The sequence below is a fragment of the Streptomyces sp. NPDC005004 genome (genome assembly GCF_053600675.1).
Genome location: NZ_JBSGAH010000005.1, coordinates 225237 through 279767, shown reverse-complemented (window position 1 = coordinate 279767; position 54531 = coordinate 225237). Strand labels below are relative to the sequence as shown.

Annotated in this window: 53 protein-coding genes and 4 pseudogenes (2 of these 57 running past the window's edge); 26 read left to right on the top strand and 31 right to left on the bottom strand. The window is 71.3% G+C overall.

Annotated elements, in window-relative coordinates; genetic code table 11:
* From ACWEEU_RS09170 to ACWEEU_RS09160, 3 genes are all read left to right on the top strand, one after another.
* On the top strand, positions 1–227 hold the 3' portion of the coding sequence (locus tag ACWEEU_RS09170) for a carboxymuconolactone decarboxylase (protein ID WP_451730281.1). The gene continues 127 nt to the left of window position 1, outside the view; only the last 227 of its 354 coding nucleotides appear in the window; the start codon falls outside the window, past its left edge; its stop codon occupies positions 225–227.
* 156 nt (positions 228–383) lie between these two features.
* A complete protein-coding gene (locus ACWEEU_RS09165) occupies positions 384–2009 on the top strand; it encodes an MFS transporter (protein WP_451730278.1) in 1626 nt (541 codons plus the stop codon).
* Between the two features lie 200 nt (positions 2010–2209).
* A complete protein-coding gene (locus ACWEEU_RS09160; protein WP_385740067.1) occupies positions 2210–2641 on the top strand; it encodes a VOC family protein in 432 nt (143 codons plus the stop codon).
* A gap of 331 nt (positions 2642–2972) precedes the next feature.
* Here the strand turns inward: ACWEEU_RS09160 and ACWEEU_RS09155 are convergent, their stop codons facing one another.
* Positions 2973–4256 carry an MFS transporter gene (locus tag ACWEEU_RS09155; RefSeq protein WP_385740070.1) on the bottom strand — a complete coding sequence of 428 codons (1284 nt, stop codon included), beginning with the start codon at positions 4254–4256 and terminating at the stop codon, positions 2973–2975.
* 427 nt (positions 4257–4683) lie between these two features.
* Here ACWEEU_RS09155 and ACWEEU_RS09150 point away from each other — a divergent pair, with 427 nt between their 5' ends.
* Positions 4684–4806 (top strand): hypothetical protein, encoded by a 123-nt coding sequence (locus tag ACWEEU_RS09150; protein ID WP_385740073.1) that lies wholly within the window; start codon positions 4684–4686, stop codon positions 4804–4806.
* Between the two features lie 16 nt (positions 4807–4822).
* Here the strand turns inward: ACWEEU_RS09150 and ACWEEU_RS09145 are convergent, their stop codons facing one another.
* From ACWEEU_RS09145 to ACWEEU_RS09130, 4 genes and pseudogenes are all read right to left on the bottom strand, one after another.
* The gene (locus ACWEEU_RS09145) at positions 4823–5716 is read right to left on the bottom strand and encodes a DUF1963 domain-containing protein (protein WP_451730273.1); all 894 of its coding nucleotides are present in this window, start codon (positions 5714–5716) and stop codon (positions 4823–4825) included.
* A gap of 714 nt (positions 5717–6430) precedes the next feature.
* Entirely contained in the window at positions 6431–7516 is a 1086-nt protein-coding gene (locus ACWEEU_RS09140; protein ID WP_451730270.1) for a hypothetical protein, read from the bottom strand.
* A 174-nt stretch (positions 7517–7690) separates the two neighbouring features.
* Positions 7691–8371, bottom strand: coding sequence for a DUF4232 domain-containing protein (locus ACWEEU_RS09135; protein WP_451730267.1), 681 nt, complete (start codon positions 8369–8371; stop codon positions 7691–7693).
* Between the two features lie 278 nt (positions 8372–8649).
* Positions 8650–8742, bottom strand: a pseudogene (locus ACWEEU_RS09130) (ABC transporter permease); the annotation flags it as partial.
* A gap of 192 nt (positions 8743–8934) precedes the next feature.
* Between ACWEEU_RS09130 and ACWEEU_RS09125 the strand changes: the two are divergent.
* From ACWEEU_RS09125 to ACWEEU_RS09105, 5 genes and pseudogenes are all read left to right on the top strand, one after another.
* Entirely contained in the window at positions 8935–11049 is a 2115-nt protein-coding gene (locus ACWEEU_RS09125) for an MMPL family transporter (RefSeq protein ID WP_451730264.1), read from the top strand.
* A 170-nt stretch (positions 11050–11219) separates the two neighbouring features.
* The gene (locus ACWEEU_RS09120; protein WP_451730492.1) at positions 11220–12524 is read left to right on the top strand and encodes a sensor histidine kinase; all 1305 of its coding nucleotides are present in this window, start codon (positions 11220–11222) and stop codon (positions 12522–12524) included.
* An 8-nt stretch (positions 12525–12532) separates the two neighbouring features.
* Positions 12533–13216: a response regulator gene (locus tag ACWEEU_RS09115; RefSeq protein ID WP_385740238.1), complete on the top strand. Its 684-nt coding sequence runs from the start codon at positions 12533–12535 to the stop codon at positions 13214–13216.
* 595 nt (positions 13217–13811) lie between these two features.
* Positions 13812–14147: pseudogene (locus tag ACWEEU_RS09110) on the top strand (glycine cleavage system protein H); the annotation flags it as partial.
* A gap of 31 nt (positions 14148–14178) precedes the next feature.
* Positions 14179–14336 (top strand): annotated as a pseudogene (locus ACWEEU_RS09105) (IS5/IS1182 family transposase); the annotation flags it as partial.
* A gap of 227 nt (positions 14337–14563) precedes the next feature.
* Here ACWEEU_RS09105 and ACWEEU_RS09100 read toward each other — a convergent pair.
* Entirely contained in the window at positions 14564–15052 is a 489-nt protein-coding gene (locus ACWEEU_RS09100) for a hypothetical protein (RefSeq protein WP_451730261.1), read from the bottom strand.
* Between the two features lie 488 nt (positions 15053–15540).
* The gene (locus ACWEEU_RS09095) at positions 15541–15735 is read right to left on the bottom strand and encodes a hypothetical protein (protein WP_451730258.1); all 195 of its coding nucleotides are present in this window, start codon (positions 15733–15735) and stop codon (positions 15541–15543) included.
* Between the two features lie 241 nt (positions 15736–15976).
* On the opposite strand from ACWEEU_RS09095, the gene ACWEEU_RS09090 reads away from it, so the two are divergent.
* Positions 15977–16123 (top strand): hypothetical protein, encoded by a 147-nt coding sequence (locus ACWEEU_RS09090; RefSeq protein WP_451730504.1) that lies wholly within the window; start codon positions 15977–15979, stop codon positions 16121–16123.
* A gap of 154 nt (positions 16124–16277) precedes the next feature.
* Here ACWEEU_RS09090 and ACWEEU_RS09085 read toward each other — a convergent pair whose 3' ends face one another.
* The 4 genes and pseudogenes from ACWEEU_RS09085 to ACWEEU_RS09070 all read right to left on the bottom strand — a co-directional run bounded on the left by ACWEEU_RS09085 (position 16278) and on the right by ACWEEU_RS09070 (position 17439).
* Positions 16278–16715: a GNAT family N-acetyltransferase gene (locus ACWEEU_RS09085; RefSeq protein WP_385740145.1), complete on the bottom strand. Its 438-nt coding sequence runs from the start codon at positions 16713–16715 to the stop codon at positions 16278–16280.
* A gap of 57 nt (positions 16716–16772) precedes the next feature.
* Positions 16773–16985 carry a hypothetical protein gene (locus ACWEEU_RS09080; RefSeq protein WP_451730501.1) on the bottom strand — a complete coding sequence of 71 codons (213 nt, stop codon included), beginning with the start codon at positions 16983–16985 and terminating at the stop codon, positions 16773–16775.
* A 101-nt stretch (positions 16986–17086) separates the two neighbouring features.
* A pseudogene (locus ACWEEU_RS09075) lies at positions 17087–17281 on the bottom strand (hypothetical protein); the annotation flags it as partial.
* Positions 17282–17328: 47 nt separating this feature from the next.
* The gene (locus tag ACWEEU_RS09070; protein WP_451730489.1) at positions 17329–17439 is read right to left on the bottom strand and encodes a hypothetical protein; all 111 of its coding nucleotides are present in this window, start codon (positions 17437–17439) and stop codon (positions 17329–17331) included.
* 389 nt (positions 17440–17828) lie between these two features.
* Here ACWEEU_RS09070 and ACWEEU_RS09065 point away from each other — a divergent pair, with 389 nt between their 5' ends.
* Complete coding sequence (locus ACWEEU_RS09065; RefSeq protein WP_451730255.1) at positions 17829–18503, top strand: SMI1/KNR4 family protein; 675 nt, start codon at positions 17829–17831, stop codon at positions 18501–18503.
* A gap of 45 nt (positions 18504–18548) precedes the next feature.
* On the opposite strand, the gene ACWEEU_RS09060 is transcribed toward ACWEEU_RS09065, so the two are convergent.
* Positions 18549–18674 carry a hypothetical protein gene (locus ACWEEU_RS09060; protein ID WP_451730498.1) on the bottom strand — a complete coding sequence of 42 codons (126 nt, stop codon included), beginning with the start codon at positions 18672–18674 and terminating at the stop codon, positions 18549–18551.
* Positions 18675–19370: 696 nt separating this feature from the next.
* On the opposite strand from ACWEEU_RS09060, the gene dhaK reads away from it, so the two are divergent.
* The 4 genes from dhaK to ACWEEU_RS09040 all read left to right on the top strand — a co-directional run bounded on the left by dhaK (position 19371) and on the right by ACWEEU_RS09040 (position 22916).
* Positions 19371–20363, top strand: coding sequence for a dihydroxyacetone kinase subunit DhaK (dhaK, locus tag ACWEEU_RS09055; protein WP_451730252.1), 993 nt, complete (start codon positions 19371–19373; stop codon positions 20361–20363).
* Positions 20364–20476: 113 nt separating this feature from the next.
* On the top strand, positions 20477–21085 hold the full coding sequence (gene dhaL, locus ACWEEU_RS09050) for a dihydroxyacetone kinase subunit DhaL (RefSeq protein WP_385740178.1): 609 nt from the start codon (positions 20477–20479) through the stop codon (positions 21083–21085).
* A complete protein-coding gene (locus tag ACWEEU_RS09045; protein WP_385740181.1) occupies positions 21078–21488 on the top strand; it encodes a PTS-dependent dihydroxyacetone kinase phosphotransferase subunit DhaM in 411 nt (136 codons plus the stop codon). The genes dhaL and ACWEEU_RS09045 overlap by 8 nt, the downstream gene beginning before the upstream one ends.
* 450 nt (positions 21489–21938) lie before the next feature.
* On the top strand, positions 21939–22916 hold the full coding sequence (locus ACWEEU_RS09040; RefSeq protein WP_385740184.1) for a fibronectin type III domain-containing protein: 978 nt from the start codon (positions 21939–21941) through the stop codon (positions 22914–22916).
* 513 nt (positions 22917–23429) lie between these two features.
* On the opposite strand, the gene ACWEEU_RS09035 is transcribed toward ACWEEU_RS09040, so the two are convergent.
* Together ACWEEU_RS09035 and ACWEEU_RS09030 are read right to left on the bottom strand one after the other, a co-directional pair.
* Positions 23430–23993 carry a PadR family transcriptional regulator gene (locus ACWEEU_RS09035; RefSeq protein WP_385740187.1) on the bottom strand — a complete coding sequence of 188 codons (564 nt, stop codon included), beginning with the start codon at positions 23991–23993 and terminating at the stop codon, positions 23430–23432.
* Between the two features lie 32 nt (positions 23994–24025).
* Positions 24026–26041: an oxidoreductase gene (locus tag ACWEEU_RS09030; protein WP_385740190.1), complete on the bottom strand. Its 2016-nt coding sequence runs from the start codon at positions 26039–26041 to the stop codon at positions 24026–24028.
* A 152-nt stretch (positions 26042–26193) separates the two neighbouring features.
* On the opposite strand from ACWEEU_RS09030, the gene ACWEEU_RS09025 reads away from it, so the two are divergent.
* Positions 26194–26586 carry a tautomerase family protein gene (locus ACWEEU_RS09025; protein WP_385740193.1) on the top strand — a complete coding sequence of 131 codons (393 nt, stop codon included), beginning with the start codon at positions 26194–26196 and terminating at the stop codon, positions 26584–26586.
* Positions 26587–26620: 34 nt separating this feature from the next.
* On the opposite strand, the gene ACWEEU_RS09020 is transcribed toward ACWEEU_RS09025, so the two are convergent.
* A complete protein-coding gene (locus tag ACWEEU_RS09020) occupies positions 26621–26992 on the bottom strand; it encodes a hypothetical protein (protein WP_385740196.1) in 372 nt (123 codons plus the stop codon).
* Positions 26993–27133: 141 nt separating this feature from the next.
* A complete protein-coding gene (locus ACWEEU_RS09015; protein ID WP_451730245.1) occupies positions 27134–28012 on the bottom strand; it encodes a hypothetical protein in 879 nt (292 codons plus the stop codon).
* A gap of 310 nt (positions 28013–28322) precedes the next feature.
* Between ACWEEU_RS09015 and ACWEEU_RS09010 the strand changes: the two genes are divergently transcribed.
* Positions 28323–30404 (top strand): SpoIIE family protein phosphatase, encoded by a 2082-nt coding sequence (locus ACWEEU_RS09010; protein ID WP_451730242.1) that lies wholly within the window; start codon positions 28323–28325, stop codon positions 30402–30404.
* 46 nt (positions 30405–30450) lie between these two features.
* On the opposite strand, the gene ACWEEU_RS09005 is transcribed toward ACWEEU_RS09010, so the two are convergent.
* On the bottom strand, positions 30451–31506 hold the full coding sequence (locus tag ACWEEU_RS09005; RefSeq protein WP_451730239.1) for a hypothetical protein: 1056 nt from the start codon (positions 31504–31506) through the stop codon (positions 30451–30453).
* 97 nt (positions 31507–31603) lie between these two features.
* On the opposite strand from ACWEEU_RS09005, the gene ACWEEU_RS09000 reads away from it, so the two are divergent.
* The gene (locus ACWEEU_RS09000) at positions 31604–32044 is read left to right on the top strand and encodes a MarR family winged helix-turn-helix transcriptional regulator (protein ID WP_385740206.1); all 441 of its coding nucleotides are present in this window, start codon (positions 31604–31606) and stop codon (positions 32042–32044) included.
* A 68-nt stretch (positions 32045–32112) separates the two neighbouring features.
* Here the strand turns inward: ACWEEU_RS09000 and ACWEEU_RS08995 are convergent, their stop codons facing one another.
* The gene (locus ACWEEU_RS08995; protein ID WP_451730237.1) at positions 32113–32976 is read right to left on the bottom strand and encodes a GNAT family N-acetyltransferase; all 864 of its coding nucleotides are present in this window, start codon (positions 32974–32976) and stop codon (positions 32113–32115) included.
* A 358-nt stretch (positions 32977–33334) separates the two neighbouring features.
* Between ACWEEU_RS08995 and ACWEEU_RS08990 the strand changes: the two genes are divergently transcribed.
* A complete protein-coding gene (locus ACWEEU_RS08990) occupies positions 33335–33919 on the top strand; it encodes an Rv1733c family protein (RefSeq protein ID WP_385740211.1) in 585 nt (194 codons plus the stop codon).
* Between the two features lie 82 nt (positions 33920–34001).
* On the opposite strand, the gene ACWEEU_RS08985 is transcribed toward ACWEEU_RS08990, so the two are convergent.
* Positions 34002–35531 carry an FAD-dependent oxidoreductase gene (locus ACWEEU_RS08985; RefSeq protein WP_451730233.1) on the bottom strand — a complete coding sequence of 510 codons (1530 nt, stop codon included), beginning with the start codon at positions 35529–35531 and terminating at the stop codon, positions 34002–34004.
* Positions 35532–35606: 75 nt separating this feature from the next.
* Between ACWEEU_RS08985 and ACWEEU_RS08980 the strand changes: the two genes are divergently transcribed.
* Both ACWEEU_RS08980 and ACWEEU_RS08975 read left to right on the top strand, forming a co-directional pair.
* On the top strand, positions 35607–36257 hold the full coding sequence (locus ACWEEU_RS08980; RefSeq protein WP_451730230.1) for a TetR/AcrR family transcriptional regulator: 651 nt from the start codon (positions 35607–35609) through the stop codon (positions 36255–36257).
* A gap of 138 nt (positions 36258–36395) precedes the next feature.
* Positions 36396–37139, top strand: coding sequence for a GntR family transcriptional regulator (locus tag ACWEEU_RS08975; RefSeq protein ID WP_385740220.1), 744 nt, complete (start codon positions 36396–36398; stop codon positions 37137–37139).
* On the opposite strand, the gene ACWEEU_RS08970 is transcribed toward ACWEEU_RS08975, so the two are convergent.
* The gene (locus tag ACWEEU_RS08970) at positions 37117–37872 is read right to left on the bottom strand and encodes a class I SAM-dependent methyltransferase (RefSeq protein ID WP_451730226.1); all 756 of its coding nucleotides are present in this window, start codon (positions 37870–37872) and stop codon (positions 37117–37119) included. The two genes, ACWEEU_RS08975 and ACWEEU_RS08970, sit on opposite strands and share 23 nt — an antisense overlap.
* A 212-nt stretch (positions 37873–38084) precedes the next feature.
* On the bottom strand, positions 38085–38999 hold the full coding sequence (locus ACWEEU_RS08965) for a hypothetical protein (RefSeq protein WP_451730223.1): 915 nt from the start codon (positions 38997–38999) through the stop codon (positions 38085–38087).
* A gap of 228 nt (positions 39000–39227) precedes the next feature.
* Here ACWEEU_RS08965 and ACWEEU_RS08960 point away from each other — a divergent pair, with 228 nt between their 5' ends.
* The gene (locus ACWEEU_RS08960) at positions 39228–40409 is read left to right on the top strand and encodes a D-alanyl-D-alanine carboxypeptidase family protein (RefSeq protein ID WP_451730220.1); all 1182 of its coding nucleotides are present in this window, start codon (positions 39228–39230) and stop codon (positions 40407–40409) included.
* A 32-nt stretch (positions 40410–40441) separates the two neighbouring features.
* On the opposite strand, the gene ACWEEU_RS08955 is transcribed toward ACWEEU_RS08960, so the two are convergent.
* From ACWEEU_RS08955 to ACWEEU_RS08940, 4 genes are all read right to left on the bottom strand, one after another.
* On the bottom strand, positions 40442–41458 hold the full coding sequence (locus ACWEEU_RS08955; RefSeq protein WP_451730217.1) for an asparaginase: 1017 nt from the start codon (positions 41456–41458) through the stop codon (positions 40442–40444).
* A gap of 40 nt (positions 41459–41498) precedes the next feature.
* A complete protein-coding gene (locus tag ACWEEU_RS08950) occupies positions 41499–42155 on the bottom strand; it encodes a FadR/GntR family transcriptional regulator (protein ID WP_385740253.1) in 657 nt (218 codons plus the stop codon).
* Positions 42156–42327: 172 nt separating this feature from the next.
* On the bottom strand, positions 42328–43164 hold the full coding sequence (locus ACWEEU_RS08945) for an undecaprenyl-diphosphate phosphatase (protein ID WP_451730214.1): 837 nt from the start codon (positions 43162–43164) through the stop codon (positions 42328–42330).
* A 318-nt stretch (positions 43165–43482) separates the two neighbouring features.
* Complete coding sequence (locus ACWEEU_RS08940) at positions 43483–43773, bottom strand: ArsR family transcriptional regulator (RefSeq protein ID WP_385748827.1); 291 nt, start codon at positions 43771–43773, stop codon at positions 43483–43485.
* Between the two features lie 232 nt (positions 43774–44005).
* Between ACWEEU_RS08940 and ACWEEU_RS08935 the strand changes: the two genes are divergently transcribed.
* A complete protein-coding gene (locus tag ACWEEU_RS08935; protein WP_385748830.1) occupies positions 44006–44401 on the top strand; it encodes a MarR family winged helix-turn-helix transcriptional regulator in 396 nt (131 codons plus the stop codon).
* 162 nt (positions 44402–44563) lie between these two features.
* On the opposite strand, the gene ACWEEU_RS08930 is transcribed toward ACWEEU_RS08935, so the two are convergent.
* From ACWEEU_RS08930 to ACWEEU_RS08915, 4 genes are all read right to left on the bottom strand, one after another.
* Positions 44564–44962 carry an SseB family protein gene (locus ACWEEU_RS08930; RefSeq protein ID WP_018546259.1) on the bottom strand — a complete coding sequence of 133 codons (399 nt, stop codon included), beginning with the start codon at positions 44960–44962 and terminating at the stop codon, positions 44564–44566.
* A gap of 145 nt (positions 44963–45107) precedes the next feature.
* On the bottom strand, positions 45108–45677 hold the full coding sequence (locus ACWEEU_RS08925) for a cysteine hydrolase family protein (RefSeq protein WP_451730209.1): 570 nt from the start codon (positions 45675–45677) through the stop codon (positions 45108–45110).
* A complete protein-coding gene (locus tag ACWEEU_RS08920) occupies positions 45674–47176 on the bottom strand; it encodes a purine-cytosine permease family protein (protein WP_451730206.1) in 1503 nt (500 codons plus the stop codon). The genes ACWEEU_RS08925 and ACWEEU_RS08920 overlap by 4 nt, the downstream gene beginning before the upstream one ends.
* A 173-nt stretch (positions 47177–47349) precedes the next feature.
* Positions 47350–49098 (bottom strand): purine-cytosine permease family protein, encoded by a 1749-nt coding sequence (locus ACWEEU_RS08915; RefSeq protein ID WP_451730203.1) that lies wholly within the window; start codon positions 49096–49098, stop codon positions 47350–47352.
* Between the two features lie 191 nt (positions 49099–49289).
* Here ACWEEU_RS08915 and ACWEEU_RS08910 point away from each other — a divergent pair, with 191 nt between their 5' ends.
* Both ACWEEU_RS08910 and ACWEEU_RS08905 read left to right on the top strand, forming a co-directional pair.
* Positions 49290–49751 carry a MarR family winged helix-turn-helix transcriptional regulator gene (locus ACWEEU_RS08910; RefSeq protein WP_385748844.1) on the top strand — a complete coding sequence of 154 codons (462 nt, stop codon included), beginning with the start codon at positions 49290–49292 and terminating at the stop codon, positions 49749–49751.
* A 133-nt stretch (positions 49752–49884) separates the two neighbouring features.
* Entirely contained in the window at positions 49885–51606 is a 1722-nt protein-coding gene (locus tag ACWEEU_RS08905; RefSeq protein WP_385748847.1) for an MFS transporter, read from the top strand.
* Positions 51607–51688: 82 nt separating this feature from the next.
* Here the strand turns inward: ACWEEU_RS08905 and ACWEEU_RS08900 are convergent, their stop codons facing one another.
* Together ACWEEU_RS08900 and ACWEEU_RS08895 are read right to left on the bottom strand one after the other, a co-directional pair.
* Positions 51689–52396: an FAD binding domain-containing protein gene (locus ACWEEU_RS08900; RefSeq protein ID WP_385748850.1), complete on the bottom strand. Its 708-nt coding sequence runs from the start codon at positions 52394–52396 to the stop codon at positions 51689–51691.
* 319 nt (positions 52397–52715) lie between these two features.
* Positions 52716–53273: an MSMEG_1061 family FMN-dependent PPOX-type flavoprotein gene (locus tag ACWEEU_RS08895; protein WP_451730198.1), complete on the bottom strand. Its 558-nt coding sequence runs from the start codon at positions 53271–53273 to the stop codon at positions 52716–52718.
* Positions 53274–53418: 145 nt separating this feature from the next.
* Between ACWEEU_RS08895 and ACWEEU_RS08890 the strand changes: the two genes are divergently transcribed.
* A protein-coding gene (locus ACWEEU_RS08890; RefSeq protein WP_451730195.1) for a winged helix DNA-binding domain-containing protein crosses the window boundary here: on the top strand, positions 53419–54531 show its 5' portion. 24 nt of this gene lie beyond the right edge of the window; 1113 of the gene's 1137 nt are visible here — the first part of the coding sequence; its start codon is at positions 53419–53421; the stop codon falls past the right edge of the window.

Here is a 54531-nt window from a genome sequence, read left to right as displayed (position 1 = left end):
CCCCGGCGGTCTCGTACCTGGCGCACATAGACCCCGCGCTCAGGGCCGACTTCACCGCCGAGCAACTGCAGGACCTGCTCGTCGCCATCGCCCCCATCGTGGGGACGGCACGCGTCATGTCGGCAGCGGGCCACATCGCCAAGGCGTTCGGCGTCGCGATCGCGCTTGCCGATGCCGAGGCCGAGGCCATCGCCCGCGCCGAGGCCGACAGCCGCAACGCTTTCTGACGGCCCCGGTACGACACGCGTCCGGCGACCCGTCGCAGCCACTGTCGCAACGCCCCGTCCGGATTCTCCGGACGGGGCGTGTGCCTGCCCGCCGAACGGCTGACTTCCCTGCCGGGCCGGGCTTCGCACCGTCAAGGCGGCTGGGAGCCTTGGTCCATGACATCCGGGGCAGGCGGAGCCGATCGGCCGGCGGCCGCGCGGCTCGTCATGGCGACCCTCGCCGCCGGCCAGTTCCTGATGGCGCTCGACAGCTCCGTCATGAACGTCTCCATCGCCTCGGTGGCCGATGACGTGGGCACGACGGTGACGGGTATTCAGGGCGCCATCACGGCCTACACGCTGGTGATGGCGATGTTCATGATCCCGGGCGGCAAGGTGGGGACCCTGATCGGCCGCAGACGGGCGTTCGTGATCGGCAGCTGCGTCTACGGATGCGGCTCCCTGACCACGGCGCTCGCCCCCTCCCTTCCCGTGCTGCTGTTGGGCTGGTCCTTCCTGGAGGGGGTCGGAGCGGCGCTCATCCTGCCCGCGATCGTCGCGCTCGTGGCCACGAACTTCGCCGCCGAACGGCGTGCCGCGGCCTACGGACTCGTCGCGGCCGCGGGGGCGGTGGCGATCGCGCTCGGACCGCTCATCGGGGGCTTCGCGACGACCTATTTCTCCTGGCGGTGGGTCTTCGCCGCCGAGGTGCTGGTGGTGCTCGGCATTCTGGTCCTCGCCCGCCGTGTCTCCGACGCGGGGAGCCGCAAGCGCGACCGCATCGATCTGGGCGGCAGCGTGCTGTCCGCTCTCGGCCTCGGAACCTTCGTCTACGGCGTGCTCCGCTCGGGCGAGTGGGGCTGGGTCCGGCCGAAGCCGGACGCCCCGGCGTGGCTCGGCATCTCGCCGGTCGTCTGGTTGATGCTGGCGGGCCTGCTCCTGGTGTGGTGCTTCCTGCGCTGGGAGGCGCGGGTCGTGGAGCGGCAGGGTGAACCCCTCGTCGACCCCGCCCTCCTGCTGAGTAGGCAACTCACCGGCGGCCTGGCCATGTTCTTCTTCCAGTACCTCGTCATGATGGGGATCTTCTTCGCCGTACCGCTCTATCTGTCCGTCGCCCTGGGGCTGTCCGCTCTCGCGACCGGTGCGCGGCTGCTGCCGCTCTCCCTGACCCTGCTGGCGGCGGCGACCCTGATCCCCCGTTTCCTGCCGGCCGTCTCGCCCAGGCTGGTGGTGCGTCTCGGGCTACTCGCGCTCCTCGTGGGAACCGTGGCGCTGATGACCGCGCTCGACGCCGGTGCCGGGGCGGAGATCGTCACCGTCCCGCTGCTGTTCCTCGGCACCGGCATGGGCGCGCTCGCGTCCCAGCTCGGCTCCGTCACCGTCTCCGCGGTGCCCGACGAACGGAGCGCGGAGGTCGGCGGCATCCAGAACGCCGTGACCAATCTGGGCTCCTCCCTCGGCACGGCACTGGCCGGGTCGGTCCTGATCACCGTGCTCGCGTCGTCCTTCCTCACCAGCATCGAGCAGAACCCGGCGGTCCCGGCCGAGGTCAAGCGGCAGACCGCCGTGGAACTGCAGAGCGGTGTCACGTTCCTGTCGGACGCCCAGCTCAGGGCCGCCCTCGACGCCTCGGGCACGGACGAGGAGGTCGCCCGGGCCGCGTTGGACGCCAACGCCGCCGCCCGGCTGGACGGGCTGCGCGCCGCGCTGGTGATCCTCGCGTTCGCCTCGGTCCTTGCGCTGTTCTTCACGTCGCGCATCCCGACACGGCAGCCCGGCTCGGGCTTGGGGGCGTCTCGGTGAGCGGGGGTATTTCGGTCGTCCGGCCCGGCGGTCCCGCCGACTCGCTGCGGATCGAGGGCGACGCCGGACTGCTCCGGCAGCCGCAGGAGTGGAGCTGAGTCCGACCGGCAGACGCGACAGCGGGTATCAGACACCTCCTCCCGACAGCCCGCGCGCCTCTCGGCCTGGGGAGACGAGCAGGGCCCTGTTATCGTGCGCCGATGTCAACGATCAGACAGTTCCAAGTGACTTTCGACTGCGCGGAGCCCGCGCGCCTCGCCGCCTTCTGGTGCGAGGTGCTGGGGTACGTCGTGCCGGCGGTCCCGGAGGGCTTCGCCACGTGGGAGGAGTACCACCGCTCGCTGCCGCCCGAGGATGAGATCTACTTCGCGTGCGCCGACCCCTCGGGTGTGGGCCCGCGCTTGCTCTTCCAGCGAGTTCCCGAAGGCAAGGTCGTCAAGAACCGGGTGCATCTCGATGTGCGGGCCGGCGCCGGGCTCGTGGGTGAGGAGCGCCTTGCCACGCTCGAGGCCGAATGCGCACGGCTGATGGCGCTCGGCGCGAAACACGTGCTGACGCAGCGCGCCGACGGGGTCAACGAGTCGTGCATCACCATGCAGGACATCGAGGGCAACGAGTTCTGCCTCGACTGATCCTCCTCCGAGCCTGCGAGGTCGGAGCCGTCTCCGGCCCTGGACCTCTCAGGTCCGGTATGTGGCGGGAGTCGTCGGAATTCAGTGCTCGGGGACTGGGACTGAGATGGGACCAGCGTCCGATGGCACACCGTCATGGCGGACCGCGAGCTTGTCGTAGCGTGCGGCGAGGGCTCGGTGTCTCCTGAGCTGGTTGATCCCGCGCTCGACCGCCATGGCGCTCGCGGTAGTCGTCCGGGGCGAAACGCGGCGGCCGACCGCCGCGGGAGCCGGGCTTTCGGCGGTTGCGTCCCGGTCGGCCTTGTCCCGGGATGGTGCGGCGGATTCCGGGTCAGGCGGTCTCGTGGCGGGCCGGCGAGGTCCTGGCTCGAAGAATCGGGTCGTTGCGCAGGCGCAGGAAGGTGACGAGCAGAGCGAGCGCCTGAACCACGGCGCACGCACCGATGAGCCCGTCCAGGTACGGCGGCGGAGTGAGGGCGAGCAGCACGCCGGCGACGGGGAAGGGCAGCAGGAGGAACAGGACGGTCAGGGACAGGGTCGTGCCGAAGGCCGCGGGCGGGATGACCTGCGAGCGGACGGTGCGCAGCACGACGGTAAGTCCTCCGTCGGCGGCCATGAAGAGGGCGACGAGGGTCACGTAGCCGGGGTAGGAGAGGACCTGCGGCACGGCAAGGCAGGCGGCAGCCGCGACGGATGCGCTGATGACGCCGATCCCCCACAGACCGAGCCGGTCAAGGCCCGCCCGGCAGCAGGCGACCGCGGCCAAGGTGAGAACCGCGGCGATGGACCAGAGCGCGCCGGCGGCGGCCGGGGAGTGGCCGAAGCGGTCCTCCACGAGGATGGGGCTGGCCGATTGCAGCAGCCCGAGCATGAGGTTGGAGCAGGCCAGTCCGGCCACCAGCCGTCGCAGGGACGGCAGCGAGCGCAGGGTCTGCCATCCTTCCCGCAGACCGCCGCCCGGCGCCGGTCCACCCTGGCGTGTGGCACGCAGAGGGGTGGGCGGTGTCTGCAGCGCGAGTGCGGCGGCCAGGAAAGACAGCGCACTCAGGCACGCCAGCATGAGAGTCGGCCCGGTGAGCAGCAGAACGCCGCCCAGAGCCGGGCCGATGACGGTGGCCGTCTGGTCGATGCCGATCAGCACCGACTGCACCTTGTGGGCCTGTCTGTCGGTGCGGCGGCTGACGATGGCGCCGACCGCCTCGTTGGCGATGAAGCTGAACTGTGTCAGCGCCCCCGTCACGGCGGCCAGCGCCATGACCGTGACGGTCTCGACCGTACCCGGCGGCAGTGCGATCAGCGCGGCAGCGGCACCCGCCACCAGCAGGGCGCGGGCGAACGAGGCGAGGAAGGACACGATCGCCGCGCCACTGCGGTCCACCAGGGCGCCCGCGAAGCCGAACGCGGCCACCCGGGGTATCCACTCCAGTGCGAAGGCCAGACCCGTAAGAGACGCGGAGCCGGTGGTGGCCAGCACGACGAGAGGCATGGCGTAGGTGGACATGGAGTAGGCGAGGCCATCGCAGACGCGTGGTGCGTAGATCTGCCGGAACAGGCTGCCTGTGGGGATGGCGGCGTGCCGGCCGGCAGGCCGGGTCTCGTGCAAGGAGTCGGTCAAGACGTGGGGGACTTTCACTGGGCGGCGTGAACGGACGGCTGGGGCGTTGGTCGCTGCTCACGGTGAGGAGAACGTCACAGTCCCCCACATCATGGGCTCGGCATAACGGTGCGCTGCGAGGTCGGCACGGGCGGGCTCGCGACCCGGGGGGCGTGAACGAGCCCGCACCTGTCTCGGCGTCACCCGCGTAACTCCCTTGGAATGCACGCAGCGTGGTCCGCCAGGAGTCACTCTGTTCAGCGCGTTCCAGGACCTGCACGTTACGGCGACGGCACACCTTCACAAGGTCACCACTGAACCCGGATCGTCTACTTCACATGTGGTCGCATGGTGGGCGCCCAACCCGGCCACGAGGAGGCCAAGTTGTAGAGGGAGGTTCGGGAACTGCTCCAGCGGGCAGCGCCGGAGGTGCCATCGCGGCCTCAAGGTGGCGGTCGACGCCGCCGAACTCGGCCAGAGCACCCAAGCCGTGGAACGCAAGCTCATGATGCTGCGGTACCGCCCCGAAGTGATCGACGGCTGCCTCGCGGGCACCGGTATCGCCCTGTGATTGAAGCCGCGCGCGGTCAAGAACAGTCTGAGCGGTAGGCGAAGGGCCTCTCGGGGCAGCCGGCGCATTCGAACAGGTAGATGCCCCCCATGTCGCCGAGCATGAGCCCAGGGGGGCACTGAATCTCGGTGCGTTGTTCGTAAGGAAGGTCCCAGATGGTTCCGGTGGCCGGGGTGTCCTCGACGGGCAGCCACGTGCGCCAGCTCTCACCGTCGAACTCCGAGCTGTTGATCGTCAGGAGATGCTCCATGCGCACACCGCATGTAGGACACGTCGGCCAGTCGGGCTCTTGCGTCCACGTCGGGTACCCACCGACCTTGACGCCGTCCGACACGGAGAGATGGGACCAGTAAGACCAGCCGGTTTCCTCCTCCGTCTGTTCGAACCTGACTTCGAGCGCGTCGGCGACCTCGTCCGGGAGGTCCCAGTTCGGGTAGTCGGTGACGCGCTCAGGGTTCAGGACGCACGGGTCCGGAAGGTAGCTGTTGTCAGCGCCGGTCGGGCAGGGTGGATTGGCCGGCCGCAGGTCGCCCAGGGAGCTGTCCCGCCAGTGGATCTCGGGGCGGGGGACGTAGCCGTCCTCGTGGTCGAAAGGGCACCAGAGCACCTGCAGAAGGTCGGAGGCGCCGGGAAAGGCCAGCTCAGGCACGTCGTTTGCGAACAGTTGGAGGACCGGGACGAGCGGGACGGGTCCCTGGGCGGGAGGGGAGAACGCCGTGCGCGGGTGGTCGTCCTCGCAATGGGGCCAGGGCTCCGAGAGCGGCCAGAGCGCGGGACCGCCGAGCGAGCTCTCCAGCGCGCTCGGATCGCCGAGGCGCGGATGCAGGCGGACGGCCGTCTTCCGATAGTCGGCCACCTCCGGGAACAGCGTCTCGACATCGAGCGGACGCGGCGGGGTGGTGCGAGCCATCGGACGTGCTCCTCACAGACCAAAGCGTTGGCTTGGCCACGGCCGAGGCCGCAGCGGGCCGAGAGTAGCCGCACGGTCTGTCGGATCCACCAGCAGGCCCCGTTATCGGCCACGGGGCACTTCGCGGGCAGCCTCGGCAACGCCCGACATCACGAGTTCACGTCCAGTAGAGGGCGTTCGGATTCGTCACTCCGAACGCTCCCCTTTTCTTCTCAGCGAATGGCACGCCCGGTATGCCAGCCAGCATGTATAGCCGATCACCCCGCCAAGGACCGCGGGCACCCAAACAGGGAGTTCGCGCCCGAAAAAGACCCCAATGATCACAATGGACGCAAGGGTGCAAACCATTCCGATGTAGGGTTCGAGTTTACTTTTCCCCGAATTCATCCGGCCAGCTCTCAAGATTCCCTCCCCGGCCCGTGTCCGGCCCAATCTAATGGGCTCTCTGCGCGTTCACCCCGTGCTCGGTGATTCGACACCGGCGAGCTGTTCGGGAGGCCCTCCTCACGGCCTCGCCTTCGACCTCCCCGACGACCCCGCAGCCGTCTACGACAAGCTCGGTTTCGACCCCCAGCGCGTCAACGACGGCCCGACAGCACAGGAACTTCGTGCGTTGCCCGATCCCGCCACCGTGAGCCGAACGGCTTGTCACACACCCTGTCGCGGCTGCGGTTGCGCCACCGACGGCGGCGGGCGTGTGACAGGCCCGGCAGCTCATTGGATCAGATCGGTGTGCGGATGCTCGGGGGAGCTCGGGCAGACGTAGATCTGCATGCTGTCGGTGCTGCCGACTTCGACCTTGGTCGGCTGCGAGGGACTCTGGCCACAGCAACTACCGGTGGTGGCCTCGGCGTGGGCGGCGGCCTGTTCTTCGCAAGGTGCCCAGCTGTGTCCCTCACCGCCGTCCCATTCGTGGGAGGCGATGGTCAGCAGCGGGACCATCTGCACATCACAGACGGTGCAGTATCGGGGGCGGGGGTCGGTGCGGCCCCACGGAGGCCAGCCGCCGGCCTTCCAGCCGGGCGCGTCAGCCAGATGGACGTTGTAGAAGTCCTGCGGACAGTCCGCGTGCTCGGAGCTGTCCATGTCGACGCCGGCCGCCTGCCATCTGCTCCAGTCCTCCACGATCCGCAGCATCTGCGGGCTCAGATCGAGGATGTTGGGGTACTCGGTGATCGCTTCCGGTGCCAGCACGCACGGCTCCGGCAGATAGCCGTTATGGTTCACCTCGTACGGTTCGGGCGGTGCGGCGAGGATGTCGACGACCTCGGCGGCGGACCGCCAGAACAGTACGGTCGACGGTTTGTGATCCGGTTCGTGATCGTAGGGGCACCACAGAACCTGGAGCAGATCGGCCTGTCCGGGCGTCCGCAACAGGGGTATGTCCCGCAGATACAGCTGTGCGACGGGCAGCATGGGGACCGGGCAGTCCGCGGGCGGCGGACCGGCTGCGAGTCGCTCCGCGAGCATCGCGGCGTCCCGCTCCCTGACCGCCGCCTCCTGCGACGTCGTCCCACGGCCATCGTGATCACAGTGCTGGCGGGCCTGCATGCGTCTGGTGAGCCGCACATCGGCCGGCGACTCGCGGAACCCGCTGTCCACGTGCAGGTGCGAGGCTTCGCAGTGCGGCCACGGCTCCTCAGCCGGCCACAGCAACGGCCCCCCGACCGAGCTCTCCCCGGCCGAAGGCGACCCGGGACGGGGGTGCAGCCGAATCGCAGGACGTGCCAACGGCACCAACTCGGGAAAGACCGCGGGCACGTCCACGGGCCGCGGCGGAGTAGTGCGTACGAAAACCATGCGCGTGATCCTGTCACCCACCACTGACAACCCCTGGCAGCCTCAACCAGATTCTGTGACAACGGTGTTCGCTGTGCTGCCGGGGCGCGGCCCCGCCCCGTGGCTCCGTGTCGCCGGACATCCGCTCTTCTTCCGCCCGCTCGGCTGAGCGGGAGCCGGCGGGGCGGAGACGGGTCAGCCGGCCGGTGAGTCGCTGACCTTGCCCACCGGGCTGATCTCCAGCTTCCCGCCGTCCTTGCCGTCGGTGACGGGGAGCGTGCCCGCCGGCCACTTCAGGGTGACGTGCTTGGTCTCGTTCGGGGGCGTCACCACGATGTCGGTCAGCCGCACGCCGGAGCCGCCGCTGTCGTTGACCGGGAACGTGATGTTGAAGGCGGCGGTCTCGCCCCCCTTGAGGATCTGCGGCAGGGCCTGCTCGCCGTTGCGGTGCACGGAGAAGGTGTCGCCCAGGGACGTCTTCAGGTCGACACCCGCGAAGCCGCTGATGCGGCAGTCGCCACCGCCGCTGTTCTTGAAGGAGACGGTGACGACGCCTTCCGTCTTGTCCGTGGTGTTGTCGGCGGCGGCGACCTCGAGGTTGTCGGTGCGGCAGATGCCGACCTTGCCGTCGCTGTTGTCACCGGTGCTGGTGTCGGCGCCCCGGTCGCTCCCGCCGGTGCCGGAGCTCTGGTCCGCCCCGCCAGTGCCGGTGCCGTTGCTCTGGTGCGCCCCGCCGGTGCCACCCGCCTTGTCCGCCGAGGCGGTGGGGCCGGCCTGCGTGCTGTCCGACGCGTTGTCGTCGCCGTTGCAGGCGGTGAGCGAGAGTGCGGCCACGAAGCCGATGGCGACGGCGACGGCCTTGCGGGTGTGCAGCATGATTCCCCCGGGATGCGGTGCGGTCAGTGCGGTCTGGTGATGCCGTGGTGCGTACTTATTCGTACCGCGCGGCCAGTTACGAACCGTCAGTGATCATGTCCGCGTTCAGTCACAGATGAGACCGCGCCCCGGCGGCCGGTGGCACATCACGCAGTCATGGCCGGGGTATGCCGGTCCACTGACGGATCGGTGAGTCCGGGGCGACGTTGGTCTTCCGTTGGCTGCTCGATCCCAGACGGACACCGAGTCCGACGTGCGCACCGCGGCAGTCGTCAGCGCACCGGAAGGCGGCGCGGAGCGGCCGCCGGCGTCGAGCGGATCATGCCTGTCGAGTACTCGGCCGTCACCAGAACGCCGAGCACACCCAGGGCCCGTGACCAGCCTCCACACACCCGCAGGCGAACACGCACCCGCGGCTCCCCTTACTCCCGGGGGAGTAATCCGCGCTCCCCGCCACCCCAGGCAGTACCCGCAGGCTCCCCCTCCCGTCCGACGTAAACCCCTCCCCGTGCCGGAAGGCTGACAGCTGAAACGGTAGTCGTCGTAGCGAGGGAGAGCTGCTCATGACGGTCGGGAAGACAACCACGACGGGTGCGGGACGGAGGCGGGCCGTGCCCTGGGCGCTGCTCGGGCTGTGGGTGGCCGTGCTCGCGCTGGTCGGCCCGTTCGCGGCGAAGCTCGCCGGCGTGCAGCACGACCGGGCCACCGACTACCTGCCCTCCAGCGCCGACTCGACCCAAGTGGCCCGGATACAGGACGCGTTGCCCGGGGGCGAGAGTACCGAGATGGTGATCGTGTACCACCGGCGCGGCGGGCTGAGCACAGACGACCGGCGGGTGGCGGCCGGGCAGGTCGAGGAGATCGCCGCAGCGCATGAGCTGGTCGGCGGGGCACCCAAGGGGATTCCGTCCGAGGACGGTACGACCCTCATGTACCCCGTCGTCAGCAACGAGCCCGGGCGCGACGAGAAGCTGCGGGACGCGCTCGTCGAGGATGTCCGGAGCATCGCCCACAGCCAGGACGGGCTGAGCGTCGAGGTGGGCGGCACCGCGGCACTCGGCACCGACGCCGGGAAGGTCTACGACTCACTTGGCGGCCCACTGCTCTACACCACCGTCCTCGTCGTCGCCCTCCTGCTGATCCTGATCTACCGCAGTCCGGTGCTGTGGCTCGTGCCGCTCGTGGTCGCCGGCATCGCCGACCTCATGTCGATGGGCGTCGCCTACGGGCTCAACCAGGTCTTCGGTACCACCGTCACGGGCCAGAGCTCCGCCGTGATGACGATCCTCGTGTTCGGCGCGGGCACCGACTACGCACTGCTCCTCGTCTCCCGCTACCGGGAGGAACTGCGACGCATCGAGCGCCCGTACGAGGCCATGGTCGCCGCCCTCCGCGGCTGCGGGCCCGCCGTGCTCGCCTCCTCGGGCACCGTCGCCGCCGGCCTGCTGTGTCTGCTCGCCGCCGATCTCAACAGCAGCCGCGGCATGGGCCCGCTCGGCACGGTCGGTGTGCTGTGCGCGCTGACCGCGATGATGACACTGCTTCCCGCCGTCCTCGTACTGCTCGGGCGGCGGGTCTTCTGGCCGCTCGTACCGGCCTACGGCAGCGAACCCAAACAGCGGCGGAGCCTCTTCGCCGCCATGGGCGACTCGGCCGGACGCAGGCCGCTGACCGTGCTCGCGACCGGAGCCGTCCTGCTCGGCGCACTCGCCCTCGGCACGCTCAACCTGCCGGGACCGGTCAAGCAGGAGGACTCCTTCGTCACCAAGCCGGAGGCCGTCACCGCCATGGAGACCCTCGCCCGGGCCTACCCCGGGCGCGGCACCCAGCCCATCGACGTGATCACCCCGGCGGACCGCGTCGGCGGGACCCTCGCGGCGATCCGGGGCACCCGGGGAGTCGAGAGCGCCGAGAAGGGACGTACCGGAGACGGCTGGGCCGAGATCTCCGTCATCGCGAAGGACGCACCCCAGTCGGCGGGAGAGACCGCCACCATCAAGTCCCTGCGCAGCGAGCTGAAGGGCTCGTACGTCGGCGGGGACAGCGCCGAGCAGATCGACCTGGAGGACACCAACAGCCGGGACACGAAGATCGTCGTACCCCTGGTCCTCGTCTCGGTGCTGCTCGTCCTGTTCGTCCTGCTGCGCAGCCTCGTCGCGCCCTTCATCCTGGTGGCCGCCGTGGTCGCGGTCTGGGGCGCGGCCCTCGGGATCGCCGGGCTGGCCTTCGGGCCGGTCCTCGGCCTCAAGGGAACCGATCCGGGGCTCGGGCTGCTGTCCTTCGTGTTCCTCGTCGCACTCGGGGTCGACTACGGCATCTTCCTCATGCACCGGATGCGGGAGGAGTCCCTGGCCGGCGCGGAACCCGCCGCCGCCGCGCTCACCGCCCTGCGCAGCACAGGCGCCGTCATCGCCTCGGCCGGTCTGGTCCTCGCCGCGACCTTCGCCGTACTGATGAACATGGGGCTCGTGCAACTCGTCGAACTCGGCTTCGTGATCGCCGTCGGCGTGCTCCTCGACACCTTCCTCGTGCGGACGTACCTGGTGACCAGTGCCAGCGTCGCCCTGCGCCGGAAGATGTGGTGGCCCGGCACCCTCTCCCGCGAACCGGCGCACGGCGCCGGGCCGTCCGAACCCACCGAGCCGCCACGGCAGCAGGAACAGGTCGGCGCGCCCTGACCTGCCGCGCTCACCACAGCCGACCGGGCGCCTCTCCTGCCTTCTGCCGGAGGGGCGCCCCCATGACGGAAGATGGAGCCGTGCAAGATCGGGGAGCGGCCTCAGCCGCAGAGGACCTGAGAACCACCGTCGTGCGGGGTGACGTGCGGCCCCGCCGGATCGAGCGCGTCATGGCGGTCGTCAACCGGGACCCGCTCACCGCGCCGCACCGCACCCGCAACGACGCGTTCCTCGCCGCCGGTGTCGCCGTGCTGGCCGTCGTCTTCGCGTTGCTCTTCGACGACGGGCTCCAGCCCGGTCCGCCCGGCTGGGCCCTGCTGGCCGGCGCCCACGTGCCGCTCGTGTGGCGGCGCAGCCGTCCGCTGCTCGTGCTGCTCGCGGTGGCGGTCTTCGTCACCCCCTACCACGTCCTCGACTACAACCACGCCGTACCGATCCCCGCGACCCTCCTGGCGCTCTACACGGTCGCGGCGACCGGCACGGTACGCCGCTCGCTGCTCACCGCTGTCGTCGTCCTCGGCCCAACGCTGATCATCAACAGCTTCACCAACCCGGACGGGGCACTGGAGCTCCTGCGGATCTCCGGCTGGGTCATCGCGGTCCTGTTCTTCGGCGTCGACGCCCGTTTCTACCGCCAGTACGTCGCCTCCATCGTCGAGCGGGCCGAGCGGGCCGAACGGACCCGCGAGGAGGAGGCGCGGCGCCGGGTCGTCGAGGAGCGGCTGCGGATCGCCCGCGACCTGCACGACCTGCTCGCGCACAGCATCACCCTGATCGGTGTGCGGACGTCCGTGGCGGCCCACGTCCTCACCACGGATCCGGACCGGCTCGACCGCAAGGCGGTCGCCCAGGTGCTCGACGACATCGCGGAGACCTGCCGGACGGCCCGGGGCGAGTTGCGTGCGACGCTGGAGGTGCTGCGGGCGAACGAGGTCAGCGTGAGCGTCGGAGGGGAACGGGAGTGGGTGGCCGGATCCGGCTCCGGATCGAGTTCCGGTGTCGGGCTCGGCTCTCCGGACGGGCGCGGGCCGCTGCCCGGGCTCGACGGGCTGGGCGCGCTCGCGGAGGCGGCGAGGGTGGCCGGGGCCGAGGTCGAACTGTCCGTCCACGCGGACGGCGTACCGCCCTCGGTGGGCGCCGCCGCCTACCGGATCGTGCAGGAGGCGCTCACCAACGCCGTACGCCACGGGGGCCGCGACGACCTGACCGTCCGGGTGGAACTGCGGGCGGCGGAGGGTACCTTGCGGGTGACCGTCGCCGACGACGGGGCGGGGCAGCGGACGGGCCACGGGGTGAGCAGCGCGGTACGCAACGGGGTGGGACAGGAAGCCCTCGGCGGCACGCCGGGGTTCGGGCTCGTCGGGATGCGTGAGCGGGCTCGTAGCGTGGGCGGCACACTGGACGCCGGACCGGGCCAGACCGTGGGCTTCGAAGTGACCGCCGAACTGCCGCTGCCCCGGGAGGAACCCTCGTGACGGCCCCGATGCCGATCCGCGTACTGCTCGCCGACGACCAGACCCTCGTCCGGGCCTCGTTCGCGATGCTCGTCGCGTCCGCCGGGGACATGGAGGTCGTCGCCGAGGCGGGCACCGGCCGGCAGGCCGTGGACCTCGCCCGTTCCGCGAGGGCCGACCTCGTCGTGATGGACATCCGAATGCCCGACCTGGACGGCATCGAGGCGACCCGGCTCATCGCCGCCGACGAGGACTTGGCGGGCGTCAAGGTGCTCGTCCTGACGACATACGACACCGACGAGCACATCGTCGATGCGCTGCGGGCCGGGGCGTCCGGCTTCCTGGTGAAGGACATCCGGCCGGCCGAACTCCTCGACGCCATCCGGACCGTGGCCGCCGGGGACTCCCTGCTCTCGCCAGGACCCACCTCCCGGCTCATCGCCCGTTTCCTGCGCGCTCCCGGCACGGCGATGTCAGCGGTGGGCGGCCCGGACGGGCTGTCCGAGCGGGAGCGGCAGGTGCTCACCCTGGTCGCGCGCGGGTTCAACAACACCGAGATCGCCGAAGCGCTGGGGCTCAGCCCGCTCACCGCGAAGACCCATGTCAGCCGGATCATGGGCAAGTTGGGGGCACGTGACCGGGCGCAACTGGTGATCGTGGCCTACGAGTCGGGGCTCGTGACACCCGGGGCGGTCAGAGAGGGTGGGATGTGACGTGCTGCCACGTTTGCTCCCGCTGGAGCGTGTGGCACACGCGTATGGGGGCTGAGCAGGCAGTCCTGGCGTGCCGGAGTGTTCCTCGTGAGCGACCGCCAGGGCGCCTGGGAGATCCGGGAGATCGTCAGGGCCCTGCTCTGCGAGTCCCGTACTGGCTGCCAGCGGGACTACCTATTCCACGGCATGCCCCCTCCGGTCGGCGCGGTGAAGTACCACAGGTCATTTCTCGCAGGACTGCCGCAGTGATCATCACTGCCTCAGGACACGGTTCGCGTCCCGTGGAGAGCACCAGGTGATCGCGGTTTCGGGAGCTGACTGGAGTGCTGTGGGCTGAGTACAGGTCCGTGCCCGCTCAGGGCGAGCATGTGAGCAGCGGCATCCTTCGTCGGTGCTCGGCCGACTGTGCGGCGATGCCGCCTGGCAGACCGGGACCCGGGGCGCCGGGATACGCCTGTCCGCAGTCGAACACACCCGGAATCACCCCCCGAAGAGGTGCGTTGGAGGGCGGCGTGCCCCGGGTTTGTTCGGGTGGACGCGCTCGCTGATCTGCGGGCGTCCCGGTCCACGGTGGCACACTCATCTCGACCGAGATATGTCCTCATATCGGCTGCTTCGGTCTTTCTTGTGCCCGCCTGGCGCGACGGGGCGCCTGAGCAATCACTCCAAGGAGGATTCCGTGGCCTGTGTCCCGAGCGACCTGAAGTACTCCGGCAACCACGAGTGGGTACGACCCCTGGGCAACGGCCGGGTCCGCATGGGCATCACGGAGTACGCCCAGAAGAAACTCGGGGACCCCGTCTACGTGCAACTGCCCGCGGCAGGCAGCCGCTGGGACGCCGGTGACAACTTCGGCTACGTGGAATCCGTCAAGTCGATCAACGACCTGTACCTGCCGGTGGCCGGCACGATCGCCGCAGTCAACGAAAGCCTGCAAGAGAGCCACTTCGGAGCCGAACAGATCGAAGTCGACCGCTCACCGCCGGTGCCTGATCTGGTCGAGAGCCGGCGTCCGGGCCGCCTGCACGGAGCCGTGCTGCACGGACTCGACGACGCCGGCCTCATCGACGTCACCCGCGTCGTCCTCGACACCGCCCACGTCAGGGCTAAAAACCAGGGCTAAAAAAGGGGGGCGAAGCGAAACCTCCGCGACCATCTGGCCTTCCTCGGACTCTCCGCCGCCCTCCGCTGCCACAAACGACGCGTCCGCCTCACCACATTAGACACGGTCTTGTGGGCGCATACGCGACCAGGGCACGGCGCGAAATCGACGAGGCCCACTGCGGTGGGGAGATGCCGGACATCTCTGCACCACAGTGGGCCTCGTTCGCCGCGGCAGCGGCCTCGTCATCCGTTCAGGCCGTCATCGATCAACTTGAAGGTGCGCGTAGTGATCTTTTTTGCCGCGTCCTTCGTGCCTTGCGTGATGCCGCCCTGGGTGTTGTCAGTGCCGCTCTGCGTGCCACCCTGGGTCTGGGCGTTGTTGGTACCGCCCTGCGTGCCACCCTGGGTCTGGGTGTTGTCGGTACCGCCCTGCGTGCCGCCCTGGGTGTTGCCATTGCCGGCGCCCTGGACACCGCCCTGGGTGTTCCCCTTGCCGCTCTGCGTGCCGCCCTGGGTGTTGCCGATACCGCCCTGCGTGCCGCCCTGGGTGTTGTTGGTACCGCCCTGGGTGTTGAAGACATTTCCGTAATACCCATTGTTGAAAACAATGGTGACTCCCGCGGGATATCCCGGATAGTCGCGGTTTTCTGCGGAAGCCTGGCTTGCCGTTGCGCCTGTCAGCGCCATGGCAGCGGCAAAGGACAGGGTTGCGTAGATTCCGACCCGCTTCACGGTAGGCCTTTCTTGCGGTAGACAGCAGACAGGACTTCTTGCGGACCAAATTAGCCGCAACCCCTCACCGCTTTACTACAGCGACACAGGCGATGTCACTGTGCACTTGCTGCGGGGGACACTGGGTGGTGTCCCCCGCGGCAAGGTCCGCTGCGACAACCTGAGGGCCGCCGTCGCCCGTGTGCTCTGGCTCAGCCGCGCGGGGTGGAGACCGACCGGTGGATGGCTTTCAAGTCGCACTGCGGGGTCGAGGGCTTCTACCGCCGGCCCGGCATCGACGGCGCCCACGAGAAGGGAGGAGTCGCTGGCGGAGCTGAACGAACTGGTAGGGCAGGGGGACCGGCATGACGGCCGACGCCCGTGGACGGCCTTGCCGGAAGAGGCGAGTCGGAACGCGAACAGGTAGCACTTGGTGCGCTCTCCGGCCAGGTCGACCCACGCCTCGCAGAAGTCGACTGCCGCGTCCGTGCCAGGCTGGTTGCACCGGATCACGAACCCCGCGACGGGTTCCGTCCCGGCGGCTCGGCGATCTCCTGCCGGCGCCGGTGGACGGGGTCCCACACCGTCGAGTAGGCGATCTCCGCCCCGATCTCCTGGGGAGCCTGACCAGGATCCGCTGCACGGTGTGTCGCCGCTTCGGCGGAGCCCTCCAGGCCGTCCAGCAGCCACTGGTCGATCGTCATCTTGAACGGCTCCAGCCTCGGCGAATGCCTCCTCGGTGTCCGCCGTGGCGGCGGCACCGCCGAACACAGGGCCTCGCGCACCAGGCGCCGGTGGACTCCGTACTTTCGCGCGAGGGCGCGGACCGACGGCCCCGCCGGTGGACAGCGGTTCGATGGTGTAGGTGCCGCCGCCCTGCCGCCGGCCGGTGCGCTGACGTTGCGTTCGACGATCCGCCGAGGGGCCTCGGCCTCGACGACATCGATGGTGACGGCCAACGGCGGCCACCACAATCTCGGCGACGCCATCGACGCACTCGACCACGGCCTCGAACTCCGCCGCCCCGGCGCCGGCCGCCTCCTGGTGATCGTCACCGACGGAGTTGCGCTCCGGGGACGAAACCGCGCGTAAGTGTCTCGACGAGGCTCTCTGCACTCGAGTCGACATCAACAGCCCGCGTGCTGCACCGGAGGCCCTGGCTTCATGCGCCCACCCGCTCAAATCCACCCAACCGGGCACCCCGTTCGACCAGAACCGCCCTCGTGATCCACACGGATACGGCTCCTCAAGCCAGCGGGTAGTCGTAGCGCAGGAAGCCCTTGAAGCTCGCCACCTTGTCGTACAGTGCGCGGGCAACGGTGTTGGTCTCCTGGGTGGTCCAGTACAGGCGTGCAGCACCCCGCTCCCGCGACACATCGGCCACGTTCTCGATCAGCATCCGCGCCACACCTCGGCCGCGCACCGCCTCGGCTACGAAGAGGTCCTGGAGATAGCAGCTGTCTTCCATCCAGAACGTCGGGTGGAACAGATAGTGCGCGATGCCGACCAGCTTCCCGTTCGACCAGGCGCCGACACCGTGGAAGCCCGTACCGCGCTGTAGCCGCAGCCAAGTCTCCTCATACCCCTCGTCCGGCACCGCGGTGCGGTAGAACGCCTTGTAACCGCGCGCCAGAACTTCCCAGGCCGCACGATCCTCCTCGCGCAACGAACCAATGTCGATCACGGTTGCCCCTCCTCAAACGCCGGCCGTCAGTCGATCCGGTGATCCGCCGGGCACTTCCTAAAAGTCGGCCTGGTCGGTCATGCAGTTGCCCATCGGGGCGACGCCGGTGCCCATGCGCCTTGAGGGCACCAGCAGGTTGAGCACGTCGTACGGACGCGCTGCGACCGGGTGGTCACCGACACGGAGACCGGCGCGTGCGCCCCACCTGGCGTGCACGCCCAGCGATCCCGCCGCGTCGGCACATCCGAGGTCCACTTCGGCATCACCCACATATGCTGCTTCCTCGGCCGGAACGCCGAGCTGCCGCTGAGCCGACAACAGCCATCCGGTGCCGGCTTGGGGCGCTCAACCTCGTCGCCTGCGACGACCACGTCACAACGCGCGTCGATGCCAGCGGCAGCGAGCATGCTCAGAGCCATTCGCCGCGTGGCCGCCGTGAATACGCCAAGCCGCCGGCCCGCATCGGCGAGTTCGTCGAGCAGGGCCGGTACGCCATGAAAAGGCCGCAGCTCAGCGATGGCCGGATCAGGGGTGCGTGGAAGCACTCGACCTCGGCGGAGCCGCATGCACGGCCGAGAAAGTGTGCCATCACCAGTTCCGTGTGGCCGACATGTCACCCGGCGACCACCTCATCCGGCGAGACCGGCGGGCCGCCGAGCGAGCGAATCGCGTCGGCGTAGGCCCGGGACACCGTAGGGACGCCGTCCAAAAGCGTCCCATCCATGTCGAAGACAACTGCACGCATGGCTCACGATCATGTCCACCACACCCCGTTCGACGCCAGGGCCACTTCCTCAACACTGGCCTCATTCGATCGGCGCTGTATGGCGGCAGGAGGCACGCCGGACTCGGCCGATGCCGTGCTGCCCGCCGTGACCGTGATCCTCGCCGTCCGCCGACCACGCCGACCACCAGAGGCTCAGCGATCGCCTTGGAAAGACAACGGCTCCTGAGTGGTTGTTGTCGTTCCGATCCTGATCGTCGCGGGTTCGAGGCCGACGACCCGGTCGGGTGATCCCTGGCCTTGATGGGTTTGGCGGTGGGGCCACCGGTCGTCGGTGTCGTCGGCCCTCGAAGGTCGAGCGCCGGCGGCGGCCGGTAGGGTCGGGCGCCATGACCGACTGGACCGGGGTACGTGATCGGGTTCTGGCTCTGGCCACCGTGCCGGGCAGCGGCAAGGTGTTCGGGGCGAGGGCGCACGGCTTTGAGCTCGATGCCCCTCTAAACGCCGCCGAGGTGGCCGGCCTCGAGGTGTGGCTGGACGTTGATCTGCCCGAGGACTATCGCTCGTTCCTTCTCCATGTCGGAGCTGGCGGGGCCGGTCCGGCGTACGGCATTCTCCCGGTGCGGCGCGACGGTTCTGCGGGCTGGCGCTGGGTCGGAGAGCTCATTGAGGAGGCCGAGCCGGGCATGTTCGCGGAGCCGTTTCCGGGAGGGGCGGACCCGGAGGCAACGGTCGCGATCCTGGCTGAGCGGCCGTTGCAGGACGACTTCGACGACCTCGCCGATCTCGACGCGGCGTTTGAGGCGTGGGAGGAGCGTCTGGGCGACGTGCAGTACGATCCGCGCCGCACAGCCGGGGCGCTTTGCCTGTGTGATGAGGGCTGCGGGATGGTGGTCTGGCTGGTCGTCACCGGACCGGAACGCGGCCGAATGTGGCGTGACGATCGCAGCAACGGCACGGATCTTCATCCGGTGCGCGATACCGACGGCTCCCCCTCGGACTTCGCCAGTTGGTACCTCGGGTGGCTCGCAGCCGCCGAGACTGCGTGTGACCTGGACCGATAGCAGGAAGTCTGCTGCCGAGCCTGGAGATCCGCCACTTCGCGTCCGTCACCAGCCCTCAAGGCCGGAAAGACAACAGCAACTGAGGAGTGGTCGCAGGCGCAGATCGGGACTCGCCGCGGCGAGGTTGTCCTCGGCGAGGGCGTGCAGGGGCAGACTGTCGGGTGCGGTCATCGTGCTGATCTCCTTCGAGCTTCGACACCTCGAAGATCAGCCGGTGGCCGTTCATCTATTGCGGGCCTCATCCCAGCACCGGAGTAAACCCCCGGATCAGGTCGAGCCCGTACACCACTTCCCTGGACGCAACCTCCTCATCAGCCCAAGAGGCTTCGCAACGCGGCCCGGGGAACCACACCACCGAGCCGCGCGGCAGTCGTCATCAGCCCTAGTCGAACGACTTACTGCCACAGGGCACTTCGCTTCGCTCACCAGGCTCGGAGGGCTCCAGGAGTAGTTTCAATTCGCACTCGAGCCTGATGGGAGCGCCGCGCCATCGTGGACGTGGAACGACATGGACTGAACAAGCAGACGCCGCGTGCCCGCAGAGATCAATCACAGCTCATCCACCACGCATCGCTGTGCCCCATAGCTCTCGATTTCCTCACGCCAAGGCCACCCATATGGCTGACGCACACCTCCCTGATCCTTGAGCCAGTTCCGCCAGCTACCCGCGCCGACTGTTACGGCCCGCCACACCACACTTCCACAGGCCGAGCACGCCGGCAGGCACGTCACCATCTCTGCGCTGCCCCCCCGGCGTGCGCGCCGGGCAAGCACAACCACCTTCCGCACTCCACGTGACCTTCGCTGCCGCAAGGTCGATACTGCCGACAGCAGGGGCCCGTCTTTCAGCCTCGTCAGGAGGTACCGATGAAGATGTTGATCAACGTCCCGGAGACCGTGGTGGCGGATGCGCTGCGGGGTATGGCTGCCGCGTATCCGGATCTGAACGTGGACGTGGAGAACCGGGTCATCGTGCGGCGGGACGCGCCCGTCGCGGGGCAGGTGGGTCTGGTGTCGGGCGGGGGGTCGGGGCACGAGCCGTTGCACGGGGGGTTCGTCGGGCCGGGGATGCTGTCCGCGGCGTGTCCGGGTGAGGTGTTCACCTCGCCGGTGCCGGATCAGATGGCCCGGGCCGCGGCGGCCGTGGACAGCGGGGCCGGGGTGCTGTTCATCGTGAAGAACTACACCGGTGACGTGCTGAACTTCGACATGGCGGCCGAGCTGGCCGAGGACGAGGGCATTCAGGTCGGCAGGGTGCTGGTGAACGACGACGTGGCGGTGACCGACAGCCTGTACACCGCCGGGCGGCGCGGCACCGGGGCGACGCTGTTCGTGGAGAAGATCGCCGGGGCGGCGGCGGCCGAGGGGCAGCCGCTGGAGCGCGTCGAGGCGATCGGGCGGCAGGTGAACGAGAACTCGCGCAGCTTCGGTGTCGCGCTCGGCGCCGTCACCACCCCGGCCAAGGGCTCCCCGACCTTCGATCTTCCGGCCGGCGAGCTGGAGTTGGGCATCGGCATCCACGGTGAGCCGGGCCGCGAGCGGCGGCCGATGATGACCTCCGGGGAGATCGCGGACTTCGCGGTGAACGCCATCCTGGAGGACATGCCGCCGCGCAACCCCGTGCTGCTCCTGGTCAACGGCATGGGCGGCACCCCACTCCTCGAGCTGTTCGGTTTCAACGCCGAGGTCCAGCGGGTGCTCTCGGAACGGGGGATCGCCGTGGCCCGTACCCTCGTCGGCAACTACGTCACCTCCCTCGACATGGCGGGCGCCTCCGTGACCCTGTGCCAGGCCGACGAGGAGCTGCTGCGGCTCTGGGACGCGCCGGTGAAGACTCCGGCGCTGCGCTGGGGGATGTGACCCGCTCCTCCCGCGCGCCCGTGCGCCCGGTGACCCGACCGTCCCCACCGCCCGCGGCCCGGTAATCCCGGCCACCGCCGGAGACACACCGCCCGCCCCTTCAAGGAGGCCCAGTGCTCGACGCCGATTTCTTCCGCCGCTGGATCACGGCGGCCGCCTCGTCCATCGACCAGCAGGCCGACCGGCTCACCGCTCTCGACTCGGCCATCGGTGACGCCGACCACGGCAGCAATATGCAGCGCGGCTTCGCGGCCGTGGTGACCGCCCTGGAGAAGGAGGCACCGGACACGCCGGGCGAGGTGCTGACACTGGCCGGGCGCAAGCTCATATCGACGGTCGGCGGCGCCTCCGGACCGCTCTACGGCACGCTGCTGCGCCGGGCGGGCAAGGCGCTCGGCGACGACCCCGAGGTGAGCGAGGCGCAGTTGGCCGAGGCGCTCAGGGCAGGGGTGGACGGGGTGAAGGCGCTCGGTGGCGCGGCACCCGGTGACAAGACCATGCTCGACGCCCTCGTCCCGGCCGTGGACGCGCTCGGCGACGGTTTCGCGGCCGCGCGCTCGGCCGCCGAGGAGGGCGCGGTGGCCACCACTCCCCTGCTCGCCCGCAAGGGGCGGGCCAGTTATCTGGGCGAGCGCAGCATCGGCCACCAGGACCCGGGCGCCACGTCGTCGGCCCTGCTGATCGCGGCGCTCGCGGAGACGGCGGAGGTGTCCGGTGAGTGACGGAGCGCTGGTCGGGATCGTGCTGGTCTCGCACAGCGCCGATGTCGCGGAGTCGGTGGCGGAGCTGGCGAAAGGACTCGCGGGTGGCGCCGAGTCGGTGCCCGTCGCGGCGGCGGGCGGCACCGAGGGCGGCGGGCTCGGGACGAGCGCCGAGCTGATCGGCGCCGCTGCCGCCGCCGTGGACCAGGGAGCCGGGGTCGCCGTCCTCACCGACCTCGGCAGCGCGGTGCTCACCGTGAAGGCGCTGCTCGCGGAGGGCGACGAACTCCCCGCGAACACCCGCCTGGTGGACGCCCCGTTCCTGGAGGGCGCGGTGGCCGCGGTGGTGACGGCGGGGACGGGCGCCGACCTGGACGCGGTGGCGGCGGCGGCCGGGGAGGCGTACGACTACCGGAAGGTGTGAGTTTCGGGCACCCCGGACCGCTCGGCCCATACGGCGCCCCCGCGCATGAGCCGGAAGCCGTTCCCCCCAGGGCCACCGTCCCCGTAGCGGGGGGGTGGGGTCGACACCCGGCGTGCGGGCGGTGCCCAGGACGCCTCGCCGATGACGTCGAGGGGCAGGTGTCGCCGACGACCGGACGGGACGACGGCGTAGGACGAGAAACCGGCGGGGGCCGGGGTCCGAGCCTGTGGCGGCTCGCCCCGGCCACCCGCGACGGCGCGGCTCAGGCGACGACAGCGTGTCCGCGCGCCACTGAACTCCTGCCGTTTCCGAGGGAGTTCAGCCATAGGGTGCCCACAGCATACGTAACTCCCCCACACGCTCACCACCGCGCCCCCTTGCCGTGACCGACCCCAACCGGCATATTGGTCCGGACCTTTGCCGTGACGCCGTCCCCCGGGAGGCAGCACCGTGCGCTGTGTTCCGCTCCGTTCCCTGGTGGTCTGTACGGCGCTGCTGCTGGTCGGGTCCTGCGGCCGGGCGGACGGTGGTGACGGCGACGGCCGGGCGCCGGGTGCCCCGACGGGCGTCACGGCCATGGCCGGAAGCGCCACCAGCGTCCATGTGATGTGGAACGCCTTCGCGGAGCGGACCGGGGTGCACACCTACGAGGTGTATCGCGGCACCACGAAAATCGTGGAAGTGCCGGGCTCTCAGCACATGGTGGATGTCACCAGGCTCAAGCCGTCCACCATGTATGTCTTCACCGTGCGGGCGCGGGACGCCGACGGCCGGGTGGGGCCGCCGAGCCGCCAGGTCCGGGCGCGGACGCCGGTCGAGGTGGCCGCGGACGGCTCGGCGCCGACCCGGCCGGGGCACATGGCGGGGAAACCGGTCGGCAGCAAGGCGGTCCGGCTGTCCTGGTCGGCCGCGCGGGACGACCGGGGCGTGCGGTCGTACGCCGTCCTTCAGGGCGGCACCGAGATCCACACGGTGGCCGGGGAGCGGACCACGGCCGTGGTCACGGGCCTGCGGCCGGGCACCCGGTACACGTTCACCGTCCGGGCCCGGGACGCCGCGGGCAACCTGTCACCGGCGAGCACTCCGGTCCGGCTGACCACCCCGGGCGCCGACGACGGACGGGGCACCGCGCCGACCGCATTCACCGCCGCGTCGCACCGGTCCGGCGACGCGTACTACATCGACCTGGCCTGGAATCCGCCGCGCGTCGACGGAGTGATCACCGAGTACGACGTCCGGCTGGACGGCGAAATGGCCACCTCGCTGGTGTGGGGCGGCGAGCCGCCGCGGGGCCGGGCGCACTACAGCTTCTACGCCGGGCGGGAGGCGGGGACCGCGCACCGGGTCCGGTTGCGGGCGAGGCTGCCGGACGGCACCTGGGGCGGACTGTCGGCGGAGCGCACGGTGACGACCGGCGCGAAGGGCTGACCGCCGCGCGGGAGCGCGGACGCGGAACTCCCGCACCGGACGACCCAGTCCGTCACCAGTGCGGGCGCGGTCCGGGGGCGCGTCTGCTGCCGTCGAGGCGACACGGACGTTTCGCGATCCCGGCGGCGCACGGGACGTACCGCCCGACCCGCCGCCGGAGGACGGCCATGCGCAATCCGCGCCCCCTGTTCCGCACCGGCCTGTCCCTGGCGGGCGCCGCCGCGCTGCCGGTCCTGTGCGCCGGTCCGTCGGCGGCCGCCTCCGGTGTCTCCGTGAGCGCCAACGGGTCTACAGCGGCGGTCACGCCCACCCGGGGAGTGGCGGGCGGACTCGGTGGTGCCGTGGGCGACTACGGCTCCGGTCACCCTCGGCATCGGCTCGGGCCCCGTGGGGTCGGCGGTCATCACGGCGGCCTGGTTCCCGCGCCGCCCGAAGCCGCGTCGGCGGCACCGACCGCGGGCGGCCCGGACGCGCCCCGGAGACGGGACCGGGACCGGCCAGGACCCGGCGCCCTCAGTCCGCCGAATCCGCCGAAGCCCCGCCGGACAGCGCGGCCACCTCCTCCAGCGCCCCCGTCAGCCACCCCGTCCAGAAGGTCTCCAGGTCGATCCCGGCGCGCAGCACCAGGTGCCGGAGCCGGTCCTCGGGGGTGTCCCGGTCCGGCGGGAAGTCGCGCCGCTCGATCTCCTCGTACTCCGTCAACTGCCGCCTGTGCAGATCCAGATGACGGCGCAGGTCGGCTTCCAGGCCCGCCGTGCCGACAACAGCCGCCGCCCGGAGCCGCAGCAGCAGGGTGTCCCGCAGAGGCTTGGGGTCCTGGGCGGCGGCGGTCCAGCGGGCGAGTTCGGCGCGGCCCGCGGGCAGGACCTCGTAGCTCTTCTTCTGCCCACGGGCCGGCTGCGCGGCGGGCAGCTCGCGGATGAACCCCTCGGCCTCCAGTCTGCCCAGCTCACGGTAGATCTGCTGATGCGTCGCGGACCAGAAGTAGCCGATCGACTTGTCGAAGCGGCGGGTCAGTTCAAGGCCGGACGACGGCTTCTCCAGCAGGGCGGTGAGGATGGCGTGCGGGAGTGACATGGGGCTCATCCTAGGGAGAGGGGCGACGGCTCCTACAGGCTCGCCGCCAGCTCGGTGCCCTGCTTGATGGCGCGCTTGGCGTCGAGTTCGGCCGCGACGTCGGCGCCGCCGATGAGGTGCGCGGCGCGTCCGGCGGCGAGCAGTGTGTCGTAGAGGTCGCGGCGGGGTTCCTGGCCGGTGCACAGCACCACGGTGTCGACCTCCAGGACCGTGCTCTCGCCGTCGACGGTGATGTGGAGCCCGGCGTCGTCGATGCGGTCGTAGCGCACGCCGGGGACCATGGTGACGCCCCGGTGCTTCAGCTCGGTGCGGTGGATCCAGCCGGTGGTCTTGCCGAGTCCGGCGCCGACCTTGCTGGTCTTGCGCTGGAGGAGGTGGACGGTGCGCGGGGGCGCGGGACGGGTGGGGGCGGTGAGGCCGCCGGGTGCGGTGTAGTCGGTGTCGACGCCCCAGTGCCGGAAGTACGTCGCGGGGTCCTCGCTCGCCTTGTGGCCGCCGTCGGTGAGGAACTCGGCCACGTCGAAGCCGATGCCGCCCGCGCCGAGCACGGCCACGCGGTCGCCGACGGGGGCGCCGTCGCGCAGCACGTCGAGGTAGCCGAGGACACGCGGGTGGTCGGCGCCGGGGATGTCGGGGGTGCGCGGGGTGACGCCGGTGGCGACCACGATCTCGTCGTATCCGCCGAGGTCGTCGGCGGTGACGCGGGTGTTCAGGCGTACGTCGACGCCGTGGGCGTCGAGCTGGTGGCGGAAGTAGCGCAGGGTCTCGTCGAACTCCTGCTTGCCGGGAACCTTGCGGGCGACGTTGAGCTGGCCGCCGATCTCGCTCGCGGCGTCGAACAGGGTGACCGCGTGGCCGCGTTCGGCGGCGGTGACGGCGCAGGCGAGGCCGGCCGGGCCCGCGCCCACGACGGCGACGCGCTTGCGCAGCCTGGTCGGGGAGAGCACGAGTTCGGTCTCGTGGCAGGCGCGCGGGTTGACCAGACATGAGGTGATCTTGCCGCTGAACGTGTGGTCCAGGCACGCCTGGTTGCAGCCGATGCAGGTGTTGATGGCCTCCGGGGTGCCCGCGGCGGCCTTGGCGACGAAGTCGGGGTCGGCCAGCATCGGGCGGGCCACGGAGACCATGTCGGCGACGCCGTCCGCGAGCAACTGCTCGGCGAGGTCGGGGGTGTTGATGCGGTTGGTGGTCACCAGCGGGACGGACACCTCGCCCATGAGCTTCTTGGTGACCCAGGTGTAGGCGCCGCGCGGCACGGAGGTGGCGATGGTGGGGATGCGGGCCTCGTGCCAGCCGATGCCGGTGTTGATGATCGTGGCCCCGGCCGCCTCGACGGCCTTGGCGAGGGTGACGACCTCGGGCAGCGAGGAGCCGCCGGGGACCAGGTCCAGCATGGAGAGCCGGTAGACGATGACGAAGTCCTCGCCCACGGCCTCGCGGACGCGGCGGACGATCTCGACGGGGAACCGCATCCGGTTCTCGTACGAGCCGCCCCAGCGGTCGGTGCGACGGTTGGTGCCCGAGGCGATGAACTCGTTGATCAGGTAGCCCTCGGAACCCATGATCTCGACGCCGTCGTATCCGGCGTGCCGGGCGAGGCGGGCGGCGCGAACGTAGTCGTCGATGGTCCGCTCCACGTCCGCGTCGCTGAGTTCGCGCGGCACGAAGGGGCTGATCGGGGCCTGGAGGGCGCTGGGGGCGACCAGGTCGCGGTGGTAGGCGTAGCGGCCGAAGTGCAGGATCTGCATCGCGATCCGGCCGCCCTCGCGGTGGACGGCATCGGTGACGACGCGGTGCCGCTCGGCCTCCGCCTCGGTGGTGAGCTTGGCGCCGCCCTCGTAGGGGCGCCCCTCGTCGTTGGGGGCGATGCCGCCGGTGACGATGAGACCCACTCCCCCGCGCGCTCGGGCCGCGTAGAACGCCGCCATCCGCTCGAACCCGCGCTCTGCCTCCTCCAGGCCCACGTGCATGGAGCCCATGAGCACGCGGTTGGGGAGTGTGGTGAATCCCAGGTCGAGCGGGGACATCAGGTGCGGGTAACGGCTCATCGGGCCCTCCGAGCGAAATGCGGTCGACCTTTGTTGTAGAGCAACCCAGCGGGTTTGTGCAACTAGTTGCACAAAGAGCGGCCCGTTTCTGTAACTACTAGTATGTACACTCAGCTCGCAAGAAGATCGCGGCAGCCACGGAAGGAACTCCCATGCCCTTCGTCCGTATCGACACGATCGGCGTCGACCCCGTCCGCCTGGACGCGCTCGGCCGCGCCGTGCAGGAGGCGCTGGTGGAGGCGCTCGGCGTGCCGGCCGACGACCGGTTCCAGGTGCTCACCGGCCACGACGGCACGCGCAGCACCCTGCGTTACGACGACTTCCTGGGCATCCACCGGGACGAGGGGGTCGTCTTCGTGGCGATCACGATGCGCTCGGGCCGGACCGTCGACCAGAAGCGCGCCCTCTACCGGAGGATCGCCGAGCTGGCACAGGCGTACGCGGGCACCGAGCCGCGCAACGTACTGATCACCGTGACCGAGAACGAGCCGGTGGACTGGTCGTTCGGGAACGGCGAGGCGCAGTACGCCCCGGCCGGTACGTGAACCGGCCGGGGCGTACGGGGGACCTCGATCCGCGTCAGCGGCTCTCCAGGCGCAGATGGAGTTCGCGTTCCTGGTCGCCGGAGGCGGCTCCGGTCTCGTGGACGGTGAAGATGTCGTCGAGGGTGTGGCGGAACCGGTCCACCGCCCAGTAGCCGCCCTGCACGTCAGCGAGGACGGACGAGTCGAGCCGGGCGGGCTCACAGCCCTCGCGGGCCTCGGTGACGACATAGGTGCCGAGCCACACCATCGGACGGGTCTCGTCGAGTTGCTGCGGGACCTCGTCCCGGTCCCGGTCGGAGGCGAAGCAGGCGCTCAGTACGTCGAAGACCACTCGGGCGTCCTCCTTCGAGCATCCGCTGATCTCCACCGAGACGCTTTCCGGGTGCGACGACTCCGGATTGCTCATGACCGCTCCTTTCCCTGGCCGTGCCGCCCGGACGGGTACCCCGAGAGACACGGCCCACGCGTGGGGAAGGTGCGGCACAAGGGCGCGGTCGCCTCGGGGTGACCGCGCCCGTGCGGTTGCCGCCCGCGTGGGAGCGTGGCGTCAGCCGCGCGTGAACTTGTACGTCTTGCTGTCCGTCAGCACGCAGAACCCGGGCGACACCACGATCACCCGCAGGATGCCGGTGCGACGGTCGTAGTCGATGCCCTCGGCCTCGAAGTTCCCGGAGCAGGAGCTGCGCAGGGGCAACTGGCGCAGAGCCGTGACGTGCCCGGAGACGTTGCCGTTGCCGTTCGGCTGCGCCGAGAGGTCGATCTGCAGCAGCGGCTTGGTCATGCCGAACAGCGAGCCCTCCGGGTCGTCGGAGGAGCAGAGCAGCGTGGTCGGGCCGGAGAAGTCGCAGCCCTGCACGTCGCGCACCGGGTGGTCGAGCTGGACGGTGGAGGCGAGCGGCAGGTCGGCCGAGGGCGAGGTGGAGGCGTTGATGCCGGGGGTGGGGAAGACCAGGAGGCGGTTCATCGTGCCCCACTCCCCCGAGAGCATCCACTGGCCGTCGGGCGAGATGGCGTCCCAGGAGTTGTTGATGGCCTCGCCGGGGGCCAGCGTGTGGACGTACTCCGACCAGGCGCCGCCGGGTGCCTGGACCCGGTACATCTTGGAGTTGCCGGAGTCCCGCTGGTAGGGCTCGATGTAGTAGCCGTCGTAGGAGGCGTCCGGGTCCCCGACGTGGTTCCAGCCCCGGGTGGACAGACCCACCGGGATGGTGCCGATGCCGGTGTAGCGGTTGGGGCTGTTCGCCGGGACCTCGACGGAGGTCAGACCCTGACTCTCGGTCAGCGGGTCGGCGCGGTCGGAGCCGGTCTCGGTCCAGGTGTCCGCCGCCGAGGCGGGGGTGGCTCCGAGGGACATGACGGCGGCGGTGGCCAGGGTGACGAGGCCGGTGACTAACGCTTGACAGCGCAGCCGGGCAGGCGCGGGCATGGGCCTACTCCTTGGAAAAAAGGGGGGTGGGACATTCGGTCGGCGGACAGTCTGGCCCGGCCGCACGGGCATGTACATACCAAGCAGGGAACGTGGTGTGCGCGACGGGGTGTGACATGCGTCGCCACGGGAGACGATCGCGGTCCCGCCTGTCCCGGCCGTGGCGGCGCCGACGTTCGCGCGGCCGCGTGTTGAGGGATGGTGGAGTCAGACGGCCACACGGCGGCGGAGAGTCGATGTGCACGGTGGAGCGACGGGAGCCGGTCCCGGTGACGGCGTGCCGGGCGGACGGGCGAGGGCGGTGCGTGGGATGAGTACGGCCGGGACGACCGGCGCGTTGGACGGCGGCGAGCCGGAACGGGGTCCGGAGCGCCCCGGCGGCCTCCTCGACGTGCTCGGCGTGGCGTCGGTGGTCCTGGACCCCAGCGGGCGGATCGTGCTGTGGAGCCCGCAGGCGGAGGAGCTGTTCGGCTACACGGCGCGCGAGGCGCTGGGCCAGTACGCGGCCCGCCTGATGGTGCACGAACGCCACCTGGAGCTGGTCGTAGAGCTGTTCACCACCGTGATGGAGACCGGGCGGAGCTGGTCCGGCGGCTTCCCGATCCGCCACAAGGACGGCAGCACCCGCCTGGTGGAGTTCCGCAACATGCGGCTGCTCGACGACCGCGGCGACGTGTACGCGCTCGGGCTCGCGGCCGATCAGTCGACCGTCCGGCGGCTCGAACAGGACGTGGCGCTGTCCGAGCGGATGGTGCACCAGTCGCCGACCGGGCTCGCCGTACTCGACACGGGGCTGCGGTTCGTGTCGGTCAACCCGGCACTGGCACGGCTCAGCGGTCTTCCGGCCGGGGACCACAACGGGCGTACGCCGCGCGAGGTGCTGCCGCTGCTGGACGCCGAGACGCTGGAGGAGACGGCGCGCGGGGTGCTCGGCACGGGCGAGCCGGTGATCGACCGCAGCGTGATCGGCCGTACCCCCGCCGATCCGGACGCGGACCACACCTGGGCCATGTCGCTGTACCGCCTGGAGGACTCCAGCGGCAACGTGCTCGGCGTCGCGCTCTCCCTGGACGACATCACCGAACAGCACCGTGCGTTCGTGCAGGTGGAGGCGGCGCGGCGCAGGCTCGCGGTGATCGCGGACGCGACGTCGCGGATCGGCACGACGCTGGAGCTGGAGCGCACGGCGTGCGAGCTGGCGGAGGTCGCGGTACCGGTACTGGCCGACGTCGCCGCCGTCGATCTGCTGGACGCGGTGCTCGACGGGCGGCGCAGCACGCTGGGCCCCACCCAGACGGCCATGATCCGGGCCCTCGCGGTGCGCCCGGAGGACGGCGGCGACGCGGTACGGGCCGCCGACGCGCCCGGCGGGATCGCCCGGTACGCGCCCGACCGTCTGGTCACCGAGTGCGTCCGCACCGGCGAGGTGGTCCTGGTGCGGACCGTGGCCGAGGAGGATCTGCCGCGCATCGCACGTTCGGTCGAAGCGGCCGAACTGCTGAAGCGGGCGGGGCTGCACTCCTATCTCGCGGTGCCACTGATCGCCCGGGGCGAGGTGCTGGGCGCCCTGGACCTGAAGCGCACGAGCAATCCCGTGCCCTTCGACGAGGACGACGTGCTGCTGGCCCGGGAACTGGCGGCGCGGGCCGCCGTGCAGATCGACAACGCCCGCTGGTACCAGAACGCCCGCAACACCGCGCTCGCCCTCCAGCGGAGCCTGCTGCCGAGCAGCCCGCCGGAGACGACCGGCCTGGAGGTCGCCTCGCGCTACCAGCCGGCGGGCGCGGCCGGGGAGGTCGGCGGCGACTGGTTCGACGTCATCCCGGTGGCGGGCGACAAGAGCGCGCTGGTCGTCGGTGACGTCATGGGCAGCGGCATCAACGCCGCCGCGACCATGGGCCTGCTGCGCACCGCCACGATCACGCTGGCCTCGCTGGACCTGGATCCGGCGGCCCTGCTGGAGCGCCTCGACAAGGCCACCTCGGCGCTGGACGACTCCATCGCCACGTGTGTGTACGCCGTCTACGACCCGGAGCTGCGCCAGTGCCGGATCGCGTCCGCCGGCCATCTCCCACCGGTGCGGATACGGCCCGGGCAGCCGCCGGAACTGCTCAGTCTGCCCACGGGGGTGCCGCTCGGGGTCGGTGACGTGAGCTTCTCCGCCGTCACGGTGCCCTTCGAGCCGGGGGACGAACTGGTCCTCTACACCGACGGCCTGGTGGAGACCCGCTCCCACTCCCTGGACGAGCGGCTCGACCTGCTGCTCTCCGTGCTCGACACCCGGCCCCGGCCCCTGGAGGAGATCTGCGACCTCCTCCTGGACCGGCTGTACGACGCCGAGAACCACGACGACGTGGCGGTGCTGATCGCCCGGGCGGCGGAGGTGCCGTAAGCGGGTTGCGGGACACGGGAGTTGGAGCCCTCGGAGCGGTGGCGGCTCAGACGGCCACGGTCTCCTCGGTCTCTTCCTCGGCGTCCTGCTCGGCGGCGGGGACGGTGCGGGGCTCGGCGGCCGGGGGCAGGGCGGCGCGGGAGCGTTCCCAGGCGGCGGCGATCGCGGTGACGACGAGGCCGACGGCGAGCCAGGCGGCGAGGGTCCACACGTTCCGGCCGATGCCGTCGTCGCCGAAGTAGAGCAGCGAGCGGACGCCCTCGACGAATCCGGCGCCGTTCCAGAAGGCGTGCAGGGAGCCGAAGAAGCCGTTCTGCAGCTCGGGCCGGAAGAGACCGCCGGAGCTGGTGAAGTTCAGCATCACGAACAGCACCATCATGGTCAGCGTGGTCCAGCGCTTGAGGAAGGTGTGCAGGCCGACGCCGATGAGCAGGATGCCCGCCGAGTAGAGCCAGGCCATGCCCCACACCGCGCCGAGTGCGTGGTGGGCGAGGTGGAAGACCGGTCCGGCGAGCAGGGCGCCGATCCCGGCGACCACGGCGGACACACCGACCGCGAGCAGCGCGCGGAGCCGTATCGGCAGCGCGGCACCGGCGGCGCCGATCGCGGCGACGGAGGCGTAGGAGCCGATGCTGACCGCGATCAGCAGGAAGAACAGGCCCTGCCCCGTGGGGTCGTCCCGGACGGGCGGGGCCACGTCGGTGACCTTCAGCGGGGCGCCCTCCTGGGCGGCGACCGGCGTGAAGACCTTTTCCACAGCGGTGGCACCCATGTCGGAGGCGGCGCTCGCCACCAGCAGCTCGGGAGTATGTGCGCTGAGCACATAGGCGCCGGTGACATGCCGGGACTTCAGCAGGGAGACGGCGGTGGCACGGTCGGGAACCGTGCGCACGTCGAGCTTGTCCCCCGCGGTGTCCTTGACCGTCTGGGCGAACACGGCGGTGCGCGGGCCCGTACCGACCACGGCGACCGGCATGTGGTGCGGCTCGGGGGTGACGAACGCACCCATGTAGGCCAGCCCCATGCCCAGGCACATCAGCAGCGGGGTGAGCAGATGCGTGAGCACATGGCGCAGGGCCGGTGACATCACCGGGGACTTCATCGGGCAGGACCTCCGACAGTTGGCTTATACAACCTTCGATTCAAGTTGTACTATACAACGAGATGGCGTTGAAGGCATTCGTCGGAGGTGGACGCCCATGACGGCGGCGGAGACTGCGGTGGAGACGATCCATCGCGAGATGACGGCGTTCGCCCGTCGCGCCCGGGCCTCGGCGGGCCGGATGCACCCCCAGCTCTCGCTCGTGTCCTACACGCTGCTCGGGCATCTGGAGGAGCGCGACGACTGCCGGGCGACCGATCTGGCGGCGCACTACGCCCTGGACAAGTCGACGGTGAGCCGGCAGGTGGCGGCACTGGAGCGGGACGGGCTGATCGAGCGGCGGCACGATCCCGAGGACCACCGGGTGCAGGTGCTGCATCTGACGGACGCGGGCCGGGAGATCCTGGCCGAGGTCACCAGCAGCCGCCGGGCCGCCTTCCGGGAACGGCTCGCGGACTGGCCGGAGGAGGACCTGGTCCGCTTCGCGGCCTATCTGGAGCGGTACAACGCCGGTCCGTCGGGGACCGGAGCCGGCTGAGGACGGCCCCGGCGCGGGGCGTGGACGTACGGCGGCCGAGGACCACGCCCCGGACGGCTGGCCAACAGCTACCGCCGGGCCGCCGGTGCCGCCAGGTGCTCGGGTGCGCGGGCGGCGCCGAACGAGGTGCGCAGGCGGAGCCGGAAGCCCAGGGACTCGTAGAGCCGGATGGCGTTCGTGTTGGTGGCGCCGGTGTGCAGGAAGGGCGTCTCACCGCGTTCGCGGATGCCGTGGGCGACGGCGAGGATCAGCCGGGTGGCCAGGCCCTCGCCCCGGTGGGCCGGGTCGGTGCAGACGGCGCTGATCTCGGTCCAGCCCGGCGGGTGCAGCCGCTCCCCCGCCATGGCGATCAGCCTGCCCTCGCGGCGGATGCCCAGGTAGGTGCCCAGTTCGACGGTGCGCGGCAGGAAGGGTCCCGGCCGGGTGCGCTCGACGAGGTCCAGCATCTCGGGCACGTCGGCCGGGCCGAGCCGTACCGCCTCGGGTTCGGGCGCGGTGACGAGCCCGTCGTCCACCAACTGGACGCCCTCGATCCGGAAGGTGACCTCCCAGCCCTCCGGCACGTCGCCCCGGAAGCCGAGCAGCGGCACCTCGGCGCCGGGTCCGCTCAGGGCGGCGGCGTCGGCCCAGTCCCGCGCGTCGGGGTCTTCGGGCAGCGCGAGCCATGGGGTGACGTCCGCCGGGTAGCGCAGGATCCGGCCGCGCCGCTCGGCGAAGTGGGCGTGCGGGCCGGTCAGGGCGGCGAGGGCGGGGTTGTCGAGGACGCGGAGATCGCTGCCGGGCAGCGGTCCTGGCGCGAGTCCGGTACCGGGCAGCGGTCCGGTGGCGGTGTCCGCGCGGGCGGCTGTCCCGCCGCGGGCCGGATCCGGCCGGTCCGCGCCCGCCGTCACCTCCCGGTCGCCGTGCCGCGTGGAGACGTACGCCTCGGGCATCCTCTGTCCTCGCTTCCCTCGCCTCGTGCCCGGCGCGACGGCGCCGGTAACCGCCCCAAGTGTGAACACCGGTGTCGCTATTCCCTGGGCCGTACGCAGTTCACGGGATCGCAATGATCGGGGCGCGGTCCTGGGCAGAGGCGGGCAAGGGGCACCGGAGACGTGGGCCGAACGGGGAAGGCCGAACGGCCCCTCTTCCGGCCAGAGGTGAAGCAGCGACGCGCACGAGGAGCGAGGTGCGCCATTCGGGGTACGAAACGGGTGGGAACGCTCGTGTGCGTACGCGGACGACGGCCGACCGGCCCCCGGCACTTCCGGGGCCGACCGGGCCCGGCCCCGCCGCGGCGAGGAGGTGGACATGCGTACCCCGGTGCGCGGTTGGCGCTGGCGGCGCAATCCGCTGCGACGCAGGTCGGACGTGGTGGAGGCGTGGACGGTGCTGCTGGTGGCCGTCCTGGTGTGCGGGGTGGCGCCCTTGATCGGGGCGGTCGCGGGGCTGCACGCACACGGCCAGGCCCAGTCCCGCGCCGTCGCGCAGCGTGCCGAGCGGCATCAGGTGCGCGCGAAGGTGGTCGGCCCGGTCTCCGACCACGCGCCCCTGGTCCACCGCGACCGGGGCCACACCTACAGTGCCGAGGTCCGCTGGACCGACCCGAACGGCACGACCCGTACCGCCCTGGCCCGTGTGCCCGCCGGGACGCGCACCGAGGACACGGTGCCGGTCTGGTTCGACCGGCGCGGCCACAGCGTGGCGCCCCCGGCGAACGACGTCTCCGTCTGGCAGCACACGGTCACCGTGGGCCTGTGCGCGGCGGGCGCCACCATCGCCGCCGCCCTCCTCGCCCGTACCGTCGAACGCCGCCTCGCCCTCCGCCGCCGCCTGGCCGAATGGGACCGCGACTGGGCCCGCACGGGCCCGAAGTGGACCCGGCCACGCACCTGAGCCCCAGGGCCTGTCTGACAATTCTCGTCTGCCGCTCCGGGCGACGACGGGAATCGTCAGACAGGCCCTGGGCGGGGGGGAATCAGCCCGCAGCTCTTCCGCGCGCGCCCACGAGGCGCTCGGCGATCTCGTCGGACAGGTCCGCGCCGGGGCCGGGTTCGCCGTCGGCGGCCCAGCAGACGTATCCGTCGGGCCGGATGAGCAGCGCGGCGGCGCCCAGGTCCTCGGCGGACGTGGCGCGCACGAGGTCGACGCGGGGCGGGAGCCGGACGCCGGCCGGGATGACGCCTCCCAGATCGAGCAGCACCGCGCGGCCCGGGGCGAGGAGCGCCGACAGCCGGACGGGACCGTTCCCGGTGACGAGGTCCGCGTCGGGCACGCGGCCACCGGTGAGCGGGTGGTCGCCGGGCAGGTCGTAGCGCAGCGAGAGGCCGGACATCAGGCCCGCGATGTGGCGGTTGGTGTCGGGCAGGCGGAGCAGATCGGTGACGATGTCGCGCAGGGCGGCCACGTCCTCGCCGGGGTTCGGGTTCGCGAGGACCCGCTGTGCCGAGGTGTGGTGCAGGACCTGGGCGGCGACCGGGTGGCGTTCGGCGTGGTAGCTGTCCAGGAGGTCACCCGGTGCGCGGTCCTGGAGGACGGCGGCGAGTTTCCAGCCGAGGTTGAAGGCGTCCTGCACACCGAGGTTGAGACCCTGTCCGCCCAGCGGCGGATGGATGTGCGCGGCGTCCCCCGCGAACAGGACGCGGCCGGCGCGGTAGTTCTCCACCTGCCGGGTGGCGTCGGTGAACCGGGAGGCGTTGTCCACGGCGCCGAGGGTGGTCCCGGGGCCGTACACGGCCCGCAGGGCGGTGGTGATCTCCTCCGGGGTGACGGGGGTGTCGCGGGAGGTGTCGGGCTCGCCCGCGCGTCCGAAGGTGATCCGGTACCGGTCGCCGCCGAGCGGGGCCAGCATGGCCCAGTGGCCGCCGCCCTGCCGGGTGAGGGTGCTCATGTGCCCCAACTGCCGTGGCACCAGCGCCGATACGGCGGTCAGTCGGATGTCGGCCAGCACCGCCTGGTGCGTTCCGGGCCTGCCGGGGAACGGCACGCCGAGCAGTTCGCGCACGGTGCTGTGGCCGCCGTCGCATGCGACCAGGTACCGCGCCCGCACACGCAGCCCGTCCGCTGTCACGAGCACGCCGTCGCCGTCCTGCTCGACCCCGGTGACGGGGGTACCGCGCAGCAACCGCGCCCCGGCGGCGGTCGCCCGCTCCCCGAGCACGTCCTCGACGTCGCCCTGGGAGATGGCGACCGGACAGGGGTGCCTGGTGTTCCAGGGGGTGCAGTCCAGCGGGACGGGGAGCGTCGCGAAGTGGCCGCCCACCTGTTCGCGGGGGGTGACGCGCCGCAGCAGCGGCTCCAGCAGGCCCCGGTTCTCCAGCAGTTCGGCTGTGCGGGGCTGCACTCCGCCGCCCTTCACCTGGTCGACGCGGCGCGGCAGCTTCTCCAGCACCACGGTGCGGACCCCGGCGAGGGCCAGTTCGTACGCCAGCGTCAGCCCGGTGGGGCCGGCGCCCGCGACGACGACCTGTGTCTCGATCTCGGTCTCGGTCTCGGTCTCGGTCGGCATCTTCAGTCCAATCTCTCGCCTGAGGTTAAATGTATACCAAGTGCAGAAATCTCCTCGGGGCAATCCTCTGCTACGGTGGGCGCCGTGGACGGCAAGCCGGGACTGCGGGAACGGAAGAAGCAGCGCACGCGGGAGGCGATCTCCGACGCCGCGATCTCGCTGTTCCTGGAACACGGCTTCAACCAGGTGTCGGTGGCCCAGGTGGCCGAGGCGGCCGAGGTGTCCAAGCGGACGCTCTTCGCGTACTTCCCGACCAAGGAAGACCTCGTCGTCCACAGGCTCGCCGACCATGAGACCGAGCTGGCTCGTGTGGTGCGGACCCGCGTGCCCGGCACCGATCCGCTGAGCGCGGTACGCGAGCATTTCCTGCGGGGGCTGCGCGAGCGCGACCCGATCACCGGGCTCAACGACCTCCCCCCGGTGCGCAGGCTCCATCGGATGATCGTCGACGCGCCGTCGCTGATGTCCCGGATGGAACGGTTCAAGACCGTCGCGGAACGCGCGCTCGCCGAGGCCCTGCGCGAGACGGCGGACACTCCGGAACTCACCGCGCGCCTGGCGGCGGTGCAGATCGTCGGCGTGCACTGGGCGCTGGCGCAGGACAACGCGGACCGACTGGCGTCCGGGGAGTCCGCGGACGAACGGTACGCGGGCGCGGTGACCGACGCCGAGCACGCCTTCACGCTGCTCGAGAACGGCTTGGGCGACCTGACGTCCCGGCGGTAACCCCTCAACTCCCGCTGCGCACCGAAGGATTTCGGCCGAACACCCGGAATTCCCTTCCCAAGTGGTTTAGACCAATGCTAGATACGGTGGCGCAATGAGCCCGAGCGGCTACGTCTTGTCACCGACAGGAGGGGCGGCATGTCCCGCACCACCCCGCACGAATCCCGGCACAGCGACGAGCGGACCCTGTATCAGCGGGTCGCTTCCCGGTTGCTCGAGGAACTGCGCGACGGGACGATCCCACCGGGTGAACGGCTGCCGGGGGAACGACATCTCGCGCGGCACTTCGGGGTCAGCAGGGCGACCGTCCGGCAGGCGCTGGACGTGCTGCGGCGCGGCGGGATGCTGAGCACCGACCGGCGGGGCAGTCACGCCACGCTGCCGGGGCGGCCGGTCGAGGAGCCGGTGTCGCTGACCTTCCCGGTGGGCACGCTGCCGGCCGGGCCGGGGGCGGTCGACCGGGCGACGGTGACCTGGGAGGCGCCGCCGCCGGAGCACGCGCGGGCGCTGGGCCTCGCCCCGCACCGGCCGACGCTGGTGCACCGCTATCTGTCGGCGGGTCCTGACGGCCGCTCGCTGCGCACGGCGGTGACGTCGTTCTCGGCGGTGGCCCTGGCCGAGGTCGCGGAGCTGGCGCGCTATCGCGAGCGCGCCGACGGGGCCACCCCGGCGGAGCTGGGCCGGGCCTACGACTGGATGCGCAAGGCGGGGCTGACCCTGCACCACCGTGACTCCATCAGCCAGGTGGGGGACGCCTCTTCGGTGCGGGTGACCCGGCGGGTGCGGGACCAGTACGCGCGTCCGCTGGAGATCACGGATCTGGTGGTCAACGCCGAAGAGGACACGCTCGTCTACGAGTTCACGCTTCCGGCGGCGGGCTGACCTCCGCCGCGCGCCGGGCGACCAGGAGCCGGGCGCGCGGAGCACCGTCGTCACGCCGGCCGAACTCGGGCAGGTCCCGCAGTTCGACGGTGAATCCGGTGCGCTTCAACTCCCTCGCGACATCACCGAGTCGGAAGGCCCGGTAGTACATGACGAACGGCGGCCGCCACACGGAGTTGCGCACCCGCATCGCCGCGTCGAAGCCGAGCAGCGCCCAGTACGCGAGGTTCGTCGGACGGGGTGGGGCGAGCACCGGGAAGGCGAAGTGCCCGCCCGGGCGCAGGGAGTTGCGGACCTGCTCGAACAGGCCGGGCAGTTCCGCGGGCAGGAAGTGCCCGAACGCCCCGAAGCTGACGACGAGATCGAAGGCGGCCGTGAAGGGCAGCGCGCGGGCGTCCGCGCGCACCCATGCGACGGACGGCTCGCCGGCCCCGGCGGCGACGCGCCCCCGGGCGACGTCGAGCATCCCGGCGCTGAAGTCGGTCCCGGTGACGCTGCGACGGCACAGCCCGGTCAGTACGTCGAGCCCGGCGCCGGTGCCGCAGCACAGGTCGAGGCCGTCCTCGTACGGGCCGAGCGGCCCGAGCGCCTTCGCGACCGCCTCAAGGACCGGGTCCGGCGTGCGGAAGGGGGTGTGGTCGAACTTCGGCGCGAGCAGGTCGTAGCCCCGCTCCACGGACGACAGGGCCTGTACGGCCAGCTCGCGCAGGGTGGGACCTTCGGGGCTGAACATGTCCTCAGCCTAGGGCCTGTCGTCGAACTCCCGCCGTCCGCCCGGAGGGCGGGCGGGGCGGCGTCAGGTGCGTGCTCTCGGCATGCCGGTCGTGGGCCCTCCTACTGGACGTACGGGGGGGGTCGCGCCCGGTGCGGCGAGCGTGGGCGTATGGCGTCGCCCCGCAGGCGGGAGTTCGACGGCAGGCCCTCGGGCGCGCGAACGGAACCCGCTCAGTCCTTGAGCCGTTTCAACGTCGCCTTCGTGTCGGTCTTCAGCCAGTCGGTGACGTCGTCGAGGGCGGGCGGCTTGTCGTCGCTGTCGTAGGAGGTGAGGTAGACGCTGTAGCCCATGGTGTACGTCGTCCATCCGTCCCGTACCGCCAGCGTCGCGAAGCGGGAGCCGCTGGAGGAGCCGCTGGTGGTGTCCCGGGTCACCAGGTACGCCTCGTCGCCGATGCCCGCGACCGGGCTCACGTCGTAACCCGTGTGGCTGTCGTCGTAGTTCTTCCAGGTGGCGGTGAACTCCGGTGCGGGGTCGGTCTTGCGGTGCAGGTCCAGTTGCAGGGAGAGATAGGCGTCGGCGTAGGCCGAGCCGGTCTTCTTCAGGCTGACGCTGCAGTAACTCTCGTGCAACGCCGGGTCCTTGAGGGAGCTGTGCGTCGGGGCGGCGTCGGTCGCGGGGTACTCGTCCTTGAACGCCGAGTAGTCGGCGTCCGCGCACAGGTCGGAGGGGGCGGCGTAGCCGCGCAGGTCGGCTTCGCCCGGGGCGCCGATCAGGAACACTCCGGCCGCCCACGCGGCGGACGCCACGACGGCGCCGACCACGGCCCAGAGCACCGCCCGTCCGGCGGCCCCTCCCCCGCCGCCGGACGGCGGACCGGCCGGCGCACCCGGCGGCGGGCCGAACTGGGCGGGCTGCCCGTAGGGGTGGGGCGGCTGGGCGTAGGGGTTGGCCTGCGGGGGTGACTGCGGGTTCGGGTAGGAGTAGGCCGTCGGCTGCGGCGGCACCGAGGGCTGCGGCGCGGGCGAGCCGGGCTGCGCCGGGGGTACCGAGGGCTGCGGGGCGGACTGTCCCTGCGGCGGAGGAGGCGGTCCAGGCTGTCCGGGCGGCTGAGGAGGCTGCGATGGCTGCGGTGGCGTGGACATGTCGTCACGGTAGTGCGGACCGCCGGGTCAAGTCCCCGTACGTCCGGGATCGTTACGGTCCGCGGACGTCCGGGGCGGCCTCGTGACGGCGTACGCCCCCGAGGAGGCGCCGGTGACGGGACTCCGGCTGGGCCGGGCGGGTTCCCGCGTGCGGCATCCGGGTTGCTCCGCTGGGCCGTCCGGCGCGGGTGGCTCGCCGCACCTCCCTCCCTTTCATACGTTGATCATATGAGCACCGGATTCTCTCGTAGGGCGACCGTGTCCCTCTGTTCCCTGTGCACGGCGGGGGTGCTGGCCCTCGCGCCGGCCGCCTTCGCCCTCGGACACGGCGCGGGGGAACCGGCGCCTCCGGCCCCGCGCGCGGCCGTCCCCCAGCCGTCGCTGCTCTACGATTCCGGCACCCAGGTACGTCCCCTGCGCGGCGCGCCCGAGCTGCCGGAGGTGTCGGCGCTGTCCTGGCTGGTCGCCGACGCCGGGACCGGCGATGTCCTGGCGGCCGACGGCGCCCACCGCAAGCTGCCCCCGGCCAGCACCCTCAAGACACTGTTCGCGCTCACCGTCCTGCCGACGCTGCCCTCCACGGAGATGCACACCGTCCGCTACGAGGAGCTGGCCGACGTCGGCGAGGGCAGCAGCCTGGTCGGTGTGGAGGAGGGCCACACCTATCAGGTGTCGGACCTGTGGCGCGGAGTGTTCCTCAGCTCCGGGAACGACGCCGTCCATGTGCTCGCCGCACTGGACGGCGGGGTGCCGAGGACGGTGAGCCGCATGCAGACCAAGGCGCAGACCTTGGGCGCCCTGGACACCCATGTGGTCTCCCCCGACGGCTACGACGCGCCGGGCCAGGTGTCCTCGGCGTTCGACCTCGCGGTCTTCGGGCGGGAGGGGCTGCGCAACCCCGACTTCGCCCGGTACTGCTCCACCGCGCAGGCCGAGTTCCCCGGGGACGGTCTGCCGTTCGGCATCGAGAACACCAACCGGCTGCTGACCGGGGAGGACGGGGTGGCCCGCTATCCCGGGCTGCTCGGCATCAAGAACGGCTACACCAGCCACGCGGGCAACACGCTGGTAGCCGCCGCGCGCCGGGATGGCCGCACCCTCGTGGTGACGGTGATGAACCCGCAGGAGGGCGGCGGTCTCGCGGTCTACGAGGAGGCACGGTCCCTGCTCGACTGGGGGTTCGCGGCAAACGGCCGGGTGGACCCGGTCGGCTCCCTCGACGGCCTGCGCGCCGCCCCCGCCCCGAAGCCGAAGCACTCCGCCGTACCGGTCGCGGCGGCCACCTCCCCGACACCGCCCGACGACACGGACTGGGCGGAGACCGCCACGGTCGCGGTCATCTCGGGGCTGGGCGCGGCGGTGGTGGCGCTGATCCTGCGGTCGAAGAGGCCGCGCTCCAAGGACCTCTGACCGGCGAAGGCTCCCCCCGCCGGCCCCGGCCCTCACGCGCAGGGCGTCAGCGGAGCCTCGGTCAGCGCCGGTACCGGACGGACGCTGCCGACCGGTCGGCCACCGCCGAGCAGGGCCTGTCCCTCGAAGGCGGTCAGCAGGGCCGGGTCCACCCCGGCGCGGGCCAGGGCCGCCGCGGCGACGGGCACACGCGCCCGGTCGGCGCCGTCGGCGATCTTGACGGCGACGGCACGGCCGTCGGGCAGCGCGGCCACCTGGACGCCCTCGAAGCCGTCCTTGGCGAGCAGACCGGGCACCGCCCGCATGAGCGCGGCCACGTCGCGGCGGGTGCCGGAGGCCGTTTCGGCGTGCTCGCGCATGGCGTCCGCCACCCGTGCCTCGGGCGTGCCGGGCGCGGCGGTGGTGATGCGGGCGGCGGCGCGGGCCAGGCCGTGCAGGGAGACGGCGAAGAGGGGTGCGCCGCAGCCGTCGACGGTGACGTGGGCGGGAGGCTGCCCGGTCAGGTCCGCCACGGTACGGGCGACGGCCTGCTGGAGGGGGTGGGCCGGGTCGAGGTAGTCGGGCAGGGACCAGTCGTTGAGGCGGGCGGTCCACAGCATGGCGGCGTGCTTGCCTGAGCAGTTCTGGGCGAGCCGGGAGGGGGCGCGTCCGGCGCGGATCCACTCGTCGCGGACGACCGGGTCGTACGGCAGGTCGGGGACGTTGCGCAGGTCGGCCTCGGTGAGTCCGGCGAGGTCGAGGAGGCGCCGGGTGGCCGCGAGGTGGGTCTCCTCGCCGGAGTGGCTGGCGGCGGTCAGCGAGAGCAGTTCGCCGTCGAGCGGCAGTCCGGCGCGCAGCATGGCGACGGCCTGGACGGGCTTGAGGGCGGAGCGCGGGTAGAAGGCGGCCTCGATGTCGCCGAGGGCGAACTCGACGCGGCCGTCGGTGCCGAGCACGACGACGGAGCCGTGGTGGACACCTTCGACGATGCCGCCGCGTATGAGGTGGGCGACGGGGACATGGCGGGGTTCGCGGACGACGGGGGCGTCGGCGGGGAAGCTGCTGTACATCTCTGCCTGAATCACGAGGTGGGGCGGGCCGGTGCGCGGGTCACGCGTCGGCGGGTGCGGGCGGACGGACGATGCCGTCGAGGCTGGTGGCGACGCGGTCGAGGTGGTGGCTCATCGCGTCGGCGGCGTCGGGTCCTGATCCGTCGAGCAGTGCCTCGACGATGGCGCGGTGTTCCCGGTTGGACTGCTCGCGACGCCCTGCCAGCTCGGTGAGGAAGGCCGACTGGCGGGCCAGGGCGTCCCGGATCTCCTCGATCACCTTGCGGAAGACCGGGTTGTGCGCGGCCTCGGCGACGGACAGGTGGAAGAGGGTGTCCATGGCGACCCACGCGGTGGTGTCCGTCTCCCGGTCCATGCGGTCGAGGAGTCCGGTCAGCCGGTCCAGGTCCTCCGGGGTCCGGCGCTGGGCCGCGTACCCGGCGACCGGGACCTCGATGTGGCGGCGCACCTCCAGCAGATGGCCGGCCGTGTAGTCGCCGAACGTGGGGTCCGCGACCGTACGGGCGACGACGAAGGTGCCCTTGCCGGTCCGGGAGACGGTGAGACCCATCGTCTGGAGGGCCCGCAGTGCCTCGCGGAGTACGGGTCGCGAGACCTCCAGGGCGCGGCACAGCTCGGCCTCGGAGGGCAGCTTGTCGCCGATCGCGTACGTGCCGCGTTCGATGGCGCCGCGCAGATGTCCGAGGACCGCCTCCATGGCGCTGACACGCCGGGGAGCCGGGACGGTTGTCTGGCTGTCTGACAGGTTCACGAGGGCGATCCTGCGGTGTGCGGGGAAAACATGTCAAGGCGTCACACCCAAAAGCGCGCACGGGGTGCGGAAGCCCACATATGGGCTCCGCACCCCCGTGCGCGACGGAAGGCTGGGGTCAGCTGTTGAGCACACCCGTGGCGAGCAGACCGAAGAGCAGCGCGCCGATGACGATGCGGTAGATCACGAAGGCGTTGAAGGAGTGCTTGGCGACGAACTTGAGCAGCCAGGCGATGGAGGCGTAGGCGACGACGAAGGAGACGCCCGTGCCGACCGCGAGCGGGGCCGCGCCCACACCGGCGCCGAGGGCGTCCTTCAGCTCGTAGATGCCGGCGCCGGTCAGGGCCGGGATGCCGAGGAAGAAGGAGAGGCGGGTGGCGGCGACGCGGTCGAGGTCCAGGATGAGCGCGGTCGACATGGTGGCGCCGGAGCGGGAGAAGCCGGGGAAGAGCAGGGCGAGGATCTGCGAGCTGCCGACCAGCATCGCGTCCTTGAAGGAGGTGTCGTCCTCACCGCGCTTGTGGCGGCCCATCTGGTCCGCGCACCACATGACGACCGAGCCGCCGATCAGCGAACCGGCGACCACCCAGAGCGAGGCGAGCGGGCCGTCGATCAGCGGCTTGGCGGCCAGACCCACCACCACGATCGGGATGGTCGCGGCGATGACCCACCAGGCGAACTTGTAGTCGCGGCGGTAGCGCTCCTGGGGACGGACCAGACCGCGGAACCAGGCGGTGACGATCCGCTTGATGTCCTTGAAGAAGTACACGAGCACGGCGGCGATGGCGCCGACCTGGATGACGGCGGAGAAGCCGACGACGGACTTGTCGTCGACCGGGATGTGCATGAGCCCCTCGGCGATCTTGAGGTGGCCGGTGGAGGACACGGGGAGGAACTCGGTCACCCCCTCGACTACACCGAGGACGACGGCTTGACCGACGGAGATGGCGCTCATGGAATCCAGTTCTGGGGAGAGGAGGTCGACAGTGCTGTAGTCAGTCTTACTATGCCCGGCCGTGTACGGCCCCGGCGCTGGCGGCAGCGTAGAGCCACGCGCCCGCGCGGTGACGTCCGGGGTGGCCGGGGAGCGGGTCGCACCCGCGAGTGCCGGGTGCGGGCGCGGTGCGACGCGAGGGGGGACGCGCTTACCGTCCCGGTGCTCGGCCGTGCCTGACGTCCGACCGTTTCACAACGACTTCTTACCGCGCGAGTCCGCTTTGCCCGAGCCGGTGTGGCATGGCGCGTAGCTGCGGCCGAGTTCGCACCGGGTCGCTCACCAGCCCTTTTCGAAGAGCTGGGCGACCTCGGCGATGCGCGGTTCGTCGCGGCGGTAGTGGGTGCGCAGCCGTACCCGTCGCGTGCGCAGCAGGCCGAGGCCGGCGAGGAAGTCGAGGTGGGCGGCGACGGTCCGGCGGGGCAGACCGAGGTGGGCGGCGACCGCCCGCGCGGTGACCCCGGTGCCGGCGGGGTCGCGGTGGCGGCGCGCCTCGGGGAAGTGGGCCGCCGGATCCTTGAGCAGTTCCAGGACGGTCTGCCGTACGCGGCCCGAGGGCCTCCCCATCATGCCGTCCGCCTCCGATCCCGGGCTCCTCGTGGGCCGTGTCCCACTGTGGCGCAGGCGGTGGCGTCGCGTCCGCGTCTCGATGTCCGTTGTCCGGTACCGGACCCTCCGCGCGGCCGGAACCGGAGCCCGGAGTGCGCAGCGCGGAAGGGGGAAACGGCGGTGCCGCGAGGGGGCCGGAACCGGTACTACTTGCACGCTCAAGGAGTGGCTGGATCGGTGCTACGGTGCGGGTATGGCAGTCAAGACGGCCGATGCCCGGCTGGAAGAACGGTGGCGGGGCATCCTCGCGATCCATGCGCGCACCCTGTGCGAGATCGATCGCGTCCTGCATCCGCACGGGCTCGGTGCCAGCGACTTCGAGGTGCTGGACATCCTGGCCGCCGAGTCGCCCGCCGAGGGGGACCAGTGCCGGGTGCAGAACCTGGTCGGGCGGGTCCATCTGAGTCAGTCCGCGCTGTCCCGGCTGATCGGCCGCCTGGAGAAGGAGGGCCTGGTCGAGCGCTCGGTGTGCGCGGAGGACCGGCGCGGGGTGTGGGTGGCGCTCACCCGCAAGGGCCGCGATCTGTACGCCGAGGTACGGCCCCTGCAGCGCGCCGTGCTGGAGAAGATGCTGGCCGGAGAGGACTGAGCCGCCCGGCCTCGGTATGGGACGCCCGGTTCGTGCGGGCGCGCCCTATGTGGACCCTACTTATGCCCTGTGTGGACCCCACCTATATGGGAGCCACACATGGGCGCACGCCCCAGAGACGGAGCCGCCCGTACCGCACGGCTCCGTCTCCAGATGGTCCGCTCATCGTGCGAGCAGCGTGCGCACTCCCTGCGACGTGAGCGTCAGTCCGTGTTCGGAGCTGCCGTCGATCGTGAGCGAGAGTTCCTCCTCCGGCCACTGGGCGGCGAGGGCGCCGAGCTGGATCAGCCGGTAGCGGGAGATGGACGGCAGCAGCCCGGCCATCTCGATCTCCGAGGTGAAGACGGGGACGACCTGTTCGCCTCCGGGCTGTTCGAGGACGGGCAGGGCGACCGTCGAGGAGTCGGCGCCCTCCATTTCGGCCGCGTCGTCCGGCATCGGGACGAGCACGTCGCTGTGCGCGAGGGTGTCCAGCGCCGCTTCGTCGGCGGTGTTGACGGCCAGCACGTCGAGAGCCTGCTGAGCCGGCGTCTGGTGGTCGTCGTGAGCGGGTGTCTCCATGGCACATCCCCAGGTAGAGCGGTCGTACGGCCGCGCGCGCGGACGGGAGCCCGGCGCGCTCCCGCGCCGCGTACCCCATCGGGCACGGACCATGCGTGCGATTCCCCGGACGGCTCAGCGCGCCCCGCGCGGCCGGCCGCCGGTGTCAGGGCGGCTCGCGCGCGCCCAGTTCCGCGGTGGTGACCACCTGGACGAGAGGGCCGTACAGCTCCAGGAGGCGCAGGGTCTCGCGGTGGGCGCGGTCGTCCACGCCCGCACAGGCGTCCGCGACGACGAGGACCTCGGTGCCCGCGTCGGCGGCGGCCAGGGCGGTGGTCAGGACGCAGCACTCGGTGCTGACGCCCGCGAGGACCAGTGGCTCGCCCGGGCTCAGGCGGGCGGCGAGTCCCGAGGTCCACTTGCCGAAGGTCTCGGTGTCCAGGGTCGGGCCCGCGAGGTCCGCGAAGTCGTCGGTCAGCCGCCACAGCGGGGCGTCCGGTGGCTGGAGCGCGAAGGGCCAGCGGGCGTAGTAGGCGCGCCAGGCACCGGTGGGCAGGGAGGGCGCCAGGAAGCGGGTGAAGACGGTGCGGCCGGTGAAGGCGGGCAGCAGGCGCCGTACGCCCGCCGCGGCGTCGGCGAAGCGGGGCACCCCCCAGGGGCTGTCCGGGTCGGCGAAGACACGCTGCATGTCGATGACGGCGAGCAGCCCCGCGGGTGCCGCGGCCGGGGCGGTCATACGGCGGGGCTCCCCTCGTACAGCGGCGGGCTCGGCGGCGTCGCCTCCTGTGCGCGCACCCGGCTCCGGCCGCACAGCAGGGTGCCGAGGAAGGAGAGCACGAGGGCGACGAGGACGCCGAGGTTGGCGTATGCCCACTCCCCCGACTTGCCGCCGAGGCCGAGCGGGCCGAGCAGATAGCCCTGCCAGGTGAGCCAGCTCGCGGCGGTGTTGGTGACCAGACCCCAGCCGACCGCGGTGGCGGCGACGGTGAGGGCGAGGGGCAGGACGGGCGCGTCGCCGTAGCGGCCCTCGGGTCGGTACAGGTCGGCCTCGTCGTAGTCGCGGTGGCGCAGGGCGAGGTCGGCGAGCATCACCCCGCACCACGCGGCGATGGGCACGCCGAGGGTGGTGAGGAAGCCCATGAACTCGTCCAGGAAGGCCCCGCCGAAGAACACGATGTAGATGGAGCCGGCGATCATCAGGACGCCGTCCACGAACGCGGCCAGATAGCGGGGCACCCGCAGTCCGGCGGAGAGCAGGGCGAGGCTGGAGGAGTAGAGGTCGAGGACGGCGCCGCCGACCAGGCCGAGGACGGCGACGAGCGCGAAGGGGACCAGGAACCAGGTGGGCAGGATGGTGGTCAGGGCGCCGATGGGGTCGGCGGCGATGGCCTCGCTCAGCCGGTCGGAGGAGCCCGCCAGCAGCAGGCCGAAGACGAGCAGGAGCAGCGGGGCGGCGGAGGCGCCGAAGGCGGTCCAGCCGATGACGCCCCGGCTGGAGGAGTCGCGGGGCAGATAACGGGAGTAGTCGGCGGCCACGTTGACCCAGCCGAGGCCGAAGCCGGTCATCACGAAGACCAGCGCGCCGATGAGCTGCTGGGCGGAGCCCGCGGGGATGGTGCTGACGGTGTCCCAGTCGACGTGGCCGGCGACCAGGGCGATGTAGACGACGGTGAGCACGCCGGTGATGAGGGTGATGACCGTCTGGATCCGCATGACGAGGTCGAAGCCCATGACGCCGCCGACCACGGTGAGCGCGGCCACCACGAGGAGGGCGACGGCCTTGGTCTCGGTGCCGCCGCCCCAGCCGAGCCGGGAGAATACGGTCGCGGTGGCGAGGGTCGCGAGGGCGGCGAGGGCGGTCTCCCAGCCGACGGTGAGCATCCAGGAGACGACGGACGGCAGACGGTTGCCGCGTACACCGTAGGCGGCGCGGCTGAGGACCATGGTGGGGGCGGAGCCGCGTTTGCCCGCGACCGCGATGAGGCCGCAGAGCAGGAAGGAGGCGACGATGCCGAGCACTCCGGCGACGAGGGCCTGCCAGAAGGAGATGTCGAAGCCGAGCGCGAAGGCACCGTAGCTGAGCCCGAGGACGGAGACGTTGGCGCCGAACCAGGGCCAGAACAGGGTGCTCGGGGTGCCCTTGCGGTCGGCGTCGCCGATCACGTCGAGGCCCTGCGTCTCCAGATGGATCTGGCGGTCGGCTCCGCGGTGGCGGGGGTCCTGCGGATGCGTCATGTCGGCCTGCCTGTCCTGACGTGTCGAGCCAGAGGCTAAGCGCGGGCGCCAGGGGATACAAGGAACGACCCGGACCCGCCGCGTCCCGCGGGGGTCCGGGCCGTCCGCCCGACTGTCTTCCTCTGGCTGTCTTCCTCTGGCTGTCTTCCTCTGGCTGTCTTCCGCCGGATGTCTCAGTCCCCGGCGCGCAGCGTGGGGGCGGCGAGTTCCACGGGACCGGCGGCACCCGCACTCTTGCACCGGTCGTGGCAGTCCTTCTCCAGGCTGCAGCACAGGGAGCAGACCGTGCCCTGGTGGAAGGGGCAGTTGGCCATGTCGGGCCGCTCGAAGGCGGTGGCGCACACGGCGCAGTCGAGGGTGATGGGGTCGTCGGACATGTGCGGCTCACCCATGGGGAGTTCGTCCGTGTGCGGCGCGCCCATGTGCGCCGCAACCATAGGCGACTTCCCCAGGTCATCCACCCGCGCTATGTAGTACCGCCCCTTCGTCACCACCGCGAACAGCGGCGACAGCACCATGGCCAGCACCAGCGCCACGAACGGCGAGAACGCCTTGCCGTACGCCCCGAAGGCCCCGAAGTACGCCGCGATGGACACCGCCGAGGCGATCAGCATCGAGCCGAAGCCGACCGGGTTGAAGTGGTGGAGGTGGGCCCGCTTGAACTCGATGTACGACGGGCTCAGTCCGAGCGGCTTGTTGACGACCAGGTCGGCGACGACCGCGCCGATCCAGGCGATGGCCACGTTGGAGTAGAACCCGAGCACGGTGTTGAGGAAGCCGAAGACGCCGAACTCCATCAGGGCGAGCGCGATGCCGACGTTGAGGAAGATGTAGACCACGCGCCCGGGGTGACGGTGGGTCAGCCGGGAGAAGAAGTTGGACCAGGACAGCGACCCGGAGTACGCGTTCGTGGAGTTGATCTTTATCTGGGACAGGATCACGAAGAACGTGGCGAGCCCCAGGGCGACGGGCGCCGCGAAGGTGCCGAACCCGTGGACGTACTGCTGGATCGGCTCGTTGGCCTTGCCGAGCCCGACGCTGCCGGCGATGTAGAAGGCGAGGAACGCGCCGCCGATCTGCTTCAGCGCGCCGAGCACCACCCAGCCGGGCCCGGCGCTGAGCACGGCGGCCCACCACTGCCCGCCGTTCGCAGCCGTCTTGTCGGGCATGAAGCGCAGGTAGTCCACCTGCTCCCCGATCTGCGCGATCAGGGAGAGCGCGACGCCCGCGCCCGCTCCGACCCCGATCATGCTGAGGCTGGAGCCGGTGGGCGAGTTCCCCGCGAAGTGCGTGAACTTGCCGAATTTCTCCGGCTCCTGGATGGCGATGGAGACGAACGGCGCGACCATCAGCACCAGCCAGACCGGCTGTGTCCACACCTGCATCCGGGAGAGCGCGGTCATGCCGTAGACGACGAGCGGCAGGACGACCAGGGAGCAGATGACGTAGCCGAGGGCGAGCGGGATGTGCAGGCCGAGTTCGAGGGCCTGCGCCATGATCGAGCCTTCGAGCGCGAAGAAGATGAAGGTGAAGCTGGCGTAGATGACCGAGGTGAGGGTCGAACCGAGGTAGCCGAAGCCCGCGCCCCGGGTCAGCAGGTCCATGTCGATCGAGTACTTCGCGGAGTAGTACGAGATCGGGATGCCGGTGAGGAAGATGACGACCGCGGCCGTCAGGATGGCCACCATGGCGCTGGTGAAGCCGTGGGAGACGGCGATGGAGCCGCCGATGGCGAAGTCCGCGAGGTAGGCGATACCGCCCAGCGCGGTGGTGGCCACGACGTAGGGGCTCCAGCGGCGGAAGGACTTCGGCGCGTAGCGCAGGGAGTAGTCCTCCAGGGTGTCGTTGCGGGCCCACTCGTTGTAGGTCCGGCTGCCGGGCGGGGCCGGTGGGGCGGCCTGCTTGTCGACGATCTCCGTCACGGCTGATCCCTCTCCGTCGGCCGCTCCGGACTGTCCGGAGGCGTGCTCGGAAGGGTCGCGGCAGGCGGTTTCCCCGCTGTTTCGGTGCTCTTAAGGCGAGGTTCCCGGGTGCTTCCGCGGCGTAAATCCTGTTCGGGGCGCGGCCGGGGGCCGCCATTGATTCACGCTACACGTATCTGCATAATGGGGTTATGCATAAGCGGGTTATGGACTCCGGCGGACCGCGGCACGACGCGTCGGCCGACGATCTGATGATCGCCGTGGAGCACCTGGTGCGGTACGTGCGCCGCAGCGCCACGGCGGGCGGACTGAGTACCGCCGCCTCCTCCGCGCTCGGCCGGCTGGGTCGCGAGGGTCCGCAGCGGCTGACCGAGCTGGCCCGGGCCGAGAACGCCACCCAGCCCAACATGACCCAGCTCGTCACCCGTATGGAACGCGCGGGTCTGGTGCGGCGCACCGCCGACCACACCGACGGCCGCGGCGTGCTGGTCGAGGCCACCGAGGCCGGCCTTGAGGTGTTCCGGCGGCGCCGGGCCGAGCGCTCGAAGGCGCTGGGGCTGCTCCTGGAGCGACTGCCCGAGGAGGAACGGGCGGCGGTCCGTACGGCGCTCCCGGCACTGGCCCGCGCGATCGAGGAGGACGCAGCGCACTAGCGCCGCATCACCCGGCCCCCGCGACCGGAGCCGAGGCGCCCGCCCCGCACCCGTACACAACACACGACTCCCTTTCGACTCCATCCCCTTGAGGTCTCTGTCCCCGTCACGTCATGACTGGAGAGAAGCGGTAATGACTGCACCGCATGGAAAGGCCGCAAGCCCGTTCAGGCAGCCGAAGGCCGTCTGGGCCGTCGCGTTCGCCTGTGTCATCTCGTTCATGGGCATCGGTCTGGTGGACCCGATCCTGCCCGCCCTGGCCAAGAACCTGCGTGCCACCCCGAGCCAGGTCTCGCTGCTGTTCAGCAGCTATCTGATCGTCACCGCGGTCGCGATGCTGGTGGTCGGCTGGTTCTCCGGCCGGTTCGGCGCCAAGCGCACGCTGGTGATCGGCCTGGCGATCATCGTCGTCTTCGCCGCCCTCGCCGGGTGCAGTGGTTCCATCAACGGCATCGTCGGCTTCCGGGCGGGCTGGGGGCTCGGCAACGCCCTGTTCATCGCGACCTCGCTGGCGGTCATCGTGGCCTCCGCGAGCGGTGGCTTCGGCGGCGCGATCATCCTGTACGAGACCGCGCTCGGCCTCGGTATAGCCGTCGGACCGCTGCTGGGCGGCGAGTTGGGCGCGATCAGTTGGCGCGGGCCGTTCTTCGGCGTCGCCGTGCTGATGGCGATCGCGCTGGTCGCCACGCTCGCCTTCGTACCGTCCCTGCCGAAGCCCGCCCGGCCCACCTCGCCGCTCGCCCCGCTCAAGGCACTGCGCCATCGGGGCCTGTTGACCATGGGCATCATGGCGCTGCTGTACAACTGGGGCTTCTTCACCATGCTCGGCTACGCGCCGTACCCCATGGAACTGGACGCCCACCGGCTCGGGTTGGTCTTCACCGGCTGGGGTCTGCTGGTCGCGGCGTTCAGCGTGTTCTTCGCCCCGCGCCTCCAGGCTCGCTTCGGCACGGCGCCGGTGCTGTACGTCAATCTCCTCTGCCTCGGCGTCGTGATGGCGGTCATCGCGGCCGGGGTGGACAGTCCGGCGGTGGTGATCACGGCGGTCGTCGTCAGCGGTGCCTTCATCGGCATCAACAACACGCTGACCACGCAAGCCGTCATGCTGGTCTCCCCGGTGGAACGCCCGGTGGCCTCCTCGTCGTACGGCTTCCTGCGCTTCATCGGCGGCGGTCTCGCGCCGTACGTGGCGGGCAGGCTGGCCGACGCGACCGACCTGAGCGTCCCGTTCTACCTGGGCGCCGCCACGTTCCTGCTGGCGATTCCCGTACTGGCGGGCGGACACCGGCTGCTGCGTCAGGCCGAGGAGCGCCCGGAGGAGGGCGCGCCGCTGACGGCGTCGCTCACCGCGGTGGGCGCTGCGGCCACGACCAACGTGCCGCCGGTGGTCGTCGCCGTGGGAGCGCACGACGGGGCCGGCGCGATCGTGGACGCGGCCGCCCGGCTGGCCCGCGAGTCCGGCAGCCCGCTGGAGGTGGTGCACGTGCACGAGACCGCCGTGGTGGAGGAGCAGGCGGCGGAGACGGAGAGCGCCGCGTTGGCGCGAGCCGCCGTCACCGCGCACCTCGACCGACTGGCCGCGCGCGGCGTCGCCGCCACCGGCCAGATCCTCGCCAGCGTGGGCGACCACGCGGCCGCGGGCCGGGTCCTGGCCGAGCACGCGGCCCGGGTCGGTGCCCGTGTGGTGGCGGTGGGCCGCTCCCCGCGCGGTGCGCTCGCCCAGTTCGCGGATGGCAGTCTGACCGCCGCGCTGGCGCACGGGGCGTCCTGCGACGTGCTCCTGGTGGAGGACGACGGGCTGCCCCGGCGGGTGACGACGGCGACGCTGGCCGAGCTGCGCGACAGCGCGGTCTGAGACGGCACGACAGGAGGGAGGACCCTGGTGCGCGGAACGCACCGGGGCCCGACTCACTTTTCTCGCAGGGGAGTTGCTTCGCTCAGCGGCCCGTCAGCTCGACCACCTGCGACTGTACGGTCTCCCACGCGCCGGCCACCTCGGCGACCGGCGTCGCCCGCAGCGCGCGCAGCGGTTCGCGGGGGTCGGCGCCGCACTCGGTGGACTCGCTGAGGACCTCGTAGCCGTCGCGGACGGCGACGCACAGCCGGTAGCGGTCGCCCCCGAGGGCGTGCAGCGCGGAGGCGACGACGAGGGGCGGGGGCCCGCCCGGCTCGCCGGGGAGCTTGCGGTAGGTGCTCGCGACCGGGGTGCGCCACCGCAGGCTGAGCAACACCGGGCGCTTGGCGAGGACTTCGGCGAAGTCGGTCTCGTAGACGCCGTCGGCGGTGAGCACCTTGGCCCGGGCCTCCAGGACGAGCGCGGCCGGGAGCAGACAGCGCAGGCTGCTGCCCGCTATGTTGCCGCCGACGGTGGCCGCGCGGCGCACAGCGCCGGTGCCGACCGATCCGGCGGCCTTGCGCAGGACCTCGGGGACCCGCTCGTCTATGCGGTGGAGGACGACGGCACCGCCGAGTTCCTCGCGGCCGAGGACGTTGGCCTCGGGGAGTTCGCGCAGGGACAGGGCCTGCGCGGGGAAGCCGTCGCGTTGCCAGGTGGCCCAGACCAGCGTCGCCCCGCCGATCGGGACGGCGCCTTCGGCGAGATACCCTCGCGCTTCGGACACGGACGTGGGCAGACGCAGCAGCACGTGGCCAACCTGCCTTCCTGAGAAGCCGGGCGGCCGGGAGAACGGCCGTTCGCCTGTCGACACGGCGCATTCTCGTCGCTCGGCCGGGGGCGCGTCCAGGGCTCATGGAGACAGAGGGTGCGCCCCTAGGGGGCGTCTGCCCGATCTTCATGGGCCCGCGACCCCTGGCACGGCGCCTCGCCGCATGGCCGAATCGCCCAAGTACGTCCAGTACGAGAGCGACTCGGCCGCACGCCGAGACACCGCACCAGACGCCGCGGGCTGATCCACGAAGATCGGAGAGACGCCCCCCAGGCCGGAACTCAAGACGCCCCCGGCGTCAGCGCACGCGCCACGTCTCCGGGTTCCACAGGCCCGAACGGCGCAGCGACTGCGGGCAGTGCAGATAGATCTCGTCGATGTCGAGGACGAGCGCGAGCCGGGGGCGTCTTCCGTCGCGGGTCATCGCGTCGAAGAACGGCGCGTCGGTCAGCAGGCGGGCGCGGCCGTTGACGCGGAGCACGTCCGTGCCGCCGGGGACGAGGTAGAGCAGTCCGGCGTGCGGGTTCTCGAGGATGTTGTGCAAGCTGTCGGCCCTGCGGTTGCCGTGCCGGTCGGGGAGGGCGAGGGTCGACGGCCCGAGGACGTGGGTGAAGCCGGGCCCGTCCCCGCGCGGCGAGACGTCGCAGTTGCCCCGGCTGTCGGAGGTGGCGAGCAGACAGAAGGGCGAGCGGGCGAGGATGTCCCGGTCCTGGTCGTCGAGTTGGCCGTGCACCTTGTCGATGACGAGCGGGAACGGCTCGCCCAGCAGGGTCCGCAGCTCTTCTTTGGAGCCCAGCTCCACGTATCCGTCGGTAGCGGCGGGGCGGGGCGCGGGCGTGTCGATGGTCTGGGACAAGCGGACTCCCGGGAGGGGCGCGATGAGCTGCGTGTTATCCGGCATCAGGTTTGGCTTACCTAGGTTGGAACCGGCCCGTGAGGGTGCGCGGAGGCCGGTGAGGTGACGCGGCCTGTGATGGGATGGCCGCGGAGACCGTTCCACCGTGACGCACGGAAGGAAGTGGGGCAAGGCGATGAGCGACGGGGTCGTGTCCATCCGCGAACTCAACCGGGCCACTCTGCAACGCCAGTTGCTGCTGCGTCGGGACGATCGGTCCGTGACCGAGGCACTCCGCCGGCTGGTGGCCCTCCAGGCGCAGGTGGCCAACGCCCCCTACGTCGGCCTGTGGTCGCGGCTCGACGGGTTCGACAAGGCGGACCTCACCGGGCCGATGGAGCGCCGCGAGGTGGTGCGGGCCACCCTGCTCCGGGCCACACTCCAGGTGATGACGGCCGAGGACTACCTACGCCTGCGCACCTCGCTGCGCCCCGCGCTCGTCAAAGCGATGCGGGGTTTCATGGGCAAGCGGGCGCAGGGCCTGGATTTCGGCGACCTCGCCTCCGCAGCACGCGAGTTGCTGGACCAACGCCCGTACGCGCTCGGTGAACTCGGCGAGGCCCTGCTGAAGTCCCACCCCGACCGCGACGCGCCCGCGCTCGCCTACATCTCACTGCGCTGCGAACTGCCCGTGGTGCAGCGGCCGCCGGGCGGAACCTGGGGTTCGGGATCGAGCGCCACCTATGTGACGGCGGACGCCTGGCTCGGCGCCGCCTGCCACGACGCGGAGGAACCCCAGGAGTTGGTGCGCCGCTATCTGGCGGCGTTCGGCCCCGCCCATGCCAAGGACATCCAGGTGTGGTCCGGGCTGACCGGCATGACGGCCGCACTGAAGGACATGCGCGGGGAGTTGACGGTGCTGCGGGATGAGCACGGCACCGAACTCTTCGACCTCCCGGACGCGTCCCTCCCCCACGCCGACACCCCGGCACCGGTACGGCTCCTCCCCGAGTATGACAACCTCCTGCTCTCCCACCACGACCGCACCCGCGTCATCCCCGACGCCTACCGCCCCCACGTCTTCCGCCCCGGCGGCCGCGTCCTGCCGACCGTCCTCCTCGACGGCTTCGTCGCCGGAGTATGGAGAACGGAACGCCAACGCGCGACAACCCGCCTGACCGTCACCCTGTTCACCGACGTACCCGGGCGGGACAAGGAGGCGGTCGCCGAAGAAGCCGCGCGCCTGCTGGAGTTCATCACCGGGGAGCCGGGCCATCCG

Bases quoted from the DNA above. Each gene is read 5' to 3' on its own strand.
- ACWEEU_RS09165 (WP_451730278.1), top strand. From the start codon at position 384: ATGACATCCGGGGCAGGCGGAGCCGATCGGCCGGCGGCCGCGCGGCTC.
- ACWEEU_RS09160 (WP_385740067.1), top strand. From the start codon at position 2,210: ATGTCAACGATCAGACAGTTCCAAGTGACTTTCGACTGCGCGGAGCCC.
- ACWEEU_RS09145 (WP_451730273.1), bottom strand. From the start codon at position 5,716: ATGGCTCGCACCACCCCGCCGCGTCCGCTCGATGTCGAGACGCTGTTC.
- ACWEEU_RS09140 (WP_451730270.1), bottom strand. From the start codon at position 7,516: ATGGTTTTCGTACGCACTACTCCGCCGCGGCCCGTGGACGTGCCCGCG.
- ACWEEU_RS09135 (WP_451730267.1), bottom strand. From the start codon at position 8,371: ATGCTGCACACCCGCAAGGCCGTCGCCGTCGCCATCGGCTTCGTGGCC.
- ACWEEU_RS09125 (WP_451730264.1), top strand. From the start codon at position 8,935: ATGACGGTCGGGAAGACAACCACGACGGGTGCGGGACGGAGGCGGGCC.
- ACWEEU_RS09120 (WP_451730492.1), top strand. From the start codon at position 11,220: ATGGCGGTCGTCAACCGGGACCCGCTCACCGCGCCGCACCGCACCCGC.
- ACWEEU_RS09115 (WP_385740238.1), top strand. From the start codon at position 12,533: ATGCCGATCCGCGTACTGCTCGCCGACGACCAGACCCTCGTCCGGGCC.
- ACWEEU_RS09095 (WP_451730258.1), bottom strand. From the start codon at position 15,735: ATGACGATCGACCAGTGGCTGCTGGACGGCCTGGAGGGCTCCGCCGAA.
- ACWEEU_RS09090 (WP_451730504.1), top strand. From the start codon at position 15,977: ATGGTGACGGCCAACGGCGGCCACCACAATCTCGGCGACGCCATCGAC.
- ACWEEU_RS09070 (WP_451730489.1), bottom strand. From the start codon at position 17,439: ATGGATGGGACGCTTTTGGACGGCGTCCCTACGGTGTCCCGGGCCTAC.
- ACWEEU_RS09065 (WP_451730255.1), top strand. From the start codon at position 17,829: ATGACCGACTGGACCGGGGTACGTGATCGGGTTCTGGCTCTGGCCACC.
- ACWEEU_RS09060 (WP_451730498.1), bottom strand. From the start codon at position 18,674: ATGACCGCACCCGACAGTCTGCCCCTGCACGCCCTCGCCGAGGACAAC.
- dhaK (WP_451730252.1), top strand. From the start codon at position 19,371: ATGAAGATGTTGATCAACGTCCCGGAGACCGTGGTGGCGGATGCGCTG.
- ACWEEU_RS09035 (WP_385740187.1), bottom strand. From the start codon at position 23,993: ATGTCACTCCCGCACGCCATCCTCACCGCCCTGCTGGAGAAGCCGTCG.
- ACWEEU_RS09030 (WP_385740190.1), bottom strand. From the start codon at position 26,041: ATGAGCCGTTACCCGCACCTGATGTCCCCGCTCGACCTGGGATTCACC.
- ACWEEU_RS09025 (WP_385740193.1), top strand. From the start codon at position 26,194: ATGCCCTTCGTCCGTATCGACACGATCGGCGTCGACCCCGTCCGCCTG.
- ACWEEU_RS09020 (WP_385740196.1), bottom strand. From the start codon at position 26,992: ATGAGCAATCCGGAGTCGTCGCACCCGGAAAGCGTCTCGGTGGAGATC.
- ACWEEU_RS09015 (WP_451730245.1), bottom strand. From the start codon at position 28,012: ATGCCCGCGCCTGCCCGGCTGCGCTGTCAAGCGTTAGTCACCGGCCTC.
- ACWEEU_RS09010 (WP_451730242.1), top strand. From the start codon at position 28,323: ATGAGTACGGCCGGGACGACCGGCGCGTTGGACGGCGGCGAGCCGGAA.
- ACWEEU_RS09005 (WP_451730239.1), bottom strand. From the start codon at position 31,506: ATGAAGTCCCCGGTGATGTCACCGGCCCTGCGCCATGTGCTCACGCAT.
- ACWEEU_RS09000 (WP_385740206.1), top strand. From the start codon at position 31,604: ATGACGGCGGCGGAGACTGCGGTGGAGACGATCCATCGCGAGATGACG.
- ACWEEU_RS08995 (WP_451730237.1), bottom strand. From the start codon at position 32,976: ATGCCCGAGGCGTACGTCTCCACGCGGCACGGCGACCGGGAGGTGACG.
- ACWEEU_RS08990 (WP_385740211.1), top strand. From the start codon at position 33,335: ATGCGTACCCCGGTGCGCGGTTGGCGCTGGCGGCGCAATCCGCTGCGA.
- ACWEEU_RS08985 (WP_451730233.1), bottom strand. From the start codon at position 35,531: ATGCCGACCGAGACCGAGACCGAGACCGAGATCGAGACACAGGTCGTC.
- ACWEEU_RS08975 (WP_385740220.1), top strand. From the start codon at position 36,396: ATGTCCCGCACCACCCCGCACGAATCCCGGCACAGCGACGAGCGGACC.
- ACWEEU_RS08970 (WP_451730226.1), bottom strand. From the start codon at position 37,872: ATGTTCAGCCCCGAAGGTCCCACCCTGCGCGAGCTGGCCGTACAGGCC.
- ACWEEU_RS08965 (WP_451730223.1), bottom strand. From the start codon at position 38,999: ATGTCCACGCCACCGCAGCCATCGCAGCCTCCTCAGCCGCCCGGACAG.
- ACWEEU_RS08960 (WP_451730220.1), top strand. From the start codon at position 39,228: ATGAGCACCGGATTCTCTCGTAGGGCGACCGTGTCCCTCTGTTCCCTG.
- ACWEEU_RS08955 (WP_451730217.1), bottom strand. From the start codon at position 41,458: ATGTACAGCAGCTTCCCCGCCGACGCCCCCGTCGTCCGCGAACCCCGC.
- ACWEEU_RS08950 (WP_385740253.1), bottom strand. From the start codon at position 42,155: ATGGAGGCGGTCCTCGGACATCTGCGCGGCGCCATCGAACGCGGCACG.
- ACWEEU_RS08945 (WP_451730214.1), bottom strand. From the start codon at position 43,164: ATGAGCGCCATCTCCGTCGGTCAAGCCGTCGTCCTCGGTGTAGTCGAG.
- ACWEEU_RS08940 (WP_385748827.1), bottom strand. From the start codon at position 43,773: ATGATGGGGAGGCCCTCGGGCCGCGTACGGCAGACCGTCCTGGAACTG.
- ACWEEU_RS08935 (WP_385748830.1), top strand. From the start codon at position 44,006: ATGGCAGTCAAGACGGCCGATGCCCGGCTGGAAGAACGGTGGCGGGGC.
- ACWEEU_RS08930 (WP_018546259.1), bottom strand. From the start codon at position 44,962: ATGGAGACACCCGCTCACGACGACCACCAGACGCCGGCTCAGCAGGCT.
- ACWEEU_RS08925 (WP_451730209.1), bottom strand. From the start codon at position 45,677: ATGACCGCCCCGGCCGCGGCACCCGCGGGGCTGCTCGCCGTCATCGAC.
- ACWEEU_RS08920 (WP_451730206.1), bottom strand. From the start codon at position 47,176: ATGACGCATCCGCAGGACCCCCGCCACCGCGGAGCCGACCGCCAGATC.
- ACWEEU_RS08910 (WP_385748844.1), top strand. From the start codon at position 49,290: ATGCATAAGCGGGTTATGGACTCCGGCGGACCGCGGCACGACGCGTCG.
- ACWEEU_RS08905 (WP_385748847.1), top strand. From the start codon at position 49,885: ATGACTGCACCGCATGGAAAGGCCGCAAGCCCGTTCAGGCAGCCGAAG.